Here is a 57,671-nt window from a genome sequence, read left to right as displayed (position 1 = left end):
GCGGCTACCGCCAGCCGGAGGTGGAGCAGCCCGGCGAGATCCCCGTGTTCTCCGGGCGCTGGCGGCCGAAGCCGCCGGAGAAGCAGACGATGCCGGTCCAGGAGCCCGGCCTGCGCCGGGCGCGCCCGCTGCCGTACCAGCCGGACGCCGACCTCAAGCGCGCCAAGGACGGCACCCTGAAGGTGCGCCTTCGCAACGGCGGCCGACGCAGCGCGCACTTCGCGCTGTACCCGTACGCGGCGGAGTTCCCCGTACCGCAGCACCAGGACGTGGCGCACGAGGGCTCCTGGGCCCTGCCCGGGAGCGACGCCTACCACTTCACCGTCACCGGGCCGAACGGGTTCCGCCGCGAGTTCGCGGGACAGCGGGAAGGCGCTGCCGCCCTCTCCTCGGCGATCACCCGGCGCGAGATCCACCTCACACTGGCCAACCGGGGCAAGGCGCCGCTGGTCTTCACGGTCCGGCCGCTCGGCTACGTGGAGGAGTCGGACGTACGGCGGCGGACCCGCACGGTACGGATCAAGGCGGGCAGCAGCCGCACCATCGCCTGGGCGACCGGTGACGAGCGCGGCTGGTACGACGTCGAGGTGACCGCCGAGGGCGACACGGGCTTCCGGCGCCGTCTGATGGGACACATCGAGAACGGGCGCGCGAGCGTCTCGGGCTGACGGGCTGATCCCCCGGCGCGCGCGACACGCCTTGTGACCTTGTGAGCAATGCCACGAAACGGACCAAGGATCTCCGAGTGGTGTCAAAGTGTCTGCGCATGGGTCATGTCCACTTCGGTGAAGATCGCGGCATAAGCGAAGATCTTCAGTGGGGGTCACGGCGACCCCACTGAAGATCCGCGATCACCCAGGGAGCCAGTTCGTGGCAGCACTAGCCCGGTGGTGCGTCCGGCACCGCCTTCTCGCCGTACTGCTCTGGCTCCTCGCCCTCGGCTCCACCGCCGCCGCGGCCGCCGCTGTCGGCTCCGCGTACTCGAACAACTACGAGGTTCCGGGTACGGAGTCCGACCGCGCGTCCCGGCTCCTCGCCGACGCCTTCCCCGACCTCGGCGGGGACGGCGACCTCGTCGTCTGGCACACCGGCGCGGACCAGTCGGTGCGCGCCGCGGCCGTCGAGCAGACCATGACCGAGACCCTCGACCGGATCGCCGAGCTGCCCGGAATCGCCTCCGTCGCCAGCCCCTACGCGGACGGGGGCGCGGACGGCACCGGGGGCGCCGGGGGCGCCGCCCGGATCAGCGCGGACGGCCGCACCGCCTACGCCACCGTCACCTTCCGCGAACAGCTCGACTCCATCGAACCGGCGCAGGCCAAGGCCCTCGTCGACACCGCGAGGTCCGCCGCGGCCGACGGCCTCGACGTCGAGCTCGGCGGCGGCGCGATCGGTCTGACCGAGTCCAAGAGCGCCAAGACCGCCGAGATCGTCGGCGTGGCCGTCGCCGCGGTCGTCCTCTTCCTCGCCTTCGGCTCCCTGGCCGCCTCGCTCCTGCCCATCGCGACGGCGGTCGTCTCCGTCGGCACGGCGTACGCGGGCATCGTGCTGCTCGGGCACGTCATGACGGTCGCGGACTTCGCCCCGATGCTCGGCACCCTCATCGGGCTCGGCGTCGGCATCGACTACGCCCTGTTCATAGTGACCCGGCACCGCAAGGGCCTCAAACGCGGTCTGCCGGTGGCCGAGGCGGCCGAGCGGGCCGTCGCCACCACCGGCCGAGCCGTGGTCTTCGCGGGCGCCACCGTGTGCATCGCCCTGCTCGGCATGCTGATCCTGCGCCTGAGCTTCCTCAACGGCGTCGCCATCGCGGCCTCGCTCACCGTGGTCCTGACCGTCGCCGCGTCCGTGACGCTGCTCCCGGCGCTGCTCTCCTTCATCGGCCCGCGCGCCCTCAGCCGCCGCGAGCGGCGCAGGCTCGCCGAGCGCGGCCCCGGACCCGAGGTGCCCACCGGTCTCGCGGCCCGCTGGTCGGCGTTCGTCGAGCGGCATCCGAAGGCGCTCGGCGGGGTCGCCGTCACCGTGATCGCGCTGCTCGCCGTGCCCACCTTCTCGCTGCACCTCGGCACCTCCGACCAGGGCAACAACCCGTCCGCCGCCACCACCCGGCAGGCCTACGACCTCCTCGCCGACGGCTTCGGCCCCGGCGTGAACGGCCCCCTCACCCTGGTCAGCGAGATCAACGGGGCCGGGGACCGCCTCGCCCTCGACAACCTCGGCGCCACCCTGAAGTCCACACCGGGTGTCGACTCGGTGAGCCCCGTGGCGTACGCGGGCGGCGACGGCGCGGCCTTCCTCACCGTCGTCCCGGACTCGGCGCCGCAGTCCCAGCGGACCAGCGACCTCGTCGACCGGCTGCGCTCCGACGTGCTGCCCCGGGCCGAGACCGGCACCTCGCTCGATGTGCACGTGGGCGGTGTGACCGCCGGCTACGACGACTTCGCGGAGGTCATCGTCGGCAAACTCCCGCTGTTCGTCGGCGTCGTGATCGGCCTCGGCTGTGTCCTGCTGCTGCTCGCGTTCCGCTCCGTCGGGATCCCGCTCAAGGCGGCCGTGATGAACGTGGCGGCCGTGGCCGCGTCGTTCGGGGTGGTCGTCGCGGTGTTCCAGTGGGGCTGGGGGAGCGAGCTGATGGGGCTCGGCAGGGCGGGCCCGATCGAGCCCTTCCTTCCTGTGATCATGGTGTCGGTCCTCTTCGGCCTGTCCATGGACTACCAGGTGTTCCTGGTCAGCCGGATGTACGAGGAGTGGCTGGAGACCGGTGACAACCGCGTCGCGGTCCGGGTGGGCCTCGCCGAGACCAGCCGCGTCATCAACTCCGCGGCCGTGATCATGATTTCGGTCTTCCTCGCGTTCGTGCTCAGCGGGGACCGGGTGATCGCCATGTTCGGCATCGCCCTCGCGGCGGCCGTGGCCCTCGACGCCTTCGTCCTGCGTACGCTCCTGGTCCCGGCCCTGATGCATCTGCTCGGCGGCGCCAACTGGTGGCTGCCCAAGCGCCTGGAGCGTTGGCTGCCGCGCATCAGTATCGAGGTGCCAGAAACCCGGCCGCGTGCGAGGATCCCCGGACGGCGCGATCGGCAGGACGAACCCTCGCGCCTGCCGATGTGACCGTCGAGCGGCACGGGGGCGCGCGGTAGGGCGCGCCGGTGTGCCGGAACGCGTGAGGAGCGGGGATGTTCGCGATATCCGTGGGAGAAGGGGCCGAGTTGCGGCCGATCGAGCCCTGGCAGGCCGAGGAGCTCCTGGCCCATGTGGAGCGGGCGCGCGAGTACGCGGGCCCCTGGGTCCCGTTCACGGTGGCGGTCACGGACCTGGAGTCGGCGCGGGCCCACCTCCAGCGCTTCGCCGAACGGCAGGCCGCGGACACCGGCCGTTTCTACGGGATCTGGCTCGACGGCACGCTGGTGGGCGGGGTGCTGTTCCGCGTCTTCGACACCGTCAACGAGTCGTGCGAGGTCGGCGTGTGGCTCGAGCCGTCCGCCGCGGGCCGCGGCCTGATCACCAACGCCACGCGCGCCATCGTCGACTGGGCGGTCGACCGGCGCGGCATGCACCGCGTGGAGTGGCTTGCGTCCTCGCGCAACGAACGCAGCAAGAACCTGGCGAAGCGGCTCGGCTTCGTGCGGGACGGGGTGCTGCGGGAGAGCTTCCCCTGGCAGGGGATCCGGCACGACATGGAGGTGTGGTCGGTGCTCGCGCCGGAGTGGCGGGCGGCTCGGGCCGCTCGGGAGGCGGAGGGGGCCCGGGAGCAGCAGGGGCAGCAGGAGGCGCAGGAAGCGCAGGAGTCGCGTTAAGGCGGTTCTCAGAATGGGGCGGTGGCGGTAAGGGAGTTCTCAGACTCCGTCCGTACGGTGCGGGGCATGGGAACCAAGGCAGTTGACGAGACCGCGGACACTTCCGCGGCAGGCGCCGACGGCGCCCCCGGGGCCGACGTCAAGGACCCCGAGAGGCCCCCGGCCGCCGCGGTCGCCAAGAGCGGCGACGGAGCCGCGGGGACAGCCGACGCCGACGCCGCCGACGCCGCCGACGCCGCCGACGCCGCGGCGGGCGAAGCAGCGTACGACGAGTCCGACGACGAGTCCGACGGCGTGTCCGAGGAGGACAGTGAGGCGGAGGAGGCGTTCGGTGAGCCCGCGGCGGCGTCCGCGGGGGTCGGCCAGGGCGCCGGTGCCGTCGTCGCCGCGGCCCTCGGCGTCGTCGGTCTCTCCGGCGGCTGGCTCGGCACCGTCGCGTCCGCGCGCGAGTCGCTCATCGGCCAGCTCAAGACCTCGCAGAGCGCGAGCGTGGCCGACCAGGTCCAGCAGGTGTACGGCGACTCGTGGAAGACGACCGCGCTGATCGGCGGACTCTTCGCGCTCGCGGCGCTGGTGGTCGGCGTCGGCGTGCTGCTGCGCCCGGCGTTCGGCGACCCGCGGCGGGTACAGGCGCCGTGGATCAAGTCGGTGGCGTGGGGCGGTGTCGCGCTCGGCGTGATCGGTCTCGTCCTCGCGCTCGCCAAGTACACCGACCTGCTGCTCGGGCTCCCGTCGACGAGTTGACGGAAACCGCCGCACCCTAAGGCCCCCGACCCCGGCCCCGCCCCCGGCCCCGGCACCTCAGACCCTGAGGACCGGGGCCTAAGGCGGTGCGGCCCCACCCCTAAGGCCCCCGCCCGCCCCGAGATGCGGCAGGCTCCCGATGTGCCGCACCCCCCTCACGGACGACAGTGGACCCATCGCAGCAAGCGAGCACGGTCGCGGCGAGCGACCGCGGAACACACCACCGGTCCACCAGGGGGACACCATGTTCGAGTACGAACTGCACCAGATCCGCACCGCCGAGCTGGCCCGGGAGGCCCAGCACGACCGCCTCGTACGGGAGGCCCGCCGGGCCCGCCGTGCCTCCCGCCGCGACGGCGGCCACGAAGCCGGGGGGCGGGTGAGCGCGCCGCGGGACGCGGACCGCTTCACGCGCGCGGCATGACGACCGCGGGGGTGTCGTCGGAGTCGCCGCAGGGGCCGCCACCGGGGCCGTCGCCGAGTGTGCCATCGGGTGGGCCGTCGGGTCTGCCGCGTACGCCACCCGACGGCGCCCCGGCCCCGGCCCGGGCTTTGGCCCGGGCCTCGGCCCCGGCCCACCTCCGTCACCAGGCCCGGGTCTCGGCCCAGGAGCCCGGCCCGGTTTCGCCCGCCGGAAAACGCGCTGCCGTGAAGCCGCAGGTCTGTGCCATGCTCACGACCGTGGAAACCAGGTCCGTCAGCCCGGTGTTCGTCGGCCGAGCCGACGAACTGGGCGCACTCAACGACGCGCTCGCCCGCGCCGCAGCCCCCACCGCGGGCCCGGTCGGCGAGCCGCAGGCGCTGCTGATAGGCGGGGAGGCGGGCGTCGGCAAGACCCGCCTCCTCGAGGAGTTCGCCGCCGGGGCCTGCGCCCGCGGCGCGATCGTCGCCGTCGGCGGCTGTGTGGAGATCGGCGCCGACGGACTGCCGTTCGCCCCGTTCTCGACGGCCCTGCGCACGCTGCGCCAGAAGCTGCCCGAGCAGTTCGCCGCCGCCGCGTCCGGCCAGGAGGAGGAGCTGGCCCGGCTGCTGCCCGAGCTGCGCGACGGGTCGCCGCGCCCCGACACCGGCGGCCGGCACGACGAGGAGGCCATGGCCCGCCTCTTCGAGTTGACCGCCCGCCTCCTGGAGGCGACCGCCGCCGACCACACCGTCGTCCTCGCCATCGAGGACCTGCACTGGGCCGACGCCTCCACCCGCCACCTCCTGTCGTACCTCTTCCGCACCCTGCGCCGCGGCCGCCTCGTCGTCCTCGCCACCTACCGCGCCGACGACGTCCACCGCCGCCACCCGCTGCGGCCCCTGCTCGCCGAACTCGACCGCCTGCGCACGGTCCGCCGCGTCGAGGTGGGCCGGTTCAACCGCGACGAGGTCGGCCGGCAGATGGCGGGCATCCTCGCGGCCGAGCCCCGGCCGTCCCTGGTGGACGACGTCTTCGAGCGCTCCGACGGCAACGCCTTCTTCGTCGAGGAACTCGCCGTCGCCTCGCACAGCGGCAGTTGCGCGGGCCTCACCGACTCGCTGCGCGACCTGCTCCTCGTACGCGTGGAGGAACTGCCCGAGAACGCCCAGCGGGTGGCGCGCATCGTCGCCGAGGGCGGCTCGACCGTCGAGTACGGCCTGCTCGCCCAGGTCGCGCAACTGAGCGAGGACGACCTGCTCGACGCGTTGCGGGACGCCGTCGGCGCCAACATCCTGATCCCCTCGCGCGACGGGGGCGGCTACCGCTTCCGGCACTCCCTGGTCCGCGAGGCCGTCGGCGACGACCTGCTGCCCGGCGAGCGCTCCCGCATCAACCGCCGCTTCGCCACCGCCCTGGAGGCCGACCCCGCGCTCGTCGCCCCCGACCAGCGCGCCACCCGCCTCGCCAGCTACTGGTACCACGCCCACGACGCCGCCAAGGCCCTGCCCGCCGTCCTCAACGCCTCCGTCGAGGCCCGCCGCAGGCACGCCTACGCCGAGCAGCTGCGGCTGTTGGAACGCGCGATGGAGATCTGGGACGGCGCCCCCGACGACGTCCGCGTCCAGCTGCGCCCGGTCGACTACACCGAGGTCTACCCGCCCTGCGGCTGCGACCCCGAGACCACGCCGCTGCGCTATCTGGACCTCATGGCGGAGGCCGCCGTCGCCGGCCGGCTCTGCGGCGAGCGCGAACGCGCCCTGAAGATCACCAAGCGGGCGCTGCGGCTCCTGGAGGACGAGCCCGACGAGCCGGACGCGCTGCGCGCCGCCTGGTTCTGGGTGCAGCGGTCCCGGCTGGTGCAGAGCCTCGCCCGCGGCGACGGCTGGAAGGAGCTGGCCACCGCCCAGGCCCTGGTGCGCGGCCTGCCGCCGTCCGTCGTGCACGCCGAGGTGCTCGCCGTGGTCGCCGGCTGGTCGATGCTCCATGAGCCCGGGCCCGAGGCCTTCGCCGCCGCCGAACAGGCCGTTCAGTACGCGCGCATGGTCGGCGCCCGCGACATCGAACTGACCGCCCGCCTCACCCTCGGCGGCCTGATGGTCGACGCGGGCGACATCGACGCCGGCTTCGCCGAGCTGTTCGACGTCCGGGAGCAGGTCGTCGCGAGCGGCAGCATCGGACAGATCGGCCGCACCTACGTCAACCTGCCCTCCGTACTCGAGGGCGCGGGGCGCTCCCGTGAGGCCGTCGAGCTCCTGGACGAGGGCATCCGGCTCGCCCAGCGGTACGGACTCCTCGAGTCCGAGCCCTGGATGTGGGCCAACCACGCCGAGTCGCTCTACGTACTCGGCCGCTGGCAGGAGGCCGCCGAGTCGGCGCGCCGCGCCGGACTGAGCGCCAAGCCGCGCGGCGGTGCCTGTCTGCGCCTGGCCCATCTGGCGCTCGCCCGCGGCGACACGGCCGAGGCGGGCGGGCGGCTCGCCGAGGCGCGCAAGCACTTCGGGACCCACGATCCGACACCGCAGAACTCACTGCCGCTGCACCGGGTCGCCATCGGTGTCGCCGCGGACGAGGGCCGCATCCTGGATGCCCGCGCCGAGCTGGAACAGGCCGTCGCCGAAGGCTTCCCGCCCGGCACCCAGCGCTACGGCTGGCCGCTGCTCCTCGCCGCCGCGACCGCGGAGGCCGACGCCCGCGGCCCGGCCGTCGCCGAGCCCGGCCGCGCCGACGCGCTGCACCTCATCCGCTCCACCGCCAAGGCGATGCCCGCGAACGTTCCCGTCTGGCAGGCGTACGAACTCTGGGTCCGCGCCGAACTCCTGCGTGCCGAGGGCCGTGCCACCCCCGAGGACTGGCTGGCGGTCCTCACCGCCGCCGGGCCCCTGGAGCGGCCCTACGACCTGGCCCGGGTGCGCTACCGGCTCGCCGAGTCGCTGCTCGCGACTGCGTCGGGCTCCGCGTCAGGCTACGCGTCCGGCGGGGGTGACGTCGACCGCGACCGGGCCGCGGAGCTGCTCCGGCAGGCCGGTTCCGTCGCCGAGCACCTGGGTGCCCGTCCGCTCGCCGACGCCGTCGCCCGGCTCGCCCGGCGGGCCCGGCTCTCCCTCACCGGCGCGCCGCCGCCCGCGCCCGCCGACCCCGCCGAGGCGCTTGGTCTGACCTCCCGGGAGCGGGATGTCCTGCGGTTGGTCGCCGCGGGTCGCACCAATCGCCGGATCGCCGAGGAGCTCTTCATCTCCCCCAAGACCGCGAGCGTCCACGTCTCCAACATCCTCGCCAAACTAGGCGTATCCAGCCGCGGCGAAGCCGCAGCCCTCGCACACCGCCTCCAACTCTTCGGGGCCCCGTAGTAGGGGCGCGGGGAACGGCGCGCTCAGCCCGCGAGAGGCCGCGGACGCGTCTGCGTGCTTGCTGGGCAGGTGCGTCTGCGGGTTGGTTGTGGCTGGTCGCGCAGTTCCTCGCGCCCCTGGCGGCGGGGGTGCCCTGTAGGGGCGCGGGGAACGGCGCGCTCAGCCTGAGGAGGGCCGCAGTCGCGTCTGCGCGCTTACTCGGCAGATGCGTCTGCGGCTTGGACGTGGCTGGTCGCGCCGTTCCTCGCGCCCCTGGCGGCGGGGGTGCCCTGTAGGGGCGTGGGGAACGGCGCGCTCAGCCCGAGGAGGGCCGCAGTCGCGTCTGTGTGCCTGCTGGGCAGGTGCGTCTGCGGCTTGGACGTGGCTGGTCGCGCCGTTCCTCGCGCCCCTGGTGGCGGGGGTGCCCTGTAGGGGCGCGGGGAACTGCGCGCTCAGCGCGCGGCGTGCCGCGGACGCGTCTGCTGAGGGACCGGGCAGACGCGGCTGCGGCTCTTGCTGGGCCGAGCTCACAGCTCCCCGCGGGCTCGCTTACGCTGGGAAGGGCAGGACCCACCGTCCGGCCCTTGGAGGCGCAGTGTTCAACGTGTTCGAGCAGCTCTTCGCGCCGGGGCGCAAACACACGGACGACGAGAACAAACGCCTCGAACTGTCCAGGGTCGACGTCGACGACGGCGACCCGGGCCGCGGCCCGATAGACCTCACCTCCGGCACAGTCGTCGTCCGGGTACCCCGGCAGAGCACCACGGACGACGCCACGCCCCGCAAGGACAGCCCGGGGGAGCGGGACGATCGGGGTGGTCGGGGCGATCGGGGCGATCCGGAAGACGGCGACGTTTAGCCGCCAGCCGCCAGCCGCCAGCCGCCAGCCGCAGCGCAGCGTTACTTCACTCGTACCTCCAGGATCTTGTCGTCGCCCTTCTCCGGCGTCCCCCGGGAATCCGTCTCGTTCGTGACCAGCCACAGCTTGTCGCCACCCGCGGCGACCACCGTGCGCAGCCGGCCGTGCTCCTCGGTGAGGAAGGCCTCCGTCCTCGGCTCGCCGTCCACGCCCCGCACGGGGACACGCCACAGGCGCTGGCCGCGCAGGCCCGCCATCCACACCGAGCCCTCGGCGTAGGCGACGCCGCTGGGGGAGGCCTCGGAGGTCTTCCACTGGGCGACCGGGGCGCGGAAGTCCCCCGAGTCGCCGTCGCCCTTGCCCTCGACTTCCGGCCAGCCGTAGTTGCCGCCGGGCTCGATCTCGTTCAGTTCGTCCCAGGTGTCCTGGCCGAACTCCGCGGCCCACAGGCGCTTGTCCTCGCTCCAGTCGAGGCCCTGGACGTTGCGGTGGCCGTACGAGTACACGGGGGAGTCGCCGAAGGGGTTGCCCGGGGCGGGTTCGCCGTCCGGGGTCAGACGGAGGATCTTGCCGCCGAGGGACTTCTTGTCCTGCGCGAGATCCGTCTCACCGGTCTCGCCCGTACCCGCGTACAGCATCTTGTCCGGCCCGAAGGCGATCCGGCCGCCGTTGTGGATCACGCCCTTGGGGATGCCCTTGAACACCGTGTCGGGAGCGCCGAGTTGCTGTCCGGAGGGCTTCTTCTCGTCGTACAGCATCCGGGCCACGCGGTTGTCGGACTCGGTGGTGAAGTACGCGTACACCTGGTGGTCGGAGGCGTACGTGGGGGAGAGCGCGAGGCCCATCAGACCGCCCTCGCCCGCGGCCGCGACCCCGGGGACCGAGCCGACCCTCGTCTTCTTGCCGGTCCCGCCGTCGACACGGGTGATCGTGCCCTCGTCGCGCGAGGACACCAGGAGATCGCCGCCGGGCAGCGGAGCCAGGCCCCAGGGCGACTCCAGGTCCGTGGCGAGCGTCCTGGTGACCTCGGCCGAGCCCTTCTCCGGCGGCGCCCCGGGGCCGTCACCCGAGGCTCCACCCGAAGGGGACGCCCCGGACTCGGAGGGGCCGGACTCCGCGCTCCTGCCGCTCCAGGGCCCGTCGCCGTCGTCGTCGGACGAGCAACCGGCGGCCAGGAGCGCGGCGACGGCCAACACGGCGGTGAGGACGGCACGTCGGGGACGGTGGACGCTGCCGGTGCGGCCGGACGGGGCGACGGGGCTGGCACGGGGGCCAGGTGCGTCACGGGAGTCGGGGAAGTCACGGGAGTCGCGGGAGTCACGTGCGTGACGGGAGTCGGAAGAGTCGGGGGAGTCGGGGGGAGAGGTGCGGGCACGGCGGAGACTGCGGAGACGGTGGGCACGGGCGGCACTCGGCACGGTCAGGATCCCTTCGACGCGGCGCTTCTCCTGTTCATACACCGCGGCCGCCCCTCGGGTTCCCCACCACCGCACCCCAATTCCGATCCGTGATCCCCATCCGTCATCCCGAGCCGCCCGCGCGCCGCCCGCCGGATCTGCCGGCGTACGCCCCCACGCCCCACCCCGGCCGGCCCGGCCCCGCGCGACGGGCACGCGGCGTCCGGGCGCCGCGGACCTCAGTCCCACGACCCCCGCGCCGGCGGCAGCGCCGCGAGCTCCGCCCAGTCCTCGGCCGTGAGCCGCAACCCCGCCGCACCCGCGTTCTCCCGCGCCCACCGCTCCCGCTTGGCTCCGGGCACCGGCACCACCTGCGGCCCCTGCCCCAGCACCCACGCGAGGGCCACCTGCGCGGGAGTCGCGCCGTGCCGCCGCGCCACCCGGCGCAGGCCCACCACGAGCGGCTGGTTGGCGGCCATCATCTCGGCGGTGAAACGGGGGTGCCTGGCCCGCAGGTCGTCCGGCTCGAAGCCCTGCCCCGGAGTCAGCGTGCCGGTGAGGAAACCGTTCCCCAGGGGCATCGCCGCGAGCAGCCCCACGCCCCGCGCCGCGCACCACGGCAGCAGCGACTCCCGTGCCTCCGGTGACCACACCGACAGCTCGGCCTGCACCGCCGTCACCGGAAAGACCTGCTGGACGCGTTCCAACTGCCGGATCGTCACGTCGTAGAGCCCGGTGCGCGCGCCCGCGCGCTGCCCGGCCCTGCGGCCCGCCCGCGCCCCCACCGCGCTCAGCCCGAGCGCCCGCACCTTGCCGGCCGTCACCAGATCGGCCATCGCCCCCCATGTCTCCTCGATCGGCACCTCGGGGTCGGCGCGGTGCAGCTGGTAGAGGTCGATGGTGTCGGTCTGGAGGCGCCGCAGCGAGGCGTGGCAGGCCCGCTTCACATAGCCGGGGCGGCCGTTGGCGACGATGTGCTGCTCACCGACGAGCAGTCCGCACTTGGTCGACACGAAGGCCTCCGCGCGGCGCTCCCTGAGGACGCGGCCGAGCAGCAGCTCATTGGTGAACGGCCCGTACATGTCCGCCGTGTCCAGGAGCGAGGAGCCGAGGTCGAGCGCCGCGTGCACGGTCCGCAGCGAGTCGTCGCCGCGCTGCCGCGAGCCGGTGTACGCCCAGTTCATCGGCATACAGCCGAGTCCGACGGCGCCCACCCCGAGCGCCCCGGCGCCGATCGTCCTGCGCTCCACCTGGCCGTACCCTCCCCTGTCCGGTGATCTTCGTCCGGGCGGCCCCCAACGTAACCTCTGCTCCCGCACGCGCCGCGTGCGGCCTGTGCCCACTAGCCTCCTGACCATGACGAGAGATGTGTGGCTGCCCTTGGAGGCCTCCGATGTGACGGGGTTGCCCGACGCCACCGAAGCGGGGCTCGCCTACCGCTTCTGGAACGGCGGCGCGGACTACCCCGCCGACCCCGCCGACTGTGTCTTCTACGGCGTTCCGTACATGATCGACCCCGAGATCTGCGTACGCCCGCTGTCCAGGATGACGTCACTGCGCGTAGTACAGACGCAGACGGCGGGCGTCGACCACATGCTGCCCGCCGTGCGGAGGCTCGCCCCGGGAGTGAGCCTCTGCAACGCCCGCGGGGTGCACGAGGCGAGCACCGCCGAACTGGCGCTGACCCTGACACTCGCCTCCCTGCGGGGCATTCCGGGCTTCGTGGAGGGACAACGGATGCAGGAGTGGCGGCAGGGGTTCTATCCCGCGCTCGCCGACAAGTCCGTTCTCATCGTGGGCTACGGAGCGATCGGTGCGGCGATCGAGGACCGGCTCGCGGGTTTTGAGTGTGCGCGGGTGGCGCGCGTCGCGCGCTCCGAGCGCACAACGGAGCGCGGTCTGGTGCACCCGCTCGCCGAGTTGCCTCGACTGCTGTCCGAAAGCGACGTCGTCATCCTGTCCACGCCCCTCACCGAAGAGACTCGTGGCCTGGTCAACGCCGGTTTCCTGGGCCATATGAAGGACGGCGCACTCCTTGTCAACGTCGCCCGCGGCCCGGTGGTCGACACCAAGGCGCTCCTCGCCGAACTGGAGACCGGCCGCATCACGGCCGCCCTGGACGTGACCGACCCGGAACCGCTGCCTCCGGGGCACCCGCTGTGGCAGGCCCGCGGTGTCCTCATCAGTCCGCACGTCGGCGGTCCCACCTCGGCTTTCGCCCCACGGACCAGGCGTCTCCTGGCCGCTCAGGTGAACCGCTACGTGGCCGGAGAACCCCTCGCCAACGTCGTCCTGACGACTTCGTAGCCAAGGGGCGCGGAAACGGTGGGAACCGGGTTCCGTACGCTCCGCAGCCGCCCGCGTGCGCCGCGTGTCCATATTGACGCCGACAGTCACGCAGAGTAGAGCAACCCTGTCCCTGAGTGACGAGACTGGTGTATCGTCCCCGGCAAGGGGCTGCGCCGGGACATCGTCCGGCGCTGGGGATTGAGCAACAGAACTGCGTAGGGGGGCGACGGGCGATGCACGGCCTATGGGCGAACGATCCGACGCGGCGGGACGACCACCGACTCTCGCGCACACCGACCCGCAGACACCGACCACGTGTCCGGCACCGCCACCTCCTGTGCCGGTCCGGCCGACAGGACACACCCCCGCAGAGCCCGCGACCGCCGGGCGCGGTCCGGGCGCCCGGCCACGGAGCGTGCCCGAGCACACCGCCCGCGAACTCACCGTGTGCGTCCCCCCGCAGGACCCCACGGCGGATCAACGGCTGCCGTACGGTGAGCCCGCCCTGCCGCGGGCCCGCACCACGCCGCACCGCCGCACCGACCGTCGCGGGGACCTCCGCGAGGACGTGCACGCGAACCTGCACACGGACGTGCACGCGAATCTGCACACGGACTTCCACGCGAACCTGCACGCGGACCTTCGCACGGAGCGGAGCGGGTCGGTGAGCGGGCAGTCGGTCTCCGTGTCCGTCCTGGAGAGCGGGCTCAGGTCGCCACTGCCGTCGCCCGGGTCGCCGACGGCACGGCGCCCGGCCCCCGGGGGCGGCGGACTCCTCTCGCAGGTCGTGCTGCTGGTCGTCTGCGGCGCGTACGCCACCGGATCCGCGCTCGGCTGGGGCTCGGACCGACTCGCGCTCATCATGGGCGACTTCGGCCTCAGCGCCGCCGCCGCGACCGCCGCCGTCTCCTGCTTCCGGTACTCCCGCACCCGGCGCAGCCGCTTTCGACCCGCATGGCTGCTGTTCTCACTCTCCTCCGCGATGGCGGCCTGCGGCAACGGCGTCTGGGGGTGGTACGAGGTCGTCCTCGACAAGCCCGTGCCCAGCCCGGGCTACGCGGACCTGTTCTTCCTGTGCTTCGCGCCGCCCGCCATCATCGGACTGCTCGTCCTCGCCAAGCGGCCGGTCACCAGGGCCGGCTGGGTCTGCCTCGGGCTCGACGCCTGGCTCATCGGCGGCTCGCTGCTCACCCTGTCGTGGAGCCTCGCCCTCGCGCACAACGCGGAGTTCGAAGGCCCGAGCGTCGCGCACGCCGCCCTGTCGCTCGCGTATCCGCTCCTGGACATCGCGCTCGTCAGCATGGTCCTCGCGCTGCACTTCAAGCGCTCGTCGGCGAATCGCACGGCCGTGAACACCGCCATCGGCGCCCTCGCCCTCACGGTGATGTGCGACGCGCTGTTCACCTCACCGCTGCTGCACTCCAGCTACCGCTCGGGCCAACTCCTGGACGCGGGCTGGTTCGCGGGGTCGCTGCTGCTCGCGTACGCCCCCTGGGCGACATCCGGCCACGCCCGCGGCGGCGAGGACACACCGCGCCCGGCGTACCGCACGTACGCGCAAGAACGCCTCCGGGACGTACGGGGCCGCGGACCCGCCGACGTACGGGGCCGCGAGCTCGCCCCCGGCCACAGCCGTGACGTCCCGGACGGCCGCGGCCTCGACGCCAGGGACGGCCGCGGCCACGACGCTTCGGGCGGACACAGCCGCGCCACGCCCCTAGCACTCCCCGACGCCCTCCCCACCGCGACGCCCACCGGACGCGGCTTCGAGCACGACGGACGTGACGCGCGGCCGAGCGAGCGGGTTGGAGAGCGGGTTGGCGAGCGGCAGGGCGAACGCCCCGCGGAGCACGCCGACGGCCGCGCACGGTACGCGACCACCCGGCCCATCGCCGGTTCGCTCGCCGCCCTCACGCCCTACCTGGCCGCCGCCGTCTGCACGCTCGGCATCCTCTACAACGTCCTCAACGACCGCAGCGTCGACGAGGTGGTGCTGCTCACGGCAGGCACGGTCGTCCTCGCCCTCGTCGTGCGCCAGGGCATCATGCTGCTCGACAACATCACGCTCACCCAGGAGCTGGCCCAGAAGGAGAACCACTTCCGCTCCCTCGTGCAGGGGTCGAGCGACGTCATCATGATCGCCGCGCCGAGCGGCATCCTGCGGTACGTCAGCCCCGCCGCCGCCGGAGTCTACGGCCGCGAGGCCGACGAGCTCATCGGCTCCGAACTCGCCTCGCTCATCCACCCGGAGGACCTCGGCCGCGTCGTCCACGAGGTGCGGCGCTTCCTCACCGCCGACCCGGTGAAGGAGCCGACCACCCGTATCGAGTGCCGCTTCAAGTCCGGCACCGGCGACTGGCTGAACGTGGAGTCCACGGTCAACCGACACCACGGCGGCCTCATCTTCAACAGCCGTGATGTCACCGAACGCGTGCGACTACAGGCGCAGTTGCAGCACAACGCCGAGCACGACCCGCTCACCGACCTGCCCAACAGGGCCCTCTTCACCCGCCGGGTCGCCGCCGCGCTCGGCGGTCGCAGAGTCACCGACCGGGGTACGGCGGTCCTCTTCATCGACCTCGACGGATTCAAGGCCGTCAACGACACGATCGGGCACCAGGCGGGCGACGAGCTGCTCATCCAGGCCGCCCATCGCCTCCAGGAAGCCGTCCGCGCCTCGGACACCGCGTCCCGGCTCGGCGGTGACGAGTTCGCCGCCCTCATCGTCGGCGACGGCACCCGCGACCAGGCCGCGCGCGAGAAGCACATCTTCGAGCTCGCCGACCGGCTGCGGATCCGGCTCTCCCAGCCCTATGAGATCGGCGGCAACGACGTCCGGGTCGCCGCGTCCATCGGCGTCGCCTTCGCCGAACCGGGCGTCGGCGCGGGCGAGCTGCTGCGCAACGCCGACCTCGCGATGTACCGCGCGAAAGCGGCGGGCAAGGGCCGCGTCGAGTTGTACGCGCCCCAGATGCAGGCCGACGTCGCCCGCAAGGCGGAGCTGGCGACCCGGCTGCGCAGCGCCCTGCACGACGGCGAGTTCGTGCTGCTCCACCAGCCCGTGGTGTCCCTGGAGACCGGCAGGATCACCTCGGTCGCGGCCCAGGCCCGCTGGCGCTCGGCCCAGGGCATCCTGTTCACGCCCGCCGAGTTCCTGCGCACCGCGGACGGCGGCGACCGCGCGGCCGAACTCGGCCGCTGGCTCTTCGAGGAAGCCGTGAAGCAGGCCGCCGAGCGCGGCAGGACCGGCCACGCCGTGCCCGTCAGCGTGCGGGTCAGCGCGCGCCGCCTCGTGGACCGCTCGCTGCCGCTCGGCTCCGTCGAAGCCCTGCTCACCCGGCACGGCCTGCCCTCCGGCGGCCTCGTCATCGAGCTCGCGGACAGCGATCCGAGCGTCTCCCTGGACGATCTGGAGCGCCGTCTCGCGTCCTTGCGGAGGCTCGGCGTCCGCGTCGCGCTCGACGGGTTCGGCAGCGGCTGCGCGGCGATCGGCGCCCTGCGCAGGCTCCCCGTCGACGTACTCAAGCTCGACCGCGGACTCGTCGAGGGCGTCGTGGAATCCGCCCGCCTGCACAAGATCACGTCCGGGCTGCTGCGGATCGCGGGCGACCTCGGACTCCGCTCCGTGGCCGAGGGCGTCGATCTGCCCGAGCAGGTCACGGCCCTGCGCGCGATGGGCTGCACGCACGGCCAGGGCATGGCGTTCTCGGGACCGCTCGACGAGTACCGGCTGCGGCGCGCCCTGGCAGTAGCGGAATATCCCGTTCCCGTCAGTCCCGTAGGACCCGTCGGAGCCGTCCGCGTGGGCGCCGCCCTGGCCGAGAGTGTGGGCTACCGCGACGGTGCACCGATCCTCAAGGCGGCATCGGTAGCGTACGGAGAGTCGGCGGCACAGTTCGTCGGGCCCACCACGGCCTTCGGTGGTGCGGGCACCTGCGTGGCTGGGTCGGCGGCCGGTTCCACGTCCTACGCGCGCTCACATAATGAGACGCCCGTCCCACCTACTTGACAGGTGTGGCGGGCCGGAGGGAAGGTCAGAGCCATGCGCACCCGAATTCTCGTACTTGGAAAGCGCGTCGGCTGAAGCTGGGACGCCCCGGTCCGGACACCGGAGACCACCAGCGACCGCACCCGGCGCGCTCCCCTCGCTTGCCTCATGGCACGAGGGGTTTTTTGTTGCACCGGAGCCTGCCAAACCCTGGCAAAAACCCCGTGACACCCCCGCAAAGACCCTCAGCTTCGAGAAGAGAATGCCGATGACCGAGCAGGCCACCGGGGCCCATCCGCAGCCGCGGCCCCGATCCTCTGGACCTCAGTCCGCCCCCGTCGAGCACGTCACGGGCGCGCAGTCCCTGATCCGTTCTCTCGAGGAAGTCGGGGCCGACACGGTGTTCGGCATCCCCGGGGGTGCGATCCTGCCCGCGTACGACCCGATGATGGACTCCACCCGGGTGCGGCACGTCCTGGTCCGTCACGAGCAGGGCGCGGGTCACGCGGCCACCGGGTACGCGCAGGCCACCGGCAAGGTCGGTGTGTGCATGGCGACCAGCGGCCCCGGTGCCACCAACCTGGTCACGCCCATCGCGGACGCCCACATGGACTCCGTCCCGCTCGTCGCGATCACCGGCCAGGTGGCCTCCAAGGCGATCGGCACCGACGCCTTCCAGGAAGCGGACATCGTCGGCATCACGATGCCGATCACCAAGCACAACTTCCTGGTCACCAAGGCGGAGGACATCCCGCGCACCATCGCGGAGGCCTTCCACATCGCGTCCACCGGACGGCCCGGGCCGGTGCTCGTGGACATCGCCAAGGACGCGCTCCAGGCCCGCACCACCTTCTCCTGGCCGCCCCAGCAGGAGCTGCCCGGCTACCGCCCGGTGACCAAGCCGCACGCCAAGCAGATCCGCGAGGCCGCCAAGCTGATCACCGCCGCCAGGCGGCCGGTCCTGTACGTCGGCGGCGGCGTCATCAAGGCCGGGGCCACCGCCGAGCTGAAGGTCCTCGCCGAACTCACCGGAGCGCCCGTCACCACCACCCTGATGGCGCTCGGCGCGTTCCCCGACAGCCACCCGCTGCACGTGGGGATGCCCGGAATGCACGGAGCGGTCACCGCCGTCACCGCGTTGCAGAAGGCCGACCTGATCGTCGCCCTCGGAGCCCGCTTCGACGACCGCGTCACCGGCAAGCTGGACAGCTTCGCCCCGTACGCCAAGATCGTGCACGCCGACATCGACCCCGCCGAGATCGGCAAGAACCGCGCCGCGGACGTCCCGATCGTCGGTGACGCCCGCGAGGTCATCGCCGACCTCGTCCAGGCCCTCCAGACCGAGCACACGGCGGGCCACACCGGCGACTACACCGCTTGGTGGGCCGACCTCAACCGTTGGCGCGAGACGTACCCGCTCGGCTACGACCACCCGGACAACGGCCAGCTCTCGCCCCAGCAGGTCATCGAGCGGGTCGGCCGACTGGCGCCGGAGGGCACGATCTTCGCCGCGGGCGTCGGCCAGCACCAGATGTGGGCCGCCCACTTCATCCAGTACGAGCAGCCATCCACCTGGCTCAACTCCGGCGGCGCCGGAACCATGGGCTACGCGGTCCCCGCGGCCATGGGCGCCAAGGCGGGACAGCCCGACCGCACGGTCTGGGCGATCGACGGCGACGGCTGCTTCCAGATGACCAATCAGGAACTCACCACCTGCGCCCTGAACAACATCCCGATCAAGGTCGCCATCATCAACAACGGCGCCCTCGGGATGGTCCGCCAGTGGCAGGCGCTCTTCTACAACCAGCGCTACTCCAACACCGTGCTGCACAGCGGCCCGGACGCGGACGGCAAGCAGCCGAGCGCCGGCACCCGCATCCCGGACTTCGTGAAGCTGTCCGAGGCCATGGGCTGCTACGCGATCCGCTGCGAGGACCCGGCCGACCTCGACAAGGTCATCGAAGAGGCCAACGCCGTCAACGACCGCCCCGTCGTGATCGACTTCATCGTCCACGAGGACGCCCAGGTCTGGCCCATGGTCGCCGCCGGCACCTCCAACGACGAGGTCATGGCCGCCCGGGGCGTGCGCCCCGACTTCGGCGACAACGAAGACGACTGAGAGCCACCGAGAGCCCAGGAGAGGTACCACCCCGCCATGACGCCCATGTCCAAGCACACGCTCTCGGTCCTCGTCGAGAACACCCCCGGCATCCTCGCCAGGATCGCCGCCCTCTTCTCCCGCCGCGGCTTCAACATCGACTCCCTCGCCGTCGGCGTCACCGAGCACCCCGACATCTCCCGCATCACCATCGTCGTGAATGTCGCGGACCTGCCGCTCGAACAGGTCACGAAGCAGCTCAACAAGCTGGTCAACGTCCTGAAGATCGTCGAACTCGAGCAGGGTTCGGCCGTGCAGCGCGAGCTGGTCCTCGCCAAGGTGCGCGCCGACAACGAGACCCGCTCGCAGATCGTCGAGATCGTCCAGCTGTTCCGCGCCAAGACCGTGGACGTCTCCCCGGAGGCCGTCACCATCGAGGCCACGGGCAGCAGCGACAAGCTGGAGGCCATGCTCAAGATGCTGGAGCCCTTCGGCATCAAGGAGCTGGTGCAGTCCGGCACCATCGCCATCGGCCGCGGCTCGCGCTCCATCACCGACCGCAGTCTGCGCGCGCTCGACCGCTCCGCGTGACCGCGCTCCACCGGACCGCGCCACACTGACCCTGTGCGTGCGGGAGCAGCGCCTGGCTCCCCCGCGCGCGGGGCCGGTGCCCGACCGCGGGACGGTGCCGGACCGCGAGCCGGTCCCGGATGGCGAGACCCGACAACTTCCCTCATCCAGCCCGCCGTACGGTGGGACGCAACACCAGCACACATAGGAGATCTCCAGTGGCCGAGCTGTTCTACGACGCCGACGCCGACCTGTCCATCATCCAGGGCCGCAAGGTCGCGGTCATCGGATACGGCAGCCAGGGCCACGCCCACGCCCTCTCGCTGCGCGACTCCGGTGTGGACGTGCGGGTCGGCCTGCACGAGGGCTCCAAGTCCAAGGCGAAGGCCGAGGAGCAGGGCCTGCGTGTGGTCACGCCGGCGGCGGCCGCCCAGGAGGCCGACGTCATCATGATCCTGGTCCCGGACCCGATCCAGGCCCAGGTCTACGAGGAGTCCATCAAGGACAACCTGAAGGACGGCGACGCGCTGTTCTTCGGGCACGGCCTGAACATCCGCTTCGGCTTCATCAAGCCCCCCCAGGGCGTCGACGTCGCCATGGTCGCCCCCAAGGGCCCGGGTCACCTGGTGCGCCGCCAGTACGAGGAGGGCCGCGGCGTCCCGTGCATCGCGGCGGTGGAGCAGGACGCCACGGGCAAGGGCTTCGAGCTTGCCCTGTCGTACGCCAAGGGCATCGGCGGCACCCGCGCGGGCGTCATCAAGACGACCTTCACCGAGGAGACCGAGACCGACCTCTTCGGCGAGCAGGCCGTGCTCTGCGGCGGCACCTCCGCCCTGGTCAAGGCCGGCTTCGAGACCCTGGTCGAGGCGGGCTACCAGCCGGAGATCGCCTACTTCGAGTGCCTGCACGAGCTGAAGCTCATCGTCGACCTGATGTACGAAGGCGGCCTGGAGAAGATGCGCTGGTCGGTCTCCGAGACCGCCGAGTGGGGCGACTACGTCACCGGCCCGCGCATCATCACCGATGCCACCAAGGCCGAGATGAAGAAGGTCCTCGCCGAGATCCAGGACGGCACCTTCGCCAAGAACTGGATGGACGAGTACCACGGCGGTCTGAAGAAGTACAACGAGTACAAGAAGCAGGACGAGGACAGCCTCCTGGAGACCACCGGCAAGGAGCTGCGCAAGCTCATGTCGTGGGTCGACGACGAGGCGTAGGCCTTCGCGGCGCGGGGTGCGGTGCCGGGGTCTCCCGGCGCCGTGTCCGCGCCGTCGTCGTGGGTTTCCGGAGCGCTGCCCGGAAACCCCGCTCCCCGATCCCCGGAGGGGCTTGATCCGCCGGGCCGGGCTCGATCCCGCCGGGCCGGGTCGGATCCTGCCGGAGCCGGGCTCGATCTCCCGCACTTCGCTTTGTCCGCGGTGGCCAGCCACGTCCGGGTGATCCTTCCGGTCGGGCGCAAGCGGGGCCGCGACGCGCCACTAGACTGCACTCCACATACGCGTCAGGCCCACAGCGTCGTGCGTCTTCCACGCGGCAAAGCGACACCGAGGAGGAGCAGGCACATCCCCGGTGCCGCTGCCCTCCACCGCCTGCGGCCGTCGGGACGGCCGTCCGCAAGGGACTTGTGAGGACTCACGTGAGCACTGCTGCCAACGGCAAACCGGTCGTACTCATCGCTGAAGAGCTGTCGCCCGCGACCGTCGACGCCCTGGGCCCGGACTTCGAGATCCGGCACTGCAACGGCGCGGACCGCGCCGAGTTGCTGCCCGCCATCGCCGACGTGGACGCCGTCCTGGTCCGCTCCGCCACCAAGGTGGACGCCGAGGCCGTCGCCGCCGCACGCAAGCTGAAGGTCGTCGCCCGCGCGGGCGTGGGCCTCGACAACGTCGACGTCTCCGCCGCCACCAAGGCCGGCGTGATGGTCGTCAACGCCCCCACCTCGAACATCGTCACCGCGGCCGAACTGGCCTGCGGTCTGATCGTCGCCACCGCGCGCAACATCCCGCAGGCCAACACGGCCCTGAAGAACGGCGAGTGGAAGCGCTCCAAGTACACCGGCGTCGAGCTGGCCGAGAAGACCCTCGGCGTCGTCGGCCTCGGCCGGATCGGTGCGCTCGTCGCGCAGCGCATGTCGGCGTTCGGCATGAAGGTCGTGGCCTACGACCCGTACGTACAGCCCGCGCGCGCCGCGCAGATGGGCGTGAAGGTCCTCTCCCTCGACGAACTCCTCGAGGCTTCCGACTTCATCACCGTGCATCTGCCCAAGACGCCGGAGACCCTCGGCCTCATCGGTGACGAGGCGCTGCACAAGGTCAAGCCGTCCGTGCGCATCGTCAACGCCGCCCGCGGCGGCATCGTCGACGAGGAGGCGCTGTTCTCGGCCCTGAAGGAGGGCCGCGTCGCGGGCGCGGGCCTGGACGTGTACGCGAAGGAGCCGTGCACCGACTCCCCGCTCTTCGAGCTCGACCAGGTCGTGTGCACCCCGCACCTCGGCGCCTCCACCGACGAGGCGCAGGAGAAGGCGGGCATCTCCGTCGCCAAGTCGGTGCGGCTCGCGCTCGCCGGTGAGCTGGTGCCGGACGCGGTGAACGTGCAGGGCGGTGTCATCGCCGAGGACGTGCGCCCGGGTCTGCCGCTCGCCGAGAAGCTCGGCCGGATCTTCACCGCCCTCGCGGGCGAGGTCGCGGCCCGGCTCGACGTCGAGGTGTACGGCGAGATCACCCAGCACGACGTGAAGGTGCTCGAACTGTCCGCCCTCAAGGGTGTGTTCGAGGACGTCGTCGACGAGACCGTCAGCTATGTGAACGCCCCGCTGTTCGCCCAGGAGCGCGGCGTCGAGGTGCGGCTCACCACGTCCTCGGAGTCCCCCGACCACCGCAACGTGGTCACCGTGCGCGGCACCCTCGGCGACGGCGAGGAGATCGCCGTGTCCGGCACCCTGGCCGGCCCCAAGAACCACCAGAAGATCGTGGCCGTCGGTGAGTACGACGTCGACCTGGCCCTCGCCGACCACATGCTCGTCCTGCGGTACGCGGACCGGCCCGGCGTCGTCGGCACCGTGGGCCGGGTCCTCGGCGAGGCCGGGATCAACATCGCCGGGATGCAGGTCGCTCGTGCCGACGTGGGCGGGGAGGCACTCGCCGTCCTCACCGTCGACGACACGGTGCCGCCGCTCGTGCTCGGTGAGCTCGCCGAGGAGATCGGCGCCACCTCCGCCCGGTCCGTCAACCTCGCCGGCTAGGGCCGCTCGGCCTGCCGCGGGGGATCGGCCTTCGGCCTCGTCCTCAAGCGCCGGACGGGCTCCAAGGGCACGCCGTCGCTCGTCCCTGAGCAAGGGCCGCCGCCCACCCCTGAACGGGGTGGGCGGCGGCGTTTGTTCAGCGCAGGCGTGACGCCTTCAGGACCATATGGAGGAGCAGCCGGTCCTCCCCCTCGTCCAGGTCGAGCTTGGTGAGCTGTTCCACGCGGGAGAGGCGGTAGTACAGGGTCTGGCGGTGGATGCCCAGCTCCGCCGCCGTGCGTCCTGCCTGGCCCGCGAGGTCGAGGAAGGCCTCCGCGGTGCGGGCCAGTTCGCGGTGTGCCGGGGTCAGGAGCGCGCGGGCCACCGCGTCCTGCGCCGCCTCCGCGGGCAGTGCCGTGAGGAGGCGGTAGGGGCCGATGTCCGACCAGCGGGCGAGCGGTCCGAGGCGGGGCTCGGCGAGCGCGGCGCGCGCCGCCGCGGTGGCCTCGCCCCAGGCCGCCCCCAGGTCGTCGAGGCCGGTCCGCGCGTCCGCGACCCCCGCCGCCGCCCCCCGGCCCGCCGAGTCCACGAGCCGCGAAGCCGTCGTGACCGCCGGGGTCGGGGCGTCCGCCGACCGCAGCCGCACGAGGACCGCGAGCGACTGCCCGGCGGCGGCCCCCATGGTCCACGGCACCACGCACAGCGCCGTCGCCCCCGGCACGGTGCGCAGCGCGGGCGCGTCCTCGGGGTTCGCCACCGGCCACGGGGCCACGCACACCACCGCGTGCAGGCCCTCACCGCGCGTCCCGAGCGCCGTGCGCAGCTCCGCCACCGCCATGTCCCGCTGCCAGCCCCGCTCGGCCGTCAGGACGGCACGGAACTCCCTGGTGAGGTCCGCGCCCGCCTGCGCCTCGTCCGCGAGCAGCGCCCCGATCCGGGTGGCGACCTCCATGGCGGCGGTCAGCTGCGCGTCCGTCGGCCCCGGCTCGTCGTCGAGCAGCCACACATAGCCGAGGGCGTACCCCCGGTGCCGTACCGGCAGGCAGATCCGGCCGCGGTGCACGCCCGCCTCCGGGGTGGGCGGGATGCGGACCGGGGTGGTGGCGCGGGTGATGCCGAAGCTCTCGAACCAGGAGCGGACCTGGGCCGTGGAGCGGCGCGTCAGGATCGAGCGGGTGCGGACCGGGTCGAGGTCGGGGGCGTCGAGGCCGTCGCCGCCGTCGTGCGCCCCGAAGGCGATCAGCTCGAAGTCGCGGTTCTCCAGGGTGGCGGGCGCGCCGAGCAGGGCGGAGATCTCGTCGACCAGTTCCTGGTAGTCGCCCTTCATTCCCTGCTCACTCCTGCTCTCCTCGCACCGCTTTCCCGGGCTCTGAGTCCATTCTCGCCCAGTCCTGCCCCCTTCTCATACATCTGTCTGAGATCCAGCGCACGAATGCGTGACAGGTGTCGATGGCCCGGGATCGGCGTAATCCTTAAGTTTCACGGTGGTTCTCCGTGCCGTACCGGTTCTGTCGCAGAACGACGCAGGTACGGCACTCGCTCGTACTCCCGTGGAGGTGCCCGTGCTGGGTCCCGTGATCCTTGCCGCGTCGCGCAGTGACAAGATGCGCCGTTTCGTGTCGGCGGCGCCGGGCACCAAGCAGGTCGTGGACCGGTTCATCGCCGGTGAGACCGTCGACCAGGTGGTTCCGGTGATCGTGGACTCCGCCGACAAGGGCCTCGAGGTCACCCTCGACGTCGTCGGTGAGGACATCACGACCCCGGAGCAGGCCACCGCCGCCCGCGACGCCTACTTGGAGCTGGTGGAGCGCCTGAAGGACCTCGGCCTCGGTGAGCGCGCCGAGATGTCCGTGAAGCTGTCCATGTTCGGCCAGGCGCTCGAGGGCGGCCACGAGCTGGCCCTGGCCAATGTCCGGCCCGTCGTCGAGGCCGCCGCCGAGATCGGCACCACCGTCACCCTCGACGCCGAGGACCACACCACCCTCGACTCGATGTTCGCCATCCACGAGGAGCTGCGGAAGGACTTCCCGAAGACGGGCTGCGTCATCCAGGCCTACCTCTTCCGCACCGAGGACGACGCCCGCAGGCTCGCCGCGAACGGCAGCCGCGTACGCGTCGTGAAGGGCGCCTACAAGGAGCCCGCCTCCGTCGCGTACCAGGACAAGGCCGAGACCGACAAGGCGTACGTCCGTATCCTGAAGATCTTGATGGCGGGCTCGGGGTACCCGATGATCGGGTCCCACGACCCGCGGCTCATCGCCATCACCCAGGAGCTCGCGCGCCGCGCCGGGCGCAAACTGGACGAGTACGAATTCCAGATGCTGTACGGCATCCGCAGCGACGAGCACCTGCGGCTCGCCGCCGAGGGCCACCGGATGCGTGTGTACACCGCGTACGGAACCGACTGGTACGGCTACTTCATGCGCCGTCTCGCGGAGAAGCCGGCCAACCTGCTGTTCTTCGCACGGTCCGTCCTCACCAAGGGCTGAGCCCGCCCGGCCGCCAGATTTTCCCCGCACAAAGGAGTTACGGAACTCATGGACGCTGTGACCCAGGTCCCCGCCCCGGTCAACGAGCCGGTCCACGGCTACGCCCCGGGCTCCCCGGAGCGCGCCCGTCTCGAGACCAAGCTCAAGGAGCTGTCCGAGAACCCGATCGAGCTGCCGATGACGATCGGCGGCGTGAAGCGCCTCGGCGGCGGCGAGCCCTTCCAGGTCGTGCAGCCGCACAACCACAAGGCCGTCATCGGCACCGGCCGCCACGCCACCCAGCAGGACGCCCAGGACGCCGTGGACGCCGCCCTCGCGGCCGCCCCCGCCTGGCGTGCGATGTCCTTCGACGACCGCGCCGCGATCATCCTGCGCGCCGCCGAGCTGCTGTCCACCACGTGGCGCGAGACGCTGGCCGCCTCGACCATGCTGGGCCAGTCCAAGACCGCCCAGCAGGCCGAGATCGACACCCCGTGCGAGCTCGTCGACTTCTGGCGCTTCAATGTGAAGTACGCCCGTGACCTGCTCGCCGAGCAGCCCCCGGCGAACTCCACCGGGGTGTGGAACCGTCTGGACCACCGCCCGCTCGAGGGCTTCGTCTACGCGATCACGCCGTTCAACTTCACGGCCATCGCGGGCAACCTGCCGACCGCCCCGGCCCTGATGGGCAACGTCGTCGTGTGGAAGCCGTCCCCGACGCAGACGCACGCCGCCGTCCTGCTCATGCAGCTCCTGGAGGAGGCGGGCCTGCCCAAGGGCGTCATCAACCTCGTCACCGGCGACGGCATCGAGGTCTCCAAGGTCGCCCTGCACCACCGCGACCTGGCCGGCATCCACTTCACCGGTTCGACCCCGACCTTCCAGCACCTGTGGAAGACGGTCGGCGAGAACATCGCCAAGTACCGCACCTACCCGCGCCTCGTCGGCGAGACGGGCGGCAAGGACTTCGTCGTCGCGCACCCGAGCGCCGACCGCGCGATCCTGAAGACCGCGCTGACCCGCGGCTCCTTCGAGTTCCAGGGCCAGAAGTGCTCCGCGACCTCGCGCGCGTACATCCCGGCCTCCATCTGGAACGACGGCTTCAAGGAGGAGTTCGCGGCCGAGGTCGACGGCATCAAGATGGGTGACGTCACCGATCTGTCGAACTTCATCGGCGCCGTCATCGACGAGCGTGCCTTCGCCAAGAACAAGGCGGCCATCGACCGCGCCAAGGCCGACGAGACCTGCACCGTCGTCGCGGGCGGCACCTACGACGACTCCGTCGGCTACTTCGTGCGCCCGACCGTCGTCGAGTGCACCGACCCGGCCAACGAGGTCTTCTCGACCGAGTACTTCGGCCCGTTCCTCGCGGTCCACGTCTACGACGACGAGAAGTACGACGAGATGCTGACCCAGATGGAGTCGGCCTCCGACTACGCGCTCACCGGATCGGTCATCGCGGGCGACCGCGCGGCGGCCGCGTACACGATGGAGAAGCTCCGCTACGCCGCGGGCAACTTCTACATCAACGACAAGTCGACCGGCGCCGTCGTCGGCCAGCAGCCCTTCGGCGGCGGCCGCGCCTCCGGCACCAACGACAAGGCCGGCGCCCCGCAGAACCTCCAGCGCTGGACCCTGACCCGCGCCATCAAGGAGACGCTGGTCCCGCCGACCGAGTACGGCTACCCGCACATGGGCTGACGCCCCCGCGGGGCGCCTGCCCCCTGAACCCCGCCCCCGGCCTGGGCCCCACCCCGGCCGGGGGCGGCGTCGTTTGCGCCTGGGCCACTTCCCGTACGAGGAAGTCGTCCATCAGGCCCGCGATCTGCTCGGCGTGCGTCTCCAGGGCGAAGTGGCCCGTCGGCAGCAGGTGGATCTCCGCCTGCGGCAGGTCGCGCTGGAAGGCGAGCGCCCCGGCCGGGACGAAGATCTCGTCGTGGCCGCCCCACACCGCGAGCAGCGGCACCTGCCGCTCCCGGAAGTACGCGTGGAAGTCCGGGTACAGCGCGATGTTGCTGCCGTAGTCGGTGATCAGGGCGAACTGGATCGCGCCCTGGCCCTCGCGGGCCATCAGGGCCACGTCGTGCTCCCAGGCGTCCGGGCTGAGCAGGCTCTGGTCAGGGACGCCGTGCGTGTACTGCCACTGGATGCCCTCGGGGGAGCGGATCGCGTGCACGGGCGCCGCGGTCTCCTCGCTCGGCTCGGCCGTGTAGGCGAACACCGGCGCCCAGGCCTCCTTGCCGAGTCCTTCCTCGTACGCGTTGCCGTTCTGCGTGACGATCGCCGTGACGCGCTCGGGGTGGGCGAGCGCCAGCCGCAGGCCGATCGGGGCGCCGTAGTCCTGGACGTACAGCGCGAACCGGTCGAGGCCGACCGCCTCGGTGAACTCGGCGGTGACGGCGGCGAGTTCGGCGAACGTGTACGGGAAGGCGTCGGCCGCGGGCGCCGACGAGCGGCCGAAGCCGAGGTGGTCGGGGGCGAGCACGCGGTAGCGGTGGGAGAGGCGCGGGATCAGGTCGCGGAACATGTGCGAGCTGGTCGGGAAGCCGTGCAGGAGCAGCAGGGCGGGGGCGTCGGGGGGGCCCGCCTCCCGGTAGAAGACCTCGTGACCGCGGACCCCGACGGACCGGTAATGGACCTGGGTGCTCATGTCTAACCCCTCAAGTCAACTTAGGCGGTTGGCGATGAGATGATTCGAGCATGCCCGCACCTAACCAGTCAAGTGTCGTTTACCGGTTAAACCTCCCGGGTGTGGCGGCTCCCGGCCGTGCCCGCCGGGCGCACATCGCCGTCAGACCTCCACCAGGACCTGGTCCAGGGACTTGCGTACGAGGTCGGGGACCTCGCAGTCGGGGGCCGGATAGCCGACGGGGATCACGGCGAACGCCTTCTCGTTCTCCGGGCGGCCGAGCACCTCGGACAGGAACCGCATGGGGCTCGGCGTGTGCACCAGGGCGGCGAGGCCCGACAGGTGCAGCGCGGACAGCAGCATGCCGACGGCGATGCCGACGGACTCGTCCACGTAGTAGTGCTTGTGCTTGGTGCCGTCGTCGCCGAGCCAGTACCGCTGCTGGAAGACGACGATCAGGGCGGGCGCGTCCGTCAGGTGCGGCTTCACCTCGTCCGTGCCGAGCGGGCGCAGCGCGGCCAGCCACTCCTCGCCGAGCCGTCCGTCGTAGGAGATCTGCTCCTCGTGCTCGGCCGCCTCCCGTATCAGGCGGCGCACCTGCGGGTCCCGCACCAGGACGAACGTCCACGGCTGCTGGTGCGCGCCCGACGGCGCGGTGGCCGCGCAGGCGACGGCGTCCCGCACGACCTGCGGGGGCACGGGGTCCGTGGAGAACTGGCGCACCGTGCGCCGCTCGCGCATGCGGGACTTCAGCTCGGCCGCCTGCGCGAGCGACTCGCTCGTCGGCATGCGGGCGGGGCGGTAGGGGACGGAGCGGTAGGGCTGCCCGTGGATGGGGGTCCAGGGCGCTTCGGGCTGTGCGTCGGGGCGTCCGGTCTCCGGCTTGCTCTGTTCGGTATCAGGCATGCTGCGATTCTGGGGCGGCGGGGCCGGGAGCGCCATGGTGCGTACCGATGTCCGCGCGCCGAACGCCCGCCCGGGCGGCGCCAGTTCGCGACGCCGGCCGCGAGACCCGCCGCGAACCCGCCGCCCAGGAGGATCGGGCACCGGATCGTCGGGGTGCGTACGCGATAATCGGGATGCGTACGCAAATGGGCTCTGCGTACGGTGGATCCGTGACCGCTCCCCGCACTCCCTCCGACGGCCCCGAAGCTCCCCTCGCCTTCCCGCGCACGGCTCACACGGCCGACCTCCGGGCCGCCGAACTCGACGCCGCCCGCGCCCTGATGGACCTCGCCTTCGAGGGCGACTTCAGCGACGAGGACTGGGCGCACGGCCTCGGCGGGATGCACGCGCTCCGGTACGACGCCGACGGCACCCTGCTCGCCCACGGCAGTGTCGTGCAGCGCCGCGTCCTGCACCACGGCCGCTCCCTGCGCGTCGGTTACGTGGAGAACGTCGCCGTGCGCCCCGAGCGGCAGCGCCAGGGCCTCGGCGGGCAGGTGATGAGCGCCCTGGAGCGGATCGTCGGCGGCGGCTACGACCTCGGTGTCCTCTCGCCGTCCGACGAGGGCGAGAAGCTGTACCGCGCGCACGGCTGGGTGAGCTGGCCGGGCCTCGTCGGCACGCTCGGTCCGCGGGGCGTCGAGCACATGCCGGACGAGGAGGCCCCGATGCTGTGGAACGCCGACCTCGACCCGGCGCACCCCCTGCTCATCGACTGGCGCGACGGCGACGTGTTCTAGTCCGGGGGGCTTCCAGGTCCGGGGTGCTTCAGTCGCGGGTCGAGGCGTCCCGGACGTCGTCCGCCCCTGCGGCCCGCACGATCATCTTCCCCGTGTTCTCGCCCCGCAGCATCCCGAGGAACGCCGACACGATCCGGTCGAAGCCGTCCACGACCGTCTCGTCGAGCGCGATGCGGCCCGACTGGATGTGCGGCACCACGAAGTCGTACAACTCCTCCTGCACGTCGCGGTGGTTGCGTACGTGGAAGCCCTCCATGCGCAGGCTCTTCTCCACGATCTCGGTGAGGTTGCGGGGCGCGGCCAGCGGCTGCGGGGCGTTGTACTGCGCGACGGTGCCGACGCGCACGATGCGCCCGAACTCCCGCAGGGACCAGATCGCCGCCTCCAGCTGCTCGCCGCCCACGTTGTCGACGTACACGTCGAGACCGTCGGGTGCGGCCTTCGCGAGCAGCCGGGCGGCGGGTCCGTCGTGGTAGTCGAAGGCCTCGTCGTACCCGACGTGCTCCTTCAGGTGGGCCACCTTGGCGGGGGAGCCCGCGCTGCCGACGATCCGGCCCGCGCCCGTGACGCGTGCGAGGCGCCCGGTGGCCGTGCCGACGCCGCCCGCGGCCGCCGAGACGTACAGGTCCTCGCCCGGTTGCAGCCGCGCGATCCGGGTCAGGCCCACGTACGCCGTCAGGCCCGTGCCGCCCAGGATGCTCAGGTACGCCGACAGCGGCACCCCCGCGAACGGCGGCAGGCGGCGCGCCTCCTGCGGGGTGACCAGCGCGTGCGTGCGCCAGCCCTGCCGGTGCAAGACGATCTCGCCCTCGGTGAGGTCCGGGGTCCGCGACGCGGTGACACGGCCGATCGTGCGGCCTTCGAGGGGCGCGTGCAGCGCGAACTCGCCGTCCATCATCTCGCGGTGGTACGGGTCGACGGACCAGTAGAGATTCTCCACCAGGGCGGTGCCCGGCGCGGGCTCCGGCACCGCGGACTCCACGAACGCGAAGTGCTCGGGCGTGGGGAAGCCGTGGGGGCGGGCGGTCTGGTGGACGGTGAGGGCACGGGCCCCGGCGGTGTCGTTCATGGCGCAGACCGTAGGCGGGGAATGCGGGGCCGCGGCAGGGGGTTCGGTTCATGGAACGCGCCGAACCATGAGCGCGCCTCATGGAACCAGGGGGAGCCCGGTGGCCCAGCACGATCCGGCCCCACGCGACCTGGCCCCGCACGAGCTGCGGATCGTCGTCGCCGTCGAGCACGCCCGCAGCTTCTCCGGCGCCGCCCGGGAGTTCGGCCTGACCCAGTCCGCGGTCTCGCACTCGGTGCGGGGCACGGAGAGGAAGCTGGGCGCCGTCCTCTTCGAGCGCGGCCGCAGGGGCGCCGTGCCCACCCCGGCGGGCGAGCGCGCCACCGCCCACGCGCGCCGCGTGCTCCGGCTCCTGGAGACCCTCGCCGCCGAGACCCGCGCCGCGGCGGGCGCGGGCGACACCGCGGCCGGGAGCGCGGACGCCGTCACGGGACCGCTGCGCATCGCCGCGTTCCGCAGCGCCGCCCTGCATCTGCTGCCGCCCACCCTCGCCGACCTGCGGGCGCGGCACCCCGGCATCGAGCCCGAGGTCCGCGTGGTCCGCGAGCTGGGCAGGGGCACCGCGGGCGAGGTCGCCGACGGACGCGCGGACATCGGCATCGCGACCGTCGGCACCACGTCGCCGGTCCCTGCGGGCCTGGTCGGCGGCGTGCTCGTCGAGGAGCCGTACAGCTTCGTGCACCCGGCGGGCCACCCCGCCCCGCGCACCCTGCCGCTCGTCGACTGGGCGGAGAACTGCACCTCCTACACCCGCGACTGGTGGGCGGAGCAGGACTGGATCCCCCGGGCCACCACCCGGACGGAGGACGACGGCGCGGTCCTCGCGATGGTGAGCGCGGGCCACGCCATGGCGATCATGCCCGCCCTCTCCCTGACCGGAGCGCCGCCCACGGTCACGGTGGTCGACCTCGGGCCCGGGCGCCCGACGCGCTCGGTGGGCTATGTCACCACCCCTGAGCAGGCAGGATCGCTCGCCGTACGGGCGCTGATCCGGGCGCTGCGAGCCCGCCGGGCGCAGGGGTAAGCGGAACGCCGAACCGGTCGGCAGAGCGCCGCCGTCTCAGATAGTAGGAAGCCCGACTATTTGTAGAGACAAGAAGCCGAAGCTGTCCTAGCGTTGTAGGAGCCGAACGTCTCGCTCGATCAAGCGAATGGCGGTCGTGAGCCGGGCACCAGCGCAGGCGAACCCTGCGGCCCTTGCTCCCCGCCCCTTCCGGCGTCTCGTAACCCGCCGCTTCCGCGCCTCTTCCCGAGCCCGCGGAACCGCACTCCCGGAGCCTGATCTAAGGAGTCGATTTTCCATGGCCGAGACGACCGTCCGCCGAGTCCGCCACATCGCCCGTGGCAACGAGTCCGAGCGCAAGAACGCCGCCGCAGCCCTCCAGCGCGCCCTCGACCGCAGGGACAACGGCGGCGAGACGGGGCACTGAGCCCCGCCGGCGACACCGTCCCGCGTCACCCGCCCGCGGTCCGCTTCCCGCGCGCTATCTCGAAGTGGTCGATCCGCTCGCCGCTCTCGGCGAGCGCCGAGACCGTGAGCTTCGGGCTCGCCCCGGCACTCGCCTCCACCGCGAGGAACGAGAAGCCGGTGTAGCGCACCCGTGACCACTCCACGGTGTCGGGGTCGGGCAGGCGCTGCTTGGTCCAGTGGAACGTGAGGATCGTCCCCTCGTCGTGCTCGTGGCCCTCGTAGCTGTCCTTGACCCCGACCGGGAAGCCGTACAGGTCCTTGCCCGCGCCGCCCGCGGTGACGTACACGATGCCGTCGCGCGTCGGGTCGGTGGACGCGCCGACCGGCACGGGCTTGCCGACCTCGCCGTTCTTGACGGCGTCGGTCCGCTCGTACACGTGGTTGTGGCCGTTGATCACCAGGTCCACCTGGTGCTTGGTGAACAGCGGCAGCCACGCGTCGCGCACCCCGCCGTCGGAGGCGTGCGTCGACGTCGAGTACACGCAGTGGTGGAAGAACACGACGACGAAGTCGATGTCGTCGTCCGCGCGCAGCCGGCCGAGCCGCTCGTCGAGCCAGGCCGTCTGCCTGCCGTCCGAGTAGCCCTTGTTGGCGGTGATCTCGTACGAGACGTCGTTGGCGTCCAGGGCGACGACACCGACGTTGCCGTAGCGGAACGAGTACACACCGGGCGCCCGCTCCGGGTCGAAGCCGTTGTCGGGCAGCGACCAGCGCGCGGACTGACCGCCGTAGCCGTTCGGCGAGTACCACGCCTCCATGTCGTGGTTGCCGGTCGTCACCATCCACGGCACGGACTTCGCCACCGACTCGGTCTGGGCGAGGAACTGGTCCCACACCCGCGCGTCGTAGGTGTCGCCCTCCTTGCCGTGGCCCGTGGTGTCCGCGTAGCAGATGTCGCCCGCGTGCAGGTGGAACGCGGGGTTCTGCCCCAGGATCAGCTGGTCGTTGGCCAGCGCGTCATAGCTCACGCCCTGGTCGCCGAAGGCCGTGAAGACGAAGGTCTCCGGGCGCGCCGGAGCCGTGCGGAACGAGCCGATGGTGGCGAGACGCTCAGGCGACGCGGGGTCGAAGCCGTCGTGGCCGACGCCGTAGTAGTACGTCGTGCCGGGCCGCAGACCGTCGAGGGCGGCGTGCAGGTAGTACTGCTCGACCTTCGGCAGCTTGCGGGAGAGCGCGGGCGTGTGCAGGTCGCGCACCTCGGCCTCGATCTTGTGGCTCAGCTCCCAGGGCTCGGTCCCCACCCTGATGTACGGGGACTTCACCGCGAACGGCACCTGCCAGGAGACGCGCATCTGGGTCCGCGGGTCGCTGCCGAAGGCGAGGTGCCGGCCGAAGGGCGCCACCATCGCGCCGTCGACCCGCGCCGCCCCGCGCTCCGCGGCGAGCGGGGACGCGGCGGCGGCACGCCCGGCCGGGGCGCCGCCCGAGCTGCCCGCGAGGAGACCCGTACCGCCCGCGACGCCCGCGGTGACCACGGAGGAGACGAGGACCTTGCGGCGTGACAGCCTCCGGCGCAGGTACTCGTGCTGCTCCGGCATGGTCAGGCGCCGCGCGAGGTGCTCGGGGATGCCCACGTTCGGTGTGTCCATGACCGGTAACTTCCCAGCGGCGCCCCTCTGCCGCCCCACGCCGCGGTGAACTCCCGCCGACGGGAGGAGAACCGGCCAGCGGCGCGAGTCCACATCCTGGACGCGGCGTGTCATGGAATGGGACGAGGAGTACGGTGCCGACATGTCTCGCAGCATCGATCTCGCAGTGATCCCCGGTGATGGGATCGGCCAGGAAGTCGTGGTCCAGGGGCTCAAGGTCCTCAACGCCGTCCTCCCGAAGGACGTGAAGCTGGAGACCAAGGAGTACGACTTCGGGGCCCGCAGGTACCACGCCTCCGGTGAGACCCTCACCGACGCCGACCTCGCGGACCTCAAGCAGCACGACGCGATCCTGCTCGGCGCCATCGGCGACCCCTCGGTCCCCTCCGGCGTCCTGGAGCGCGGCTTCCTGCTCAAGCTCCGCTTCGCCTTCGACCACCACGTCAACCTGCGTCCCTCGCGGCTCCTGCCGGGCGTGGCCACGCCGCTCGCGGGGCAGCCCGAGATCGACTTCGTCGTCGTGCGCGAGGGCACCGAGGGCCCCTACACCGGCAACGGCGGCACGATCCGCAAGGGCACGCCGCACGAGGTCGCCACCGAGGTCTCCGTGAACACGGCCTTCGGTGTGGAGCGCGTCGTCAGGGACGCCTTCGCCCGCGCCCAGGCCCGCCCGCGCAAGAAGCTGACGCTGGTCCACAAGAACAACGTGCTGGCCTTCGCCGGCCACCTGTGGACCGATGTCTTCCACACGGTGGCGAAGGAGTTCCCCGAGGTCACCACGGACTACATCCACGTGGACGCGGCGACGATCTACCTCGTCACCGACCCGGGCCGCTTCGACGTGATCGTCACCGACAACCTCTTCGGCGACATCATCACCGACCTCGCCGCGGCCGTCTCCGGCGGCATCGGCGTCGCCGCCTCCGGCAACATCAACCCGAGCCGCGAGTTCCCGTCGATGTTCGAGCCCGTGCACGGCTCGGCACCCGACATCGCGGGCCAGGGCAAGGCCGACCCGACCGCGACCGTGCTGTCCGTCGCCCTCTTGCTGCGGCACCTCGGCTACGACGACGAGGCGACCCGGGTCGAGGAAGCCGTCTCCGCCGACCTCGGCGCCCGCGGGGACACCACCCGCTCCACCGACGAGATCGGCGACGCCCTCACCGTACGCGTAGCGGGCTGATCCGCCGGCTGCCACCGCGTCACAGCAAGCCGCCGGGTCGCACCAGCACCCGGCGGCTTCTCGTTTGCGGCCCCCGGGTGTCACCATCGAACCCAGGGCCGCGACCACCGCCGTTCCGATCGAGCCGCCCCACGAGCGATAATCGGACGTGGGGCCGCGAAGCGGCGTACGCCCGTACGCCGTGAGAGCGCGCGTGCGGGCGCGAGCGCGGTCCGTCACACACAACCGGTGAAGGACACGCAACCATGACGACGCCCTCGATCGAGCTCAAGCCCTCCTCGACCCCGGCCAAGGCCGCGGAGCGCGAGGCGATCCTGGCCAGCCCCGGGTTCGGCCGCCACTTCACCGACCACATGGTGACGATCCGGTGGACGGAGGGCCGCGGCTGGCACGACGGCCAGCTCGTGCCGTACGGCCCGTTCTCGCTCGACCCGGCGACCACCGTCCTGCACTACGCCCAGGAGATCTTCGAGGGCCTGAAGGCCTACCGCCAGCCCGACGGCTCGGTCGCCCTGTTCCGCCCCGAGGCCAACGCCCTGCGCTTCCAGTCGTCCGCGCGCCGCATGGCCATGCCGGAGCTGCCCGTCGAGACCTTCATCGAGGCCTGCGACGCCCTGGTCGCGCAGGACATCGACTGGGTGCCCGCGCACGGTGGCGAGGAATCGCTCTATCTGCGCCCGTTCATGATCGCCACCGAGGTCGGGCTCGGCGTGAAGCCCGCCAACGAGTACCTCTTCGCCGTCATCGCCTCGCCCGCGGGCGCCTACTTCCCCGGTGGCGTCAGGCCCGTCTCCATCTGGCTCTCCGAGGACCGCGTGCGCGCCGTCCCCGGCGGCATGGGCGACGCCAAGACCGGCGGCAACTACGCCGCGTCCCTGCTCGCCCAGGCGGAGGCCGCCGCGAAGGGCTGCGACCAGGTCGCCTACCTCGACGCAGTCGAGCACCAGTGGGTCGAGGAACTGGGCGGCATGAACCTGTACTTCGTGTACGAGGACAAGATCGTCACCCCCGAGCTGACGGGCTCGCTGCTCGCGGGCATCACCCGCGACTCGCTCCTGTCCGTGGCCCGCGACCTCGGCTACGTCTCCGAGGAGCGCCGCGTCTCCATCGACCAGTGGCAGGCCGACACCGAGAACGGCACGCTCACCGAGGTCTTCGCCTGCGGCACCGCCGCCGTCATCACCCCGGTCGGCACGGTGAAGTCCGCCCGCGGCGAGTGGACGCAGAGCGGCGGCGGCCCCGGCGAGGTCACCATGAGGCTCCGGGACGCGCTGCTCGACATCCAGCGGGGCAAGGCGGCGGACCCGCACGGATGGATGCACCGCCTGGGCTGAGGCCCTCATCCCCTCCAGCGACCGGTCACGCGGGCCGGTTCGCATCGACCGGTCACGGAGGCCGGGTCCGGCAGCGACGGCCTGCCGGGCCCGGCCTCCGTGCTGTGTCAGGAACGTCTCGGGTGCACGGTGAGCGCCAGGCTCTCGGACACGGCCGCGTCGGCGCGGCGGAACGCGGCGGCGAGACCGGCCCGCGTGGGCGCGGACGGGCCGCCGGTCCACATCTCCAGGCCGCGGTGCCAGGCGGCCACCAGCAGGTCGACGGCCAGGTGCGCGTGCAGCCGGGAGGGGTCCTGCGGGGCGCCGCCGAGGTCGAAGCGGCGTACGACGATGTCGAGGGCCGCACGCCCGGTGCGGTCGCAGAAGGCGAGGCCGTGCGCGTCCATCGAGGGGTTCAGCGCGGCGAGCCGACGGCTGAGCAGCACGCGGTGCGCCCACTCCTCGCCCGGCATGCCGTCGAGCGCGCGGAGCAGGGCGTCCCGCAGCACCTCGGGCAGGGGGACGCCGTCGTCCGGCTCGGCCTCCTCCAGCTCGTCGAGGAACACCCCCCACAGATCGTGCAGCGGCGCCGTCGCCACGTCCTCCTTGCTGGAGAACGTGCGGAAGAAGGTCCGCTTGGACACCTCCACGGCGTCGCACAGCTCGTCGAGGGTGACGCCGTCGAAGCCGCGCTCGGTGAACAGCCGGAGCGCGGTGTCCACCAGTGCCTGCCGAGTACGCACCTTCTTGCGTTCGCGCAGGGGGAGCGGGGTGGCTTCGGCGCGTGCGGGGTCCATGACAGGAGTGTATCCCGGTAGCCAATGCCCCTTGATGGCTTCTGCCACTGAGTGGCACTATGGCGGGGGCCACCCATCGTCCGCCGAAAGGTCCTGTCATGCGCGCCCTCCTCGTCGATCCCTCCGCCCCCGGCGGGCTGCGTCTCGGCTCGGCCCCCGACCCCGAACCCGCCGCCCACCAGGCGCTGGTCCGTGTCACCGCCACCTCCCTCAACTACGGCGAGGTCGCGCACCTGGCGCCGAACTCCGCTGCGGGTGCCGTGCTCGGCTGGGACGCCGCCGGGTATGTCGAGCGGGCCGCCGCCGACGGCTCGGGCCCCGCCGCGGGCACCCCGGTGGTGACCCTCGGCGCATCCGGCGGCTGGGCCGAACTGCGGGCGGTGGACACGCGGTTGCTCGGCGCGGTGCCCGAGGGCGCCGACCTCGGGACCATCGCCACGGTGCCCGTCGCCGGGGCGAGCGCGCTGCGGGCCCTGCACCGGGCGGGTCCGCTGCTGGGCCGCCGGGTGCTCGTCACGGGGGCGACGGGCGGGGTCGGGCGGTACGCCGTGCAGCTGGCCCGGCGCGGCGGGGCGTACGTCATCGCCACCACCGGTGATCCGGCGGGCAGGGGCGGGATGCTGCGCGACCTCGGGGCGCACGCGGTGCTCTCCGACCCCGGCGAGGTCGAGGGCACCGTCGACGGGGTCGTGGACCTCGTGGGCGGACGGCAGCTCGTCGCGGCGTACGAGAAGGTGAGCGGCGGCGGGACCCTCGTCTCCGTGGGCCACTCCGGCGGGGACGACGAACACTTCCCCCACGGGGTGCTGTACGGGGACCAGGGGCGGCACGACCGGTCGGTGGTGAGCTTCTACCTGCTGGGGTGCGCGGACCTCGGGCGTGACCTGGAGTGGCTGGCCGGGGAGGTCGCCGCCGGGAGGCTGGACGCGGGTCAGGCGTGGCGGGGGTCGTGGGCCGACGCGGGGGACGCGGCGGCGGCGCTGCTCGGGCGGCGCCTCGGGGGCAAGGCCGTCCTGGAGGTCGACTGAGGAGGCCCGGTCCTCCCCGCGCGGGGCCGCTGGGGGGAGGGCCGGGCCGGTCGAAGCGGCCCCTGGAGCAGCCGCCGAAGCAGCTACCGGAGCAGCCGGTGGTTCAGCCCGTGAAACCGGCGGTGATGGAGGTGAACTGCCAGGACGGGCGGTCGCGGTTGACCGCCCAGAAGGCGAGGCGGCCGATGTGGTGGGCGTTGGACCAGTCGCGGATCTGGGTCCAGATCTGTGGCGTGGTCACCTCGCCCACGTCGCTGTTCCCGTTCATGCCCGAGATGCCGATATGGGCGTAGGCCTCGGCGTCGGACCACTGGTGGACGGCCTTGAGCTTGTTCTTCAGGCCCTCGGCGGACTTCACGGTGTTGCCGTACATGTCGGCGTGCCCACCGAAGTTGAACGGCATGATCGTGAAGTTGTCGATGCCCGCGTCCAGGGCCTTGGACCGTTCGATGAGGCGGTTGCCCCAGGAGTTGGGCCCGGTGGTGAGGGTGGGGAAGGTGAGGATCGTTCTGAGACCCGGGTTGTTCTGCTTGACGATCTTGAGGGCGCCGAGGATGCGGTCCTGGACCGCCGGGTTCTCGAACTCGTCGGTGTTCTCGATGTCGACGTCGATCACCTTGAGGTCGTAGGCGTCGATGACCTTCTGGTACGCGCCCGCGAGTGCCTGCGGGGTGGAGCAGTTCGGGCCGAGCTTGTTGCCGCTCCAGCCTCCGATGGACGGGACGATGTCGCCGCCCGCGGCACGGATGGACTTGATGGTGGTCTCGTCCACGCCGCCGGTGAGGGGGCGCCGGCTGTCCCAGGCGGGCTCGCAGCCGTTCCGGGCGAGGACGAACGCCATCGTGAACCACTTGATCCCGGAGGCCCGCATGACCTCGGTGGCGCTCGGCGGGTTGCCCCAGCCGAGGTAGAGGTAGGGGGCCCCTTGCGCGAATCCGGGGGCGCGGTCCTTCGCGGGCGACGCGGGTGCGTCGGCCGCCCGCGCCGGGGCGGTGAGGGCGGTGAGCGGGACGACCAGGGCGATGAGCGCGGTCGTGAGCCGCAGCGGGAAGCGTCTGGCTGTGGGGGTTCTCAAGGGTGCTCCCTCGAGTGGAGGTTTCGATGGGGTGTGGTGCCGAACGCTGTACGGGACTCGACGGTATTGGCATGGACCAATCAGGTCAACGGTCTGGACCAATCGGGGAACTTTCGCCGGTGCGGTGAGCCTCCAGCCCGTCCGGCGACTGCGGACGAGGCACGGAACGCCGATGGGCCGGCTCCGGCGCCGCGCGCCGGGACCGGGAAGGGGCGGGGCCGGGGTCGGGGTGCAGCGCGTAGGCGGCACCCCCCACCACGCCCGACAGCAGGAAACTACAGTCCACCCCACCTGTGAGCCCCAGCAGCGGCCCCTCGTACGAAGGCAGCGAGACCGCCAGGACGCCGACCCCGGCACCCAGCGCCCACGCCCCCGTCGCCCAGAGGTTCCATCCCTTGCGGTACCAGTAGCGCCCGCCCCGGGAACGCCGGTTGAAGACCTGGAGGGCCTCCGCGTCGTAGACGCCCCCGCACCGCACGAACCCGATCAGGGTGATCACGGCCCAGGGCGTGCCGACGGCCGTGAGCAGCAGCACGAAGGACGTCATCGCGTCCTGCGCCTCCCACGCGAAGTGCCCGGCGAAGACGCACCCGGTGGCGACCACCGCCACGACGCAGGTCGCGCGCGCCCGGGACGCCCGCGGCACGATCGCGTCCAGGTCGAGCCCCATGGAGTACAGCATCAGACCGGCGTTGCCGACGGACCCGGCGGACGCGGCCAGCAGCAGCGGCACCAGGTACCAGCCGGGCGCCGCCGCCACCAGCGGCTCCGCGTAGTCGAGCGCCGCGCCCGCCGCGTACGCCGTGAACGTACCGAACAGCTGCGGCACGAGCAGCCCCGCCGTGAGCCCGACGCAGGTGGCCCGCAGCACCGCGCGGGGCGAGTGCCGCCGCGGCGAGACGTAGCGGGTGTAGTCGCCGAGCAGCGTGATGAAGGCGATCGGTCCCGAGAGGCCCGCGGCCACCAGGGCGAGCAGCCACGTCGGCCAGAACGAGCCGAGCGCGTAGCCGCCCGCGCCCGGCAGCGCCGCCGTGGAGAAGTCCGGCGCGTACGCGGCCACACCGAGGGCCAGCAGCACGGTCATGCCCACGGCGAGCAGCCGCGAGAGCCGCAGCAGCACCCGGTAGCCGTACACCGCCCCGGCCACCGTCGCCGCCGCGAGCAGGGCGTAGGCAAGGCCGTAGGAGAAACCGCCGGCCGGCAGCCCTGTCAGCCGGTGCAGCGCCCCGACCAGGACGTCACCGCCGATCCACAGGGTCAGCGCGGTGTAGCCGAGGGAGAGGAGCAGTCCGACGACCGAGCCGACGAGTCGCCCGCGCACGCCGAACTGGGCGCCCGACGAGGTCGACAGGTTCGTCGCCGTGCGCAGCGAGACCAGGGCGAGCGGCGCGGTCAGCGCCGTGCCGAGCAGGGTGCCCGCCACCACCGCGGTCACCGACTGCCAGAAGCCGAGGCCGAAGGAGACCGGCAGCCAGCCGAAGACGATCACCCCGAGGCAGAGGTTGGAGCCGAGCAGGATCGAGACCACGTCCCGCGGTCCGCTGGTGCGTTCCTCCTCGGGGACGGTGTCGACTCCGCGCTGTTCTATCGGCATGGGGCGCCCCTGACGCTCGCTCGAAACGGACCGGGTGTCGGACCGGGGTCGGACCAAGGTCGGACCGGATGTCCGACCGTTTGTCGGACTAGGAGTTTGAGTGGCGTTCAATGTGGCCGAGGAGTTCCCCTCGCGTCAATGCTTTCGTACGCCGGGATATGCGTCTAGAGTGCTGCTCTAAACCGTGGCCTTTCGGGGTCGCGGACGGTGACTTCCGACCCACGATGCGAGGTGTCGCGGCGTGCGACTGACCCTCACGGAGCGCGACCGGCTGCTGCTCTTCGGCGCGGCCGAGCTGGCCAGGGCCCGCAGGGCGCGCGGCCTCAGGCTGAACGTCCCCGAGGCGACCGCGCTGATCGCCGACACGGTGTGCGAGGCCGCCAGGGACGGGGCCCGGCTCGCCGAGGCGATCGAGCGGGCACGGTCGGTGCTCGGCCCCGACGACGTGCTGCCGGGCGTCGCCGACGTGGTCACCGAGGTGCATGTCGAGGCCGTCTTCGACGACGGTTCGCGGCTCGCCGTGGTCGCCGACCCGGTGGGCGGGGGCTCGCTCGGCCCGGACGCGCCGGGTGCGCTGCGGCCCGCGCCGCCGGATCGGGAACCCGTCCCCGCCGTGACCCTGAGCGTGCGCAACACCGCGACCGTGCCCGTCAGCGTCACCTCGCACTTCCACTTCTTCGAGGCCAACCCGCGGCTCGACTTCGACCGCGGCGCCGCCTACGGCATGCGGCTGTGCGTGCCCGCCGGGTCGTCGGTGCGGTTCGCCCCCGGGGGCGAAGCCGACGTCGGGCTCGTACCCATCGGCGGCGACCGGATCGCGATCGGCTTCGCGGGCCTGGTGGACGGCCCCCTGGACGCGCCGGGAGCCCGGGACGAGGCCCTGCGGCGGGCTGCGGCCTGCGGGTACCTGGGGGCGGACGCGCCGCGGCAACCCGGGGCGGCCCGGACAACCGAGGCACCCGGGTGCCCCGGGACCCACGGGACCTCCGAAACTCCCGGCACCCCCGAGGAAGGCGAGTGATGGACCCCTACGAGTACGCCTCCGTGCACGGCCCCCGCGCCGGCGACCGCCTCGTCCTCGGTGACTCCGGGCTCGTCGTGCGCGTCGAGTCCGACGCCCAGCGGCCCGGCGACGAGTTCCTCGCCGGATTCGGCAAGACCGCCCGCGACGGGCTGCACCTCAAGGCCGCCGCGGTCCGCGAGACCTGCGACGTCGTCATCAGCAACGTCGTGGTCATCGACGCCGTGCAGGGCATCAGGAAGGTGTCCATCGGCATCCGGGAGGGGCGGATCCACGCCATCGGGCGGGCCGGGAACCCCGACACCCTCGACGGGGTCGACGTGGTCGTCGGGACCGGGACCTCCATCGTGTCCGGCGAGGGCCTCGTCGCGACCGCCGGAGCCGTCGACACCCATGTGCACCTCCTGTCGCCCCGCATCATGGAGGCCTCCCTCGCCTCCGGCGTCACCACCGTCATCGGCCAGGAGTTCGGGCCGGTGTGGGGCGTCGGCGTCAACTCGCCCTGGGCGCTGCGGCACGCCTTCAGCGCCTTCGACGCATGGCCCGTGAACATCGGCTTCCTCGGCCGGGGCTCGTCCTCGCACGAGGCACCCCTGGTCGAGGCGCTCGCCGAGGGCGGGGCTTGCGGGTTCAAGGTGCACGAGGACATGGGCGCCCACACCCGCGCCCTGGACACGGCGCTGCGCGTCGCCGAGGAGCACGACGTCCAGGTCGCCCTGCACAGCGACGGCCTGAACGAGTGCCTGTCGGTCGAGGACACCCTGCGCGTCCTCGACGGCAGGACCATCCACGCCTTCCACATCGAGGGCTGCGGCGGCGGCCACGTACCGAACGTCCTGAAGATGGCGGGCGTACCGAACGTCATCGGCTCCTCCACCAACCCCACCCTGCCCTTCGGCAGGGACGCCGTCGCCGAGCACTACGGCATGATCGTGTCCGTCCACGACCTGAAGACCGACCTGCCCGGCGACGCCGCCATGGCCCGCGACCGCATCCGCGCCGGGACCATGGGCGCGGAGGACGTCCTGCACGACCTCGGCGCCATCGGCATCACCTCGTCGGACGCGCAGGGCATGGGCCGCGCCGGCGAGACCGTGCGCCGCACCTTCGCCATGGCGGGGAAGATGAAGGCCGAACTGGGCCCCGCCGACGGCGACGGCCCGCACGACGACAACGGCCGCGTCCTGCGCTACGTCGCCAAGCTGACCGTCAACCCCGCCATCGCGCACGGCCTCGCCCACGAGATCGGGTCCATCGAGGTGGGCAAGCTCGCCGACATCGTGCTGTGGCGCCCGGAGTTCTTCGGCGCGAAGCCGCAACTGGTGCTGAAGTCCGGCTTCCCCGCGTACGGGGTCGTCGGCGACCCCAACGCCGCCACCGACACCTGCGAACCCCTCGTCCTCGGCCCGCAGTTCGGGGCGTACGGAGCCACCCCCGCCGACATCTCCGTGGCCTTCGTCGCCCGGGCCGCCGTCGACCAGGGCAACGACACGATGCCCACCCGCCGCAGGCGGGTCGCCGTGCGCGGCACGCGCGGCATCGGCCCCGCCGACCTGCGCCTGAACTCGCGTACCGGAGCCGTCGACGTGGACCAGCGCACCGGTCTCGTCACCCTCGACGGCGACCCGCTCCGCTCCGAGCCCGCCGACTCCGTCTCCCTCAACCGCCTGTACTTCCTGTGAGGGACTGCCACTTCCTGTCAGGACCCCTCCTCTCAGGGCCCTTCCTGTCAGGACCCTTCCTGTGCGGGCCCTGCTTCCTGTGAGGACCGCTACTTCCCGTGAGGACCCCGCGATGACCTTCCGCATGCCCCCCGAGTGGGCCCCGCACGAGCGCACCTGGATGGCGTGGCCGAGCCCCAACCCGACCTTCACCAGCGAGCGGGAGCTCGCCGAGGCGCGGGCCGCCTGGGCGGCCGTGGCCCGTGCCGTGCGCCGCTTCGAGCCCGTCACGATGGTCGTCGGCACCGGCCAGAGCGAGTCGGCCCGCGCGCTCCTCGGCCCCGACGTGGAACTGGTCGAGCGGGAACTCGACGACGCGTGGATGCGGGACATCGGCCCCACCTTCGTCCGCGACGGCGACCGCCTCGCCGCCGTCGACTGGACGTTCAACGGCTGGGGCGCCCAGGAGTGGGCCCGCTGGGAGCACGACGCGAAGGTCGCCCGGCACGTCGCCGACCTCGCGGGCGTGCCCGTGCACCCCTCACCGCTCGTCAACGAGGGCGGCGGCATCCACGTCGACGGCGAGGGCACCGTGCTGCTCACCGACACCGTGCAGCTCGGCCCCGAACGCAACCCCGGCTGGACCCGCGAGCAGGTCGAGGCGGAGATCCATGCCCGGCTCGGCACCACCAAGGCGATCTGGCTGCCGCGCGGCCTCACCGCCGACTACCCGGGCCACGGCTTCGGCACCCTCGGCCACGTCGACATCGTCGCCGCCTTCGCCGCGCCCGGCGTCGTCCTCGTGCACTCCCAGCGAAACCCCGCGCACCCCGACTTCGAGGTCGGCAAGGAGGTCGTCGCGGCCCTGACGGGGCAGACGGACGCGCGCGGACGCACCCTGCGGATCGTCGAGGTGCCCGCGCCCACCGTCCTCAGGGACGACGAGGGCTGGGTCGACTACTCGTACATCAACCACTACCTCTGCAACGGCGGCGTCGTCCTGTGCGCCTTCGGCGACCCCCACGACGAGATCGCCGCGGGCATCTTCCGCGGCCTCTTCCCCGACCGGACCGTGACGCTCGTCGACGCCCGTACGATCTTTGCCGGGGGCGGTGGCATCCACTGCATCACCCAGCAGCAGCCGAAGGTGTGATCGAGGAGTACGGGATGGCCGGTCGGGCCCGCGCGCGGAGGAACGCCCCACCGCGTGAGGACGTCATGGCGGCCGCCATGAAGATGATCGCCGAGCGCGGCCTCGAACAGCTCACCATGGCCGCGCTCGGCCGCGAGGTCGGCATGAGCAGCGGGCACCTGCTCTACTACTTCGGCTCCAAGGACGAGCTGCTGCTGCGCACCCTGGAGTGGAGCGAGGACCGCCTCGGCGGCGAGCGGCGCACCCTGCTCGCCCGGGACGCCACGGCCCGCGCCCGCCTGGACGCCTACGTCGAGCTGTACGTCCCCGAGGGCCACCGCGACCCGCACTGGATCCTCTGGCTCGAGGTGTGGAACCGGTCCCTGAACGCGGACGAGGAGGGCCGCGACCGGCAGGCCGCGATCGAGCGGGCCTGGCACCGCGACCTGGTGGCGCTGCTCGCCGAGGGCGTCTCGCGCGGGGAGTTCCCCGCCGTCGACGCCGACCGGTTCGCGACCCGGCTGCGGGCGCTCCTCGACGGCTTCTCCATCCATGTGGCGATCGGTCTCCGCGGCACCGGACGGAGCCAAGTCCTCGTACACGCGAGGGAGTTCCTGGACGCGTCGCTCCGCCCGCGGGACTAGCGGAACACCGGTCGGTGCCGTGCACACGGACGCGTGAGGGCCCGTCGAGGTTGTACGCACTCCTGCGGATTGCGGGGCGCGGGGGAAAGCGCTTGTATCCCGATGGGCCCTCGGCGCCGGGCCGGGGGACACGCGCCCGGCGGCCTCCGGGCGCGCAGGGGATTCCGGGGGGAACCATGCACAGAGCCGCACGCGTGCTGTCCGCAGCCGCTCTCACCACGGCGCTCGCCGCCGTCGCGTCACCGCCGGCGGCGCAGGCCGCCCCGCCCGACGACCGCCGCGCGCCCCGCGTGCAGCGCGTGCAGCGCGTCAGCGTCGCCGCCGACGGCACCGAGGCCAACGGCTCGTCCGGCGCGGCGACGGTCACCGCGAACGGCGGTCACGTCGCCTTCGCCAGCGCGGCCACCAACCTCACGCCCGACACCCGCCCGCGGCCGCAGAGCTCCGCGCACGTCCGCGACCAGGAGTCCCGCGGGGTCACCAGGGTCCGGGACAGCCTGACCGCGCCCGACATCAGCGACGACGGCCGGTTCGCCACGTACCTCGACTGGGGCTCGCACACCACGGCCTCCTACGTGGTGGACCTGAGCACGGGGGAGAAGCGCCGGGTCGACGCCAAGGGCTTCAAGGAGGGCTCCGGCGAGGCGGTGATCAGCGCCGACGGCCGCCACGTCGCCTACGTCCTGCGGCCGCAGCACCCCGCAGACCCGTACCGCGTCGAGGTCTACGACTGGACCACGGACACCCGCGAAGTCGTCAGCGACGGCCCGCCCGACGCCGCACGCGACATGGTGAACCCCTCGATCAGCGCCGACGGCCGCCAGGTGGCGTACGAGGACGCGGGCACCGGACAGGTCTGGGTCCGCGACCGCGGGACCGGCAGCGTCGAACGCGTCGACGACGGCACCGCCTCCGAGCTCGTCGAGATCAGCGGCGACGGCCGCACCGTGGCACTGAACTCCGCGGACGGCGCCTACGTACGCGATCTGCGCACCGGCAAGGTGAAGCGCTGGCCCGGCACCACCGCCAAGGCGCTCGCCCCGGAGGGCGGGCACCTCCTCCACTCCGACGACGCCTCCACGCTGCGCCTGCGCGACCTGCGCACCGGCCGTGTACGCGTCGTGGGCACCGGCTCGGCCGTCCCCGGCTCGGTGGGCGCCGAGGGCCGCACCGTCGTCTTCTCCTCGGCGGAGACCGATGTGGTGCCCGGTGACACCAACGACCTGACCGACGTCTTCCAGTGGACACGGCGATGACGCGGTCCGGCGGGCGACCGCACCCGACGGCCCTGTGGACGGCGTTGCTCGGTCTCGCCCTGAGCACCGCACCGCTCGCCGCGGCCACCACCGCACACGCCGAGCCCCGGACGGACACGGGGCGCATCGCCACCGCGCACGCCGAGCCCCGGACCGGCACGGCGCGAAACACCGCCGCGCACGCCGCCGCGCACGCCCCTCTCACCCGACGCGTCAGCACCACCGCCGACGGTGCCCAGCTGGACGGCGCCTCCGGCAGTGGCTCGATCAGTGCCGACGGCGGGCGCGTCGCGTTCGTGACCCAGGCGCCCGCCCTCGGCTGCGCACCGTATCTGCACTGCCTGAAGGTCAAGGACCTGGCCACGGGCGCCCTGACCGGCATCGACCTCGGCAGCGGCCACCTCTACGGCAACCCGCTCCTGAGCGCCGACGGCAGCCGCGTCGCCTTCACGGCCACCAAGCGGTTCGCCGCGCCCCACCTGTACGACGGGGCCACCGGCACCGTGACGCGGCTCTGGCCCCAGGACCCGCCGGGCCGCAACGAGCTGGGCGCCGTGGCCGCGATCAGCCCCGACGGCACCCGCGTCGCGTACACCATCGGCAATCGCAACGGCGATCAGAACGCCCGCCTCCTGTACGTCCGTTCCACGACCACCGGCGACGACGAGCTGATCTCGGGCCCGGAGGAGGGCGACAAGGGCGGGGCCTCGGTCACCGACGACGGCAGCCGGGTCGCGTACCAGATCGGCGGCTACGGCGAAGGCCCCGACGACCGCGGGGACGTCTTCCTCAAGGAGCCCGCCACCGGCGCCCGCACCCAGCTCGACACCGGCCTGGGCAGCGCCGAGCTGGTCCGCCTCACCGACGACGGCCGCCATGTCCTGTTCAACGCGCGGGGCGGCCTGTACGTCCACACCGTGCGCACCGGCACAAGCGAACGCGTCGCGGAGGGCCGGGCCAGGTCGGCCACCGCCGACGGACGGTACGCCGCGCTGTCGGACGCGGCCGGGCTGCGCCTGCTCGACCTGCGCACCGGGCGCGGGGAGAGTGTCGGCCCCGCGGACGCCCGGGCCGCGCCGGGCGCGGTGGCCGCCGGGGGCCGCGCCGTCGTGTTCGGTTCGGAGGCCGCCGACCTCGTGCCCGGCGACACGAACGGAGTGGCGGACGTCTTCCTGTGGACGGCGAAGCGCGGCCGGCCGTAGCCGCACGGGTTCCCGCGCCCCGGGTTCCCGGTCCCGGGCTGGGACGGACCGGGAACCCGTCCGCCGCGCCGCCCGCATCGTGAGACGGGGCGGCGCGGGCGGCCCCGGCTGTGGCACCCTGCCGTGCATGCTCGTGTTCGCCATGATTATTGGCAGCAAGCGCGCCGGTCCGCAGTGATCGCCTCGTACTCATCACGTACAGGCGGACACCGTCGTCCTCGACCCGCGCGCAGACCTCTCGCACCGCGAGGGGTTTTTTCGTTTTCCGGTCCACCCACGACCGGGAGACGGGGCGCGAGGGATCATGGGGGGTGGTGGAGCCGGTCCTCCCGGTACACCGAGATCCGACACAGGAGCCAGACAGCATGACGGAAAACAGCACGCCGGACGATTCCTTTCATGTGTTCGACACCACGCTGCGCGACGGCGCGCAGCGTGAGGGCATCAACCTGACCGTCGCGGACAAGCTGACCATCGCCCGGCACCTGGACGACTTCGGCGTGGGCTTCATCGAGGGCGGCTGGCCCGGCGCCAACCCCCGCGACACCGAGTTCTTCGCGCGGGCGGCGACCGAGATCACCTTCAGGAACGCGCAGCTCGTCGCGTTCGGAGCCACCCGCAGGCCGAACGCCAAGGCAGCCGACGACCCGCAGGTCAACGCGCTGCTCACGTCCGGCGCCCCGGTCATCACGCTGGTCGCCAAGTCGCACGACCGGCACGTCGAGCTGGCCCTGCGCACCACCCTCGACGAGAACGTCGAGATGGTCCGCGACACCGTCTCCTACCTGCGCTCCCAGGGCCGCCGGGTGTTCGTCGACTGCGAGCACTTCTTCGACGGCTACCGCGCCAACCCCGGCTACGCGAAGGCCGTGGTGCGCGCCGCCGCGGAGGCCGGCGCCGACGTCGTCGTGCTGTGCGACACCAACGGCGGCATGCTCCCCGCCCAGGTCCAGGCCGTCGTGGCCACCGTCGCCGCCGACACCGGGGCCCGGCTCGGCATCCACGCGCAGGACGACACGGGCTGCGCGGTCGCCAACACCCTCGCCGCCGTCGACGCGGGCGCCACCCATGTGCAGTGCACGGCCAACGGCTACGGCGAGCGCGTCGGCAACGCCAACCTGTTCCCCGTCGTGGCGGCCCTGGAGCTGAAGTACGACAAGCGGGTCCTGCCGCAGGGCGCCCTGCGGGACATGACCCGCGTCTCGCACGCCATCGCCGAGGTCGTGAACCTCGCCCCGTCCACGCACCAGCCCTACGTCGGCGTCTCCGCGTTCGCCCACAAGGCGGGCCTGCACGCCTCCGCCATCAAGGTCGACCCGGACCTGTACCAGCACATCGACCCCGAACTCGTCGGCAACCGCATCCGGATGCTGGTCTCCGACATGGCGGGCCGCGCCTCCATCGAGCTGAAGGGCAAGGAGCTCGGCCTCGACCTAGGCGGCGACCGCGAACTGGTCGGCCGGGTCGTGGAGCGCGTCAAGGAGCGCGAACTGCGCGGCTACAGCTACGAGGCCGCCGACGCGTCCTTCGAGCTGCTGCTGCGCGAGGAACTGCGCAAGGGCGAGGGCGGCGCGGGAGCGCGGCGGTACTTCAGGACCGAGTCCTGGCGTGCCATCACCGAGGACCGCCCCGACGGCACGCACGCCAACGAGGCCACCGTGAAGGTGTGGGCCAAGGGTGAGCGCATCGTGGCGACGGCGGAGGGCAACGGCCCGGTCAACGCCCTCGACCGCGCCCTGCGGGTGGGCCTGGAGCAGATCTACCCGCAGCTCGCCAAGCTGGAGCTGGTGGACTACAAGGTCCGCATCCTGGAGGGCAAGCACGGCACGTCCTCCACGACCCGGGTGCTGATCTCCACGGCGGACGGCGAGGGGGAGTGGTCCACGGTCGGGGTCGCGGACAACGTCATCGCCGCTTCCTGGCAGGCGCTGGAGGACGCGGTGACCTACGGTCTGTTGCGCGCGGGGGTCGAACCCGCCCCGTAAGGGGTGCGGGGCCGCATCGATGTGCGGCTCCACCGCGTGGGCGCGCTGAGCGCGGGAAAGGCCGCAGACGCGTCTGCCGAGTCAGTGAGCAGACGCGTCCGCGGCTTCCTTGTGGCCGGTCGCGCAGTTCCCCGCGCCCCTCGCGGGGCACATTTCGGGGGCGGAAGAGTTAGCGTGAAGTATGAGGCACACCAGGCAGGCGGCGTCGTGGCTGGCCCTGGTCCTGTCCGGACTGCTCCTGGCCCTAGGCGCCACGCTCATCGCGGCGCCCGGTGCCCAGGCGGCGACGGACGTCCAGGCGGTGGCCGACGCCTTGAGGAAGAACCCGGTGTACGTCGACGAAGCGGCGTCCGCACAGCTTTCCGCGGCGGACGCGGACGCCCTCGCCGACCGGATCGAGAAGGCGGACAAACCGGTGTTCGTGGCGGTGCTGCCCGCCTCGTTCCCCGATCGCGAGGAACTCTTCCGCGACCTGCGCACCGCCACCGGCATCACCGGCGTGTACGCCGTCCGCCTCGGCGACCGCTTCGACGCGAGGGCCGACGGCTCCGTCCTCTCCCGCGACGCGGTGCGCAACCTGTCCGCGCTGGTCCAGGGCGAGAGCACGAAGGCGCAGCTCGACCGGTTCGTCGACCAGGCACTCGCGCAGTCCTCCGGATCGGCCCCCGCCTCCTGGGGCGGCGCCGCGGGTGCCGACGACGGGGCGCCCGTCGGGGCGCTGATCGGCATCGGCGCGGTGGTGGTCGCGGGCGGCGCGGGCGCCTACACGGTCGCCCGCCGCAGGCGCCGCAGGCACGAGGAGGAGCAGCGCGCTGCCCTGGAGAAGCTGCGGGTGGTGGTCGACGAGGACATCACCGCCTTCGGTGAGGAACTGGACCGGCTCGACTTCCACCCGGCGGAGGCCGGCGCGGACGACGCCATGCGCGCGGACTACGAACGCTCCCTCGACGCCTACGAGAAGGCCAAGTCGTTCATGGCGGCGGCCGAGCGCCCCGAGCAGGTCAGGGCCGTGACCCAGGCCCTGGAGGACGGCCGGTTCTCCCTGGCGCTGCTCGCCGCACGACGGGAGGGACGGCCCCTGCCCGAGCGCCGCGCCCCCTGCTTCTTCGACCCGCGGCACGGCCCCTCGGTGCAGGACGCCGAGTGGACCCCCGCCGGGGGCAGCACCCGGGAGGTGCCCGTGTGCGCGGCCGACGCGGTGCGCCTCGCCGACGGCGACGACCCGATGGCCCGCACCGTGGCCACCGCGTCCGGCGAGCGGCGCCCCTACTGGGAGGCCGGGCCCGCCTACGGCCCCTGGGCGGGCGGCTACTTCGGCGGCGGCATGCTCCCGGGCCTCCTGTTCGGCACCGCGCTCGGCACGATGATGGCGAGCCCCGCCTACGCCGCGAGCTACGGCGCCGGGTACGGGGACTTCGGACCGGGAGCGGGCTACGAGGGCGGCGACATGTCCGGGGCGGACTTCTCACCGGGTGACTTCGGCGGCGGCGACTTCGGCGGGGGCGGCGACTTCGGAGGGGGCTTCGGCGGCGGTGGCGGGGGCGACTTCGGGGGCGGCGGGTTCTGAGGGACGCCTTCAGCCCGGGGACGGCCTCCGAAGGGTGTCCTCATGCCGGAGCACCGATCACCACGCCTGTCAGGACGGGCAGTTGGGAGGGGAACCCGGACAGTGGCGAACGGTACCGCGCCCCCGGCAGGTGTCAGGCGGCGCTCTTGACCGCGGAGAGGTCGAAGGTGAGCTTGATCTTGTCGGAGACGAGGACGCCGCCGGTCTCCAGGGCCGCGTTCCAGGTCAGACCCCACTCGGAGCGCAGGATCTGCGCCGTGCCCTCGAAGCCGACGCGCTCGTTGCCGAACGGGTCCTTGGCGGCGCCGTTGAACTCCAGGTCGATGGTCAGCGGCTTGGTGGTGCCGAGGATCGTCAGGTCGCCGGTGACGCGGTAGTCGGCGCCGCCGAGTGCCTCGACCCCGGTGGAGCGGAAGGTCATCTGAGGGAACTCGTCGGTCTTGAAGAAGTCCGCGCTCTTGAGGTGGCCGTCGCGGTCCGCGTTGCCCGTGTCGATGCTGTCCATGGTGACGTCGAGGGTGGCCGACGAGGCGGACGGGTCGCTGCCGTCCAGGTGCAGCGCGCCGGTGAACTCCTTGAAGGAGCCCTTCACGTTGGTGACCATCGCGTGCCGGGCGACGAAGCCGATCGTCGTGTGCGCGGGGTCGAGCGCGTAGTCACCGGTCAGGGCGGTGAGGTCCGGAGCGGCCTCGGTGGCGATCGCGGTGGCGGCGGTCGCGGTGGTGGCGTCGTTCTTGCGGCTGAAGATTCCCATGGCGTGCTCCTCGGAGTGGGTAGTTGACGGTTCAACGAGTTCAACGTTAACGCGATCCAGTTCAATGTTCAACATAAAGCGGAGCGTGTCGAGGCGATTACGCGCCGAGTGTGAACGGGGGTGTGCCGGATGGAGGATGCGCGGCCCCGTGAGGGGCGGATCGATGGCGGCAGGGTCGGATGTCCTGCGGGGGAGAGGTGGTGCCACGTATGGCACCACCGCGCATTCTCGCGCGAGGCTACGTGAGACCGCACTTCAAGAGGCGTGGCAGCTTGCTATGGCACCATTGTGGTGCCATAATGGTGTCATGAACCTCACGCCGTATGTCGCCCAACTCCGCCAGGAGCTCGCGGTCGCCGCGGAGGCCGGAGGTGAGGACGCCCGTGCGATCGCCGAGCGCCTGCTCGCGCCGCTCGAGTCGGCCACCCGGCTGACCATGCTGAACGTGCTGTCCGCGGCCATGGACGAGATTACCCGAGACCTGGCCCCCGGCTCGGTCGACGTGCGGCTGCGCGGCGGCGACCCGGACTTCGTGGTGACACCCGCGCCGACCGGCGAGAGCTTCGAGGCGCCCCCGATGGACGTCCGCGCGGCCCGCCCCGCACCCGCCCCGGCGCCCCTCCCCGAGTCGGACGAGGGCGGCACGGCCCGGATCAACCTCCGGCTGCCGATGCACCTGAAGGCCCAGGCCGAGGAGGCCGCCGCCGCCGAGAGCCTGTCCGTCAACGCCTGGCTGGTCCGCACCGTCGCCGACGCCCTCAAGCAGGGCGACGCGAGCAGGCAGCCCGCTCCGCACGCCTCCCAGAACGTCGGGAACAGCTTCACGGGATGGGCGCGCTAGCGGCCTCCGCCCCCGCGCGCAGCCACGCCGCCGCCCTGTCCGGATCCGGCCCGTACGGTCCACAGGACGCGTCGGGACGACGATCCGGACGACCCATCAGGATGAGGACAGCCCCATGCCTACCTTCGACACCGCCAAGCCCGTCTACGCCACGGTGATCGTGGAGATCGGCTCGCTGCGGATCGCCGCGTCCGACCGCACCGACACCGTCGTCGAAGTGCGTCCCACCACCGAGTCCCGACAGGCCGACGTGCGGGCCGCCGAGCAGACCCGGGTCGAGTGCTCCGGTGGCCGGCTCCTGGTGAAGGGCCCCAAGGAGCGCTCGCTGTTCAGCAAGGGCTCGTCCGTCGACGTGGAGATCCTGCTGCCCGAGGGCTCCCACCTCCAGGTGAACACCTCCATGGCCGACTTCAGCGCCGAAGGCCGCCTCGGGGAGTGCGAGGTGAAGACCTCGGCCGGTGACATCCGGATCGACTGGGCGGGCTCCGCGCGCCTGCACACCGGGTACGGCCAGGTGGTGGTCGACCGCGCGGAAGGCCCCGTCGACGTCACCACCGCCTCCGGTGAGGTCCGCCTCCGCACGGTCGGCGGCACCGCCGTGGTCAAGAACTCCAACGGCCCGACCGAGATCGGCGAGGTCACGGGGGACGTCCGCGTGAAGGCGTCGAACGGCACGATCACCATCGGCCGCGCCCACTCCGACGTCAACGTCAGAACGGCCAACGGCGGCATCAGCGTCGGCGACGTGGTACGCGGCACGGTCGTCCTCCAGACCGGCATGGGCGGCCTCGACGTCGGCATCCGCGAGGGCACCGCGGCCTGGCTCGACGTACAGACCAAGGTCGGGGCGGTGCGGCAGGCGCTCGGCAGCTCCGAGGGGCCGGGGGACTCCGGGGAGACGGTTCAGGTGCGTGGGCGCACGGGGGCCGGGGACATCCTGATCCACCGGGCCTGAGGCAGCCGCGCAACGCTCATCGCGGGCCGCACCAGGGCCGTTTTCAGCTCTCTCTCGGTGGTCGGACGGTTGTCGGGCCCCGCCAATTCACCCGGCCCTCGGCAGATGGCCGGACCGTGGCCGTGCCGCCGACCGGTGGTGTCGGCGCGCCCTGGCCGTGCTCGGGGTTCCGGCCGATGGCCTGCGGCGACGACGAAGGGTCGCCGGGCGGGGCGGCGCCGCCTCCCGGGCGGGCCGCGTGCCGCCCTCCGCCGTGCGTCGGATCCGGCCCGATGTGAGCTGACTCTCACTGCGGCCGATTGTGGAATCTCTACAGCCGGATGGGCCTCTGAGCAGTCACTTCGGCTGCATCCCCGAAGCGTTCTGTCCGGGGGTGCCAGGAAAACGGTCCCGAGACTGTGCGGAGTCGACGGTCCGTTCTCCCCCCGCCCCTCCGTAAGGTCGAGAGCATGACCGTTTTGGACGAAGCTGGATCTTCGGCGGGCGAGCCCGCGGACGCGCGGGGCCGAGTCGCCGAATTGGCTCAGATCCGTGCACAGGCCCTCGCCGGACCCAGTGAGAGGGCGACCGAGGCGCAGCATGCCAAGGGCAAGCTGACGGCCCGTGAGCGGATCGGTCTGCTCCTGGACGAGGGGTCCTTCCAGGAGGTCGAGCAGCTGCGCAGGCACCGGGCGACCGGGTTCGGCCTGGAGGCCAAGAGGCCCTACACCGACGGGGTCGTCACCGGCTGGGGCACGGTCGAGGGCCGTACGGTGTTCGTGTACGCACACGACTTCCGGATCTTCGGCGGGGCGCTCGGGGAGGCCCACGCCACGAAGATCCACAAGATCATGGACATGGCCATCGCGGCCGGTGCGCCGCTGGTCTCCCTCAACGACGGCGCCGGCGCCCGCATCCAGGAGGGTGTCTCCGCGCTCGCCGGATACGGGGGCATCTTCCAGCGCAACACCCGGGCGTCGGGTGTGATCCCGCAGATCAGCGTGATGCTGGGCCCGTGCGCGGGCGGCGCCGCCTACAGCCCCGCCCTGACGGACTTCGTGTTCATGGTGCGGGAGACCTCGCAGATGTTCATCACCGGGCCCGACGTGGTCCGCGCGGTCACCGGCGAGGAGATCTCCCAGAACGGGCTCGGCGGTGCGGACGTGCACGCCGAGACCTCCGGGGTGTGCCACTTCGCCTACGACGACGAGGAGACCTGCCTCGCCGAGGTCCGCTACCTCCTCGCGATGCTCCCGCAGAACAACCGCGAGAACCCCCCGGTCGTGCCCTCCGACGACCCCGCCGACCGCCGCAGCGACGTCCTGCTGGACCTGGTTCCGGCCGACGGCAACCGCCCCTACGACATGACCAAGGTCATCGAGGAGCTCGTCGACGACGGCGACTATCTGGAGGTCCACGAGCGCTGGGCGCGCAACATCATCTGCGCTCTGGCCCGTCTGGACGGGCAGGTCGTGGGCATCGTCGCCAACCAGCCCCAATCCCTGGCCGGGGTCCTGGACATCGAGGCCTCCGAGAAGGCGGCCCGCTTCGTGCAGATGTGCGACGCCTTCAACATCCCCATCGTCACCCTCCTGGACGTTCCGGGGTTCCTGCCGGGGGTCGACCAGGAGCACGGCGGCATCATCCGCCACGGCGCGAAGCTCCTGTACGCCTACTGCAACGCCACCGTGCCCCGCATCTCCCTCATCCTGCGCAAGGCCTACGGCGGCGCCTACATCGTGATGGACAGCCAGTCCATCGGCGCCGACCTCACCTACGCCTGGCCCACCAACGAGATCGCCGTCATGGGCGCCGAAGGCGCGGCCAACGTCATCTTCCGCCGCCAGATCGCCGCCGCCCAGGACCCCGAGGCCATGCGGGCCCGCATGGTCAAGGAGTACAAGGCCGAGCTGATGCACCCCTACTACGCCGCCGAACGCGGTCTGGTCGACGACGTCATCGACCCCGCCGCCACCCGCGAAGTCCTCATCAAGTCCCTGGCCATGCTGCGCAACAAGCACGCCGACCTGCCCTCGCGCAAACACGGAAACCCCCCGCAGTAGCGGCGGACCCCCTGAGCTCTTCTGTCCCGCCCGCGGTACCCACAAGGAGAACGCTGCACATGACTACTCCCGACATCCGCGTCGAGAAGGGCCACGCCGAGCCCGAGGAGGTCGCGGCTCTCACCGCCATCCTCCTCGCCCGCGCCGCCGCGCAGCCCGAGGCCGTGGCCGTCCACCGCGGCCACGACAAGGCCGGCTGGCGTCGCCTGGAGCGCACCCCCGGCTTCCGCGCCCCGCACAGCTGGCAGGGCTGAGCGCTCGGCTCCCTGCCCTGAACGCCCTGTGGGCCCCCGTACTCGCTCGAGTACGGGGGCCCACAGCTTTATGGAGCGGGGAAGACCTCACCCGCCCGCAGACAGAGAACCACCGCGGAAGAACTACCGCAGTCGTGCCATCAGCGCATGCTCGACCAGAGTGATGAGCGCGCTCTTCGCGTCCGCGCGGTGGCGGGCGTCGGTGGTGATGATGGGGGTGTCGGGCCCGATCTGGAGGGCTTCCCGCACTTCGTCAGGGGTGTACGGCTGGTGGCCGTCGAAGCCGTTGAGGGCGATGACGAAGGGGAGGCCGGAGTTCTCGAAGTAGTCGACGGCGGGGAAGCAGTCGGCGAGCCGCCTCGTGTCGACCAGGACGACCGCGCCGATGGCGCCACGGACCAGGTCGTCCCACATGAACCAGAACCGGTCCTGGCCGGGGGTGCCGAACAGGTACAGGATCAGGTCCTGGTCCAGGGTGATGCGACCGAAGTCCATGGCGACGGTGGTCGTCGTCTTGTCCCCGGTGTGGGTGAGGTCGTCGATGCCCGCCGACGCGGACGTCATGACGGCCTCGGTGCGCAGCGGGTTGATCTCAGAGACCGCCCCGACGAACGTGGTCTTGCCCACGCCGAAGCCGCCCGCCACCACGATTTTCGCGCTGGTGGTGGAGCGGTCTTTTGCTCCGCCGCTAGAGCTTGCGAAGTCCACTGAGCACCCTTTCGAGCAGTGTCACGTCTGGCTGGCCGCCGGCGGTCTCGTCGCCGCCGGGCTGATGGATGGCGACAAGTCCGGCCTCCGCCAGGTCGGCGACGAGGATCCGGGCAACGCCGAGGGGAATGGAGAGCAGGGCCGAGATCTCCGCCACTGACTTGATCTCGCGGCACAGGTTGCAGATGCGCTGGTGCTCCGGCAACTGGCCCTGCAACTGATGCGGTTGTGCGGTGGTGTGCACCAGCGCCTCGATGGCGAGCTGGTAGCGGGGCCTGGTGCGGCCGCCCGTCATGGCGTACGGCCGTACCAGCGGGTTGGACGCCATCGGTGCGGGCGCGGGCGCCTGCTCCGGGGGGCGGCGGTGCGACTGGACCGGCTGGATCCGGGGCGCGTAGGGCTGGTCGTACGGCTGGCTGTAGGGCTGGCCGTACGGTCCGGGGCCGGGCGTACCGGGGCCGGGCGCACCGGGGCCGGGCGCCTGCTGGCCCGGCTGTCGGTACTGCGGCTGCCGGTACTGGGGCTGCCGGCGGTGGCTCGGCGTGGAGGGGAAGTTGTACCGGTTCTGCGAACCGTCACCCTGAGCCTGGCCGTGGCCGGCGGGCCAGTTGGCCGAAGACGAACCGTCTGGGGGTGTTGTTGCAGCCACGTACTCCTCCTCGGAAACCTGTGCCCGGCGCCATCACTGTGGAGCCGCGTCCCGAAACCTTACGGCCCCGGGATGCGAATACGCACCGTCTGTCTGTCAGTTGAGCAGGCTCCCCTGAAGCTCCGCGCGCAGGTCCGGAGTGAGGACGGTGCCCGCTCGGTCGACGAGAAGTGCCATCTCGTACCCAATGAGACCGATGTCCGCTTCTGGGTGGGCGAGTACGGCGAGGGACGATCCGTCGGAGATGGACATGATGAAGAGAAATCCTCGCTCCATCTCCACAACGGTCTGGGTCACCGAGCCGCCCTCGAAGATCCGGGACGCCCCGGCCGTGAGGGAGGTCAGGCCCGACGCGACGGCCGCGAGCTGATCGGCTCGGTCGCGCGGGAAGCCTTCGGACATCGCCAG

Annotated in this window: 46 protein-coding genes and 1 pseudogene (2 of these 47 cut by a window edge); 33 read left to right on the top strand and 14 right to left on the bottom strand. The window is 72.3% G+C overall.

All coding sequences use genetic code 11. The annotated features are described in order from the left end of the window. The 7 genes from ACH4DX_RS31215 to ACH4DX_RS31185 all read left to right on the top strand — a co-directional run. A protein-coding gene (locus tag ACH4DX_RS31215; RefSeq protein ID WP_398157602.1) for a phosphocholine-specific phospholipase C crosses the window boundary here: on the top strand, positions 1-668 show its end. The gene continues 1,390 nt to the left of window position 1, outside the view; the window shows 668 of its 2,058 coding nt (coding positions 1,391-2,058); the start codon falls outside the window, past its left edge; it ends in the stop codon at positions 666-668. 202 nt (positions 669-870) lie between these two features. Continuing rightward, the gene (locus ACH4DX_RS31210) at positions 871-3,111 is read left to right on the top strand and encodes an MMPL family transporter (RefSeq protein WP_398157571.1); all 2,241 of its coding nucleotides are present in this window, start codon (positions 871-873) and stop codon (positions 3,109-3,111) included. Between the two features lie 65 nt (positions 3,112-3,176). Continuing rightward, a complete protein-coding gene (locus ACH4DX_RS31205) occupies positions 3,177-3,797 on the top strand; it encodes a GNAT family N-acetyltransferase (RefSeq protein WP_398157570.1) in 621 nt (206 codons plus the stop codon). A gap of 66 nt (positions 3,798-3,863) precedes the next feature. Next, the gene (locus ACH4DX_RS31200; protein WP_398157569.1) at positions 3,864-4,541 is read left to right on the top strand and encodes a hypothetical protein; all 678 of its coding nucleotides are present in this window, start codon (positions 3,864-3,866) and stop codon (positions 4,539-4,541) included. Positions 4,542-4,785: 244 nt separating this feature from the next. Beyond that, positions 4,786-4,965, top strand: coding sequence for a hypothetical protein (locus ACH4DX_RS31195; RefSeq protein ID WP_398157568.1), 180 nt, complete (start codon positions 4,786-4,788; stop codon positions 4,963-4,965). A gap of 245 nt (positions 4,966-5,210) precedes the next feature. Further along, positions 5,211-8,291, top strand: coding sequence for an AAA family ATPase (locus ACH4DX_RS31190; protein WP_398157567.1), 3,081 nt, complete (start codon positions 5,211-5,213; stop codon positions 8,289-8,291). 574 nt (positions 8,292-8,865) lie between these two features. Further along, positions 8,866-9,129: a DUF6191 domain-containing protein gene (locus ACH4DX_RS31185; RefSeq protein WP_398157566.1), complete on the top strand. Its 264-nt coding sequence runs from the start codon at positions 8,866-8,868 to the stop codon at positions 9,127-9,129. 41 nt (positions 9,130-9,170) lie between these two features. On the opposite strand, the gene ACH4DX_RS31180 is transcribed toward ACH4DX_RS31185, so the two are convergent. After that, positions 9,171-10,325 carry a PQQ-dependent sugar dehydrogenase gene (locus ACH4DX_RS31180; RefSeq protein WP_398157565.1) on the bottom strand — a complete coding sequence of 385 codons (1,155 nt, stop codon included), beginning with the start codon at positions 10,323-10,325 and terminating at the stop codon, positions 9,171-9,173. A gap of 440 nt (positions 10,326-10,765) precedes the next feature. Then, a complete protein-coding gene (locus ACH4DX_RS31175) occupies positions 10,766-11,776 on the bottom strand; it encodes an aldo/keto reductase (RefSeq protein WP_398157564.1) in 1,011 nt (336 codons plus the stop codon). Between the two features lie 106 nt (positions 11,777-11,882). On the opposite strand from ACH4DX_RS31175, the gene ACH4DX_RS31170 reads away from it, so the two are divergent. The 6 genes from ACH4DX_RS31170 to serA all read left to right on the top strand — a co-directional run bounded on the left by ACH4DX_RS31170 (position 11,883) and on the right by serA (position 22,712). Beyond that, entirely contained in the window at positions 11,883-12,833 is a 951-nt protein-coding gene (locus ACH4DX_RS31170) for a 2-hydroxyacid dehydrogenase (protein WP_398157563.1), read from the top strand. Between the two features lie 646 nt (positions 12,834-13,479). Beyond that, on the top strand, positions 13,480-16,824 hold the full coding sequence (locus tag ACH4DX_RS31165) for a putative bifunctional diguanylate cyclase/phosphodiesterase (RefSeq protein ID WP_398123221.1): 3,345 nt from the start codon (positions 13,480-13,482) through the stop codon (positions 16,822-16,824). Between the two features lie 241 nt (positions 16,825-17,065). Beyond that, positions 17,066-18,922 carry an acetolactate synthase large subunit gene (locus ACH4DX_RS31160; RefSeq protein WP_398123189.1) on the top strand — a complete coding sequence of 619 codons (1,857 nt, stop codon included), beginning with the start codon at positions 17,066-17,068 and terminating at the stop codon, positions 18,920-18,922. Positions 18,923-18,967: 45 nt separating this feature from the next. Further along, positions 18,968-19,492: an acetolactate synthase small subunit gene (ilvN, locus tag ACH4DX_RS31155; RefSeq protein ID WP_398123222.1), complete on the top strand. Its 525-nt coding sequence runs from the start codon at positions 18,968-18,970 to the stop codon at positions 19,490-19,492. Positions 19,493-19,689: 197 nt separating this feature from the next. Continuing rightward, positions 19,690-20,688, top strand: coding sequence for a ketol-acid reductoisomerase (gene ilvC, locus ACH4DX_RS31150; RefSeq protein ID WP_398123190.1), 999 nt, complete (start codon positions 19,690-19,692; stop codon positions 20,686-20,688). Between the two features lie 419 nt (positions 20,689-21,107). Then, positions 21,108-22,712, top strand: coding sequence for a phosphoglycerate dehydrogenase (gene serA, locus ACH4DX_RS31145; protein WP_398123191.1), 1,605 nt, complete (start codon positions 21,108-21,110; stop codon positions 22,710-22,712). A gap of 136 nt (positions 22,713-22,848) precedes the next feature. Here the strand turns inward: serA and ACH4DX_RS31140 are convergent, their stop codons facing one another. After that, positions 22,849-24,018 carry a PucR family transcriptional regulator gene (locus tag ACH4DX_RS31140; RefSeq protein WP_398157562.1) on the bottom strand — a complete coding sequence of 390 codons (1,170 nt, stop codon included), beginning with the start codon at positions 24,016-24,018 and terminating at the stop codon, positions 22,849-22,851. A gap of 235 nt (positions 24,019-24,253) precedes the next feature. Here ACH4DX_RS31140 and ACH4DX_RS31135 point away from each other — a divergent pair, with 235 nt between their 5' ends. Both ACH4DX_RS31135 and pruA read left to right on the top strand, forming a co-directional pair. Next, positions 24,254-25,180, top strand: coding sequence for a proline dehydrogenase family protein (locus ACH4DX_RS31135; protein ID WP_398157561.1), 927 nt, complete (start codon positions 24,254-24,256; stop codon positions 25,178-25,180). Positions 25,181-25,228: 48 nt separating this feature from the next. Continuing rightward, positions 25,229-26,860 (top strand): L-glutamate gamma-semialdehyde dehydrogenase, encoded by a 1,632-nt coding sequence (pruA, locus tag ACH4DX_RS31130; protein ID WP_398123194.1) that lies wholly within the window; start codon positions 25,229-25,231, stop codon positions 26,858-26,860. Here pruA and ACH4DX_RS31125 read toward each other — a convergent pair. Further along, positions 26,808-27,809, bottom strand: a complete 1,002-nt coding sequence (locus ACH4DX_RS31125; RefSeq protein WP_398157560.1) for an alpha/beta fold hydrolase — start codon at positions 27,807-27,809, stop codon at positions 26,808-26,810. The two genes, pruA and ACH4DX_RS31125, sit on opposite strands and share 53 nt — an antisense overlap. Positions 27,810-27,950: 141 nt before the next feature. Next, positions 27,951-28,577, bottom strand: a complete 627-nt coding sequence (locus tag ACH4DX_RS31120; RefSeq protein ID WP_398123223.1) for a nitroreductase family protein — start codon at positions 28,575-28,577, stop codon at positions 27,951-27,953. A gap of 326 nt (positions 28,578-28,903) precedes the next feature. On the opposite strand from ACH4DX_RS31120, the gene ACH4DX_RS31115 reads away from it, so the two are divergent. Then, on the top strand, positions 28,904-29,473 hold the full coding sequence (locus tag ACH4DX_RS31115; RefSeq protein WP_398157559.1) for a GNAT family N-acetyltransferase: 570 nt from the start codon (positions 28,904-28,906) through the stop codon (positions 29,471-29,473). Between the two features lie 28 nt (positions 29,474-29,501). Here ACH4DX_RS31115 and ACH4DX_RS31110 read toward each other — a convergent pair whose 3' ends face one another. Next, positions 29,502-30,542 carry an NADP-dependent oxidoreductase gene (locus tag ACH4DX_RS31110; protein ID WP_398157558.1) on the bottom strand — a complete coding sequence of 347 codons (1,041 nt, stop codon included), beginning with the start codon at positions 30,540-30,542 and terminating at the stop codon, positions 29,502-29,504. A gap of 100 nt (positions 30,543-30,642) precedes the next feature. Here ACH4DX_RS31110 and ACH4DX_RS31105 point away from each other — a divergent pair, with 100 nt between their 5' ends. Together ACH4DX_RS31105 and ACH4DX_RS31100 are read left to right on the top strand one after the other, a co-directional pair. Next, positions 30,643-31,566, top strand: a complete 924-nt coding sequence (locus ACH4DX_RS31105; protein ID WP_398157557.1) for a LysR family transcriptional regulator — start codon at positions 30,643-30,645, stop codon at positions 31,564-31,566. Between the two features lie 277 nt (positions 31,567-31,843). Beyond that, positions 31,844-31,972, top strand: coding sequence for a hypothetical protein (locus tag ACH4DX_RS31100; protein ID WP_398123199.1), 129 nt, complete (start codon positions 31,844-31,846; stop codon positions 31,970-31,972). 25 nt (positions 31,973-31,997) lie between these two features. On the opposite strand, the gene ACH4DX_RS31095 is transcribed toward ACH4DX_RS31100, so the two are convergent. Beyond that, positions 31,998-33,602, bottom strand: coding sequence for a purple acid phosphatase family protein (locus tag ACH4DX_RS31095; RefSeq protein ID WP_398157556.1), 1,605 nt, complete (start codon positions 33,600-33,602; stop codon positions 31,998-32,000). A 142-nt stretch (positions 33,603-33,744) separates the two neighbouring features. Here ACH4DX_RS31095 and ACH4DX_RS31090 point away from each other — a divergent pair, with 142 nt between their 5' ends. Then, positions 33,745-34,785: a 3-isopropylmalate dehydrogenase gene (locus ACH4DX_RS31090; protein ID WP_398123201.1), complete on the top strand. Its 1,041-nt coding sequence runs from the start codon at positions 33,745-33,747 to the stop codon at positions 34,783-34,785. A 245-nt stretch (positions 34,786-35,030) separates the two neighbouring features. Then, entirely contained in the window at positions 35,031-36,119 is a 1,089-nt protein-coding gene (locus ACH4DX_RS31085) for a branched-chain amino acid aminotransferase (protein ID WP_398123202.1), read from the top strand. 107 nt (positions 36,120-36,226) lie between these two features. Here ACH4DX_RS31085 and ACH4DX_RS31080 read toward each other — a convergent pair whose 3' ends face one another. Beyond that, positions 36,227-36,895 (bottom strand): TetR/AcrR family transcriptional regulator, encoded by a 669-nt coding sequence (locus ACH4DX_RS31080; RefSeq protein ID WP_398157555.1) that lies wholly within the window; start codon positions 36,893-36,895, stop codon positions 36,227-36,229. A 98-nt stretch (positions 36,896-36,993) separates the two neighbouring features. Between ACH4DX_RS31080 and ACH4DX_RS31075 the strand changes: the two genes are divergently transcribed. Then, complete coding sequence (locus tag ACH4DX_RS31075; RefSeq protein WP_398157554.1) at positions 36,994-37,923, top strand: zinc-binding dehydrogenase; 930 nt, start codon at positions 36,994-36,996, stop codon at positions 37,921-37,923. Positions 37,924-38,026: 103 nt separating this feature from the next. On the opposite strand, the pseudogene ACH4DX_RS31070 reads toward ACH4DX_RS31075, so the two are convergent. Then, positions 38,027-38,863: pseudogene (locus tag ACH4DX_RS31070) on the bottom strand (chitinase); the annotation flags it as partial. 220 nt (positions 38,864-39,083) lie between these two features. After that, positions 39,084-40,592 carry a cytosine permease gene (locus tag ACH4DX_RS31065; RefSeq protein ID WP_398157553.1) on the bottom strand — a complete coding sequence of 503 codons (1,509 nt, stop codon included), beginning with the start codon at positions 40,590-40,592 and terminating at the stop codon, positions 39,084-39,086. Between the two features lie 241 nt (positions 40,593-40,833). Between ACH4DX_RS31065 and ureA the strand changes: the two genes are divergently transcribed. The 8 genes from ureA (at position 40,834) to ACH4DX_RS31025 (ending at position 51,060) form a co-directional block, all read left to right on the top strand. Next, a complete protein-coding gene (gene ureA / locus ACH4DX_RS31060; RefSeq protein ID WP_398157552.1) occupies positions 40,834-41,613 on the top strand; it encodes an urease subunit gamma in 780 nt (259 codons plus the stop codon). Next, positions 41,613-43,295: an urease subunit alpha gene (locus ACH4DX_RS31055; protein ID WP_398123207.1), complete on the top strand. Its 1,683-nt coding sequence runs from the start codon at positions 41,613-41,615 to the stop codon at positions 43,293-43,295. Before ureA ends, ACH4DX_RS31055 begins: the two co-directional genes overlap by 1 nt. A 112-nt stretch (positions 43,296-43,407) precedes the next feature. Continuing rightward, a complete protein-coding gene (locus ACH4DX_RS31050; protein ID WP_398157551.1) occupies positions 43,408-44,427 on the top strand; it encodes an agmatine/peptidylarginine deiminase in 1,020 nt (339 codons plus the stop codon). A 14-nt stretch (positions 44,428-44,441) separates the two neighbouring features. After that, positions 44,442-45,050: a TetR/AcrR family transcriptional regulator gene (locus ACH4DX_RS31045; RefSeq protein ID WP_398157550.1), complete on the top strand. Its 609-nt coding sequence runs from the start codon at positions 44,442-44,444 to the stop codon at positions 45,048-45,050. Positions 45,051-45,226: 176 nt separating this feature from the next. Beyond that, entirely contained in the window at positions 45,227-46,306 is a 1,080-nt protein-coding gene (locus ACH4DX_RS31040; RefSeq protein ID WP_398157549.1) for a TolB family protein, read from the top strand. Then, the gene (locus ACH4DX_RS31035) at positions 46,303-47,508 is read left to right on the top strand and encodes a hypothetical protein (protein ID WP_398157548.1); all 1,206 of its coding nucleotides are present in this window, start codon (positions 46,303-46,305) and stop codon (positions 47,506-47,508) included. Before ACH4DX_RS31040 ends, ACH4DX_RS31035 begins: the two co-directional genes overlap by 4 nt. 365 nt (positions 47,509-47,873) lie before the next feature. Beyond that, positions 47,874-49,493, top strand: coding sequence for a citramalate synthase (gene cimA, locus ACH4DX_RS31030; protein ID WP_398123212.1), 1,620 nt, complete (start codon positions 47,874-47,876; stop codon positions 49,491-49,493). Between the two features lie 181 nt (positions 49,494-49,674). After that, positions 49,675-51,060: a hypothetical protein gene (locus tag ACH4DX_RS31025; protein ID WP_398157547.1), complete on the top strand. Its 1,386-nt coding sequence runs from the start codon at positions 49,675-49,677 to the stop codon at positions 51,058-51,060. Positions 51,061-51,193: 133 nt separating this feature from the next. Here the strand turns inward: ACH4DX_RS31025 and ACH4DX_RS31020 are convergent, their stop codons facing one another. Next, positions 51,194-51,814 carry a YceI family protein gene (locus tag ACH4DX_RS31020; protein ID WP_398123214.1) on the bottom strand — a complete coding sequence of 207 codons (621 nt, stop codon included), beginning with the start codon at positions 51,812-51,814 and terminating at the stop codon, positions 51,194-51,196. Positions 51,815-52,121: 307 nt separating this feature from the next. Here ACH4DX_RS31020 and ACH4DX_RS31015 point away from each other — a divergent pair, with 307 nt between their 5' ends. From ACH4DX_RS31015 to ACH4DX_RS31000, 4 genes are all read left to right on the top strand, one after another. Further along, a complete protein-coding gene (locus ACH4DX_RS31015; protein WP_398123215.1) occupies positions 52,122-52,655 on the top strand; it encodes a toxin-antitoxin system HicB family antitoxin in 534 nt (177 codons plus the stop codon). A gap of 115 nt (positions 52,656-52,770) precedes the next feature. Beyond that, on the top strand, positions 52,771-53,610 hold the full coding sequence (locus ACH4DX_RS31010; RefSeq protein WP_398157546.1) for a DUF4097 family beta strand repeat-containing protein: 840 nt from the start codon (positions 52,771-52,773) through the stop codon (positions 53,608-53,610). Between the two features lie 449 nt (positions 53,611-54,059). Next, positions 54,060-55,652, top strand: a complete 1,593-nt coding sequence (locus ACH4DX_RS31005) for an acyl-CoA carboxylase subunit beta (RefSeq protein WP_398157545.1) — start codon at positions 54,060-54,062, stop codon at positions 55,650-55,652. A 59-nt stretch (positions 55,653-55,711) separates the two neighbouring features. Further along, positions 55,712-55,906, top strand: coding sequence for an acyl-CoA carboxylase subunit epsilon (locus ACH4DX_RS31000; protein ID WP_398123814.1), 195 nt, complete (start codon positions 55,712-55,714; stop codon positions 55,904-55,906). 123 nt (positions 55,907-56,029) lie between these two features. On the opposite strand, the gene ACH4DX_RS30995 is transcribed toward ACH4DX_RS31000, so the two are convergent. The 3 genes from ACH4DX_RS30995 to ACH4DX_RS30985 form a co-directional block, all read right to left on the bottom strand. Continuing rightward, positions 56,030-56,614, bottom strand: coding sequence for an ATP/GTP-binding protein (locus tag ACH4DX_RS30995; protein ID WP_030566837.1), 585 nt, complete (start codon positions 56,612-56,614; stop codon positions 56,030-56,032). Next, on the bottom strand, positions 56,595-57,263 hold the full coding sequence (locus ACH4DX_RS30990) for a DUF742 domain-containing protein (RefSeq protein WP_398123815.1): 669 nt from the start codon (positions 57,261-57,263) through the stop codon (positions 56,595-56,597). The genes ACH4DX_RS30995 and ACH4DX_RS30990 overlap by 20 nt, the downstream gene beginning before the upstream one ends. A 96-nt stretch (positions 57,264-57,359) precedes the next feature. Continuing rightward, positions 57,360-57,671, bottom strand: the 3' portion of a protein-coding gene (locus tag ACH4DX_RS30985; RefSeq protein WP_030361925.1) for a roadblock/LC7 domain-containing protein. Its footprint extends 102 nt past the window's final position; only the last 312 of its 414 coding nucleotides appear in the window; the start codon falls outside the window, past its right edge; its stop codon occupies positions 57,360-57,362.

Source organism: Streptomyces sp. NPDC017940 (genome assembly GCF_044328435.1).
Classification (GTDB): Bacteria; Actinomycetota; Actinomycetes; order Streptomycetales; family Streptomycetaceae; genus Streptomyces.
This window is presented reverse-complemented; position numbering and strand designations above follow the sequence as displayed.

Excerpts from the sequence above, each read along its gene's own strand:
- ACH4DX_RS31205 (WP_398157570.1), top strand. The coding sequence starts at position 3,177 with ATGTTCGCGATATCCGTGGGAGAAGGGGCCGAGTTGCGGCCGATCGAG.
- ACH4DX_RS31200 (WP_398157569.1), top strand. The coding sequence starts at position 3,864 with ATGGGAACCAAGGCAGTTGACGAGACCGCGGACACTTCCGCGGCAGGC.
- ACH4DX_RS31195 (WP_398157568.1), top strand. The coding sequence starts at position 4,786 with ATGTTCGAGTACGAACTGCACCAGATCCGCACCGCCGAGCTGGCCCGG.
- ACH4DX_RS31190 (WP_398157567.1), top strand. The coding sequence starts at position 5,211 with ATGCTCACGACCGTGGAAACCAGGTCCGTCAGCCCGGTGTTCGTCGGC.
- ACH4DX_RS31170 (WP_398157563.1), top strand. The coding sequence starts at position 11,883 with ATGACGAGAGATGTGTGGCTGCCCTTGGAGGCCTCCGATGTGACGGGG.
- ACH4DX_RS31160 (WP_398123189.1), top strand. The coding sequence starts at position 17,066 with ATGCCGATGACCGAGCAGGCCACCGGGGCCCATCCGCAGCCGCGGCCC.
- ilvN (WP_398123222.1), top strand. The coding sequence starts at position 18,968 with ATGTCCAAGCACACGCTCTCGGTCCTCGTCGAGAACACCCCCGGCATC.
- ACH4DX_RS31140 (WP_398157562.1), bottom strand. The coding sequence starts at position 24,018 with ATGAAGGGCGACTACCAGGAACTGGTCGACGAGATCTCCGCCCTGCTC.
- pruA (WP_398123194.1), top strand. The coding sequence starts at position 25,229 with ATGGACGCTGTGACCCAGGTCCCCGCCCCGGTCAACGAGCCGGTCCAC.
- ACH4DX_RS31125 (WP_398157560.1), bottom strand. The coding sequence starts at position 27,809 with ATGAGCACCCAGGTCCATTACCGGTCCGTCGGGGTCCGCGGTCACGAG.
- ACH4DX_RS31120 (WP_398123223.1), bottom strand. The coding sequence starts at position 28,577 with ATGCCGACGAGCGAGTCGCTCGCGCAGGCGGCCGAGCTGAAGTCCCGC.
- ACH4DX_RS31110 (WP_398157558.1), bottom strand. The coding sequence starts at position 30,542 with ATGAACGACACCGCCGGGGCCCGTGCCCTCACCGTCCACCAGACCGCC.
- ACH4DX_RS31100 (WP_398123199.1), top strand. The coding sequence starts at position 31,844 with ATGGCCGAGACGACCGTCCGCCGAGTCCGCCACATCGCCCGTGGCAAC.
- ACH4DX_RS31095 (WP_398157556.1), bottom strand. The coding sequence starts at position 33,602 with ATGGACACACCGAACGTGGGCATCCCCGAGCACCTCGCGCGGCGCCTG.
- ACH4DX_RS31090 (WP_398123201.1), top strand. The coding sequence starts at position 33,745 with ATGTCTCGCAGCATCGATCTCGCAGTGATCCCCGGTGATGGGATCGGC.
- ACH4DX_RS31085 (WP_398123202.1), top strand. The coding sequence starts at position 35,031 with ATGACGACGCCCTCGATCGAGCTCAAGCCCTCCTCGACCCCGGCCAAG.
- ACH4DX_RS31080 (WP_398157555.1), bottom strand. The coding sequence starts at position 36,895 with ATGGACCCCGCACGCGCCGAAGCCACCCCGCTCCCCCTGCGCGAACGC.
- ACH4DX_RS31075 (WP_398157554.1), top strand. The coding sequence starts at position 36,994 with ATGCGCGCCCTCCTCGTCGATCCCTCCGCCCCCGGCGGGCTGCGTCTC.
- ACH4DX_RS31065 (WP_398157553.1), bottom strand. The coding sequence starts at position 40,592 with ATGCCGATAGAACAGCGCGGAGTCGACACCGTCCCCGAGGAGGAACGC.
- ACH4DX_RS31055 (WP_398123207.1), top strand. The coding sequence starts at position 41,613 with ATGGACCCCTACGAGTACGCCTCCGTGCACGGCCCCCGCGCCGGCGAC.
- ACH4DX_RS31050 (WP_398157551.1), top strand. The coding sequence starts at position 43,408 with ATGACCTTCCGCATGCCCCCCGAGTGGGCCCCGCACGAGCGCACCTGG.
- ACH4DX_RS31045 (WP_398157550.1), top strand. The coding sequence starts at position 44,442 with ATGGCCGGTCGGGCCCGCGCGCGGAGGAACGCCCCACCGCGTGAGGAC.
- ACH4DX_RS31040 (WP_398157549.1), top strand. The coding sequence starts at position 45,227 with ATGCACAGAGCCGCACGCGTGCTGTCCGCAGCCGCTCTCACCACGGCG.
- ACH4DX_RS31035 (WP_398157548.1), top strand. The coding sequence starts at position 46,303 with ATGACGCGGTCCGGCGGGCGACCGCACCCGACGGCCCTGTGGACGGCG.
- cimA (WP_398123212.1), top strand. The coding sequence starts at position 47,874 with ATGACGGAAAACAGCACGCCGGACGATTCCTTTCATGTGTTCGACACC.
- ACH4DX_RS31025 (WP_398157547.1), top strand. The coding sequence starts at position 49,675 with ATGAGGCACACCAGGCAGGCGGCGTCGTGGCTGGCCCTGGTCCTGTCC.
- ACH4DX_RS31020 (WP_398123214.1), bottom strand. The coding sequence starts at position 51,814 with ATGGGAATCTTCAGCCGCAAGAACGACGCCACCACCGCGACCGCCGCC.
- ACH4DX_RS31015 (WP_398123215.1), top strand. The coding sequence starts at position 52,122 with ATGAACCTCACGCCGTATGTCGCCCAACTCCGCCAGGAGCTCGCGGTC.
- ACH4DX_RS31010 (WP_398157546.1), top strand. The coding sequence starts at position 52,771 with ATGCCTACCTTCGACACCGCCAAGCCCGTCTACGCCACGGTGATCGTG.
- ACH4DX_RS31005 (WP_398157545.1), top strand. The coding sequence starts at position 54,060 with ATGACCGTTTTGGACGAAGCTGGATCTTCGGCGGGCGAGCCCGCGGAC.
- ACH4DX_RS31000 (WP_398123814.1), top strand. The coding sequence starts at position 55,712 with ATGACTACTCCCGACATCCGCGTCGAGAAGGGCCACGCCGAGCCCGAG.